Here is a 56,389-nt window from a genome sequence, read left to right on the forward strand (position 1 = left end):
TGTTGGCCGAGGCCTGCGCGGCGACGAACACCGCGATGGCCGGGACCAGCACATGCAGGGTCTTTCGGATGATCATGAACCTGTTTCCTTGGTGAGAAGATGGACGAGCCGACGAACCCGAGGGCTGTGGACGACGCTCAGGCGTATTCCGGGATTTCCGTTCCTGGCATCCGGTCGCGTACGGACCGCCCCCGCCGGCCGCCAAGCTAACGGTTCCCCCGATACCAATCAATGGGCGGATCGTATGGATGCGCTGCAACAATGCGGTGACAGCGATGGCCAGCCGGGCTGCGGAAAGCATCGTCGGGAACGCACGGCGGGATGCGTCCGGACGTGCGATTGCAGGATACCGGGCCGGCATGCTTCCATCGGATCGGGGAACGGACATGCGGATACGGACAGGGACGTTGCCGCAGGATCGCCGCGGATCGATTGCATCTGCGCCATCGGAACCGGCCAAGTGCCGCGAACAGGCCGGGATCGTGCATGGTCGTCCGCGCCCCGCCATTCGACGCCCACCCTTCAGGAGCACCCGCCCGTGATGCCACGACTCGCCCTCGTCCTGCTGCTGGCGCTCGCGCCGCTGTTGCCCGTCCACGCAGCCGACGCGCCGTCCGCGGAAGCCCAGAAGCAGGCCGCGTCGCTGCTGCCGACCGCGCTGCAGAACCTGCTGACCGTGACCTGGCAATGCCAGGGCGTGATGACGAAGCAGCCCTACGAACAGTCGCGCACGCTGGTGCGCAAGGCCACGGCAAAGATCCTGGACGACGCCACTGCCGACGCCTTCGTTGCGAAGCAGGAAGACATGCTGCAGGCCGCCTGCCCCGCTGCGAAGGCCGATGACTGCTGGCGCGATTTCCTCGGCATGAAGACCGAACCGGCCAGCGCCGGCCTGGCGCAGTGCGCAGCGCTCACCCGGCAGACGATGGAGAACGTCGGCGGCCTGCTGAAGGCGATGGGATTCCAGTAACCGACCCGGCGGCACGCACTGCGCGCCGCCCGAAAACCCGCCGCCGCATGGCGGCGGGCGTACCCGATCCTTACACTGCGGGCATGCACATGCTTTCCACTTCCCCGCGCCGCCGTGCGCGGAAGACCGCGCCCGCCGCGGTGGTCGCCGCGACGCTGGCCGTCGCCCTCTCCGCCGCCACGCCCGCCCTCGCCCTCGACGGCAAATGGACGCCGGGGCAGGTCCTCGAACTCGACGCCAAGTGGCTGCGCAAGCAGGGCCTGCGCGTTCCGCCGTCGGCGCTGTGGGACGCGAAGCGCGGCACCGGGCTGCTCGGCGGCGCGGTCAACATCGGCGGCTGCTCCGGGGCGTTCGTGTCGGACACCGGGCTGATCGTCACCAACCACCACTGCCTGTTCGGCGTCGTGCAGGAGCACAGCACGCCGGCGCGCGACCTGATCACCAACGGTTATCTCGCGCGCACGCCGGCCGACGAACTGCCGGGCAGCACGCTGCGGGTGGAGATCCCGAAGCGCTTCACCGACGTCACCGCGCAGGTGCTGGCCGCGGTGCCGGCCGGCGCCGATCCGCAGGCGCGGCTGCGCGCGATCGAGGCCGCGCAGAAGGCGCTCGTCGCCGAATGCCGCAAGCAGGCCGACACCAAGTGCAAGGTCGCGACCTTCGACGACGGCGTCCAGTACACGCTGATCGAATCGACCGAACTGCGCGACGTGCGCCTGGTGTATTCGCCGGCGCGCGCGATCGGCGAATACGGCGGCGAGATCGACAACTGGTCGTGGCCGCGACACACCGGCGATTTCGCGATCGCCCGCGCCTGGGTCGGCGCCGACGGCCGCCCGGCGGATCGCGCCGAAGGCAACAAGCCGTACGCGCCGGAGTTCTTCTTCCCGATCTCCACCGACGGCCTCGACGCAGGCGACTTCATCATGGTGCTGGGCTACCCCGGCATCACGTACCGGTCATTGATTGCCGAGGAAATGCGCGAGCGTCGCGAACGCTATTTCGCGCGCCGCGACGACCTGTTCGGCGAATGGATCCGACTGCTCGAAAAGACCACCGAACAGGACGATGCCGGCAAGATCCTCGTCGCCGCGAACCTGAAAGGCATCAACAACCGCTGGAAGAACGCGCAGGGCCAGATCGCGGGCCTCGACCGCGGCCGCATCGTGCAGCGCCAGCGCGAACGCGACGACGCCGTGGCCGCGTACGCCGCCGCGCATCCCGAGCACGCCGACGCGCTGGCCGCGCGCGAGACGCTGCGCGCCGTGCTCGCGGAACGCGAACGCACGTGGGAGCACGACTTCCTGCTCAACCTCATCCCGATGGGCACCGACAGCGTGGCCGGCGGCATTCCGCCGCTGCCGAAGGCGCTCTACTTCGCGGCGACGCTGGCGCACGACGCGCGCGAACGCGCGAAACCCGACGGCGAACGCGGCAACGCGTTCACCGATGCGGACCGCGCGCGCCTGCGCGATCGCCTGCGCAGCGAGCAGCACAGCTATTTCGAGCCGGCCGACCGCGCGGTGTTCGCCGCGCTGGTGCGGCGCGCGCTGGCGCTGCCGGCGGACCAACGCATCGCCGCGATCGACGCGCGCTTCGCCGGCAAGACGCCGGCGCAGATCGACGCCGCGATCGCCGCGCTGTACGCGGGCACGTCGCTGCTCGATGCCGATCGTCGCGACGCGATGCTCGGCGAATCCGAATCCGCGCTGGCCGCACGCCACGACGCGCTGATCGACCTCGGCCTCGACTGGAACCGCGACGTGCGCGCACTGCGCGAACGCGAACGCGACTGGAACGCGCGCGCGGCGCAGGCGCGTCCGGCGTGGCGGCGCGCGGTCGCGGCGCAGGCGGGCAAGCCGGTCGCGCCCGACGCCAACGGCACGCTGCGCATCAGCTTCGGTCACGTGCAGGGCTACGCGCCGCGCGACGGGCTGGTGGCGACGCCGTTCACCACGCTCGCCGGCGTGCTGCAGAAGGACACCGGGCAGGAGCCTTTCGCGCTGCCCGGCGCGGTGCGCGCCGCCGCGACCGCGCCGGGGGCGGCGGAGCGCCGCGTCAACTTCCTCGCCGACGGCGACACCAGCGGCGGCAATTCCGGCAGCCCGGTCGTCGACGGCCGCGGCCGGCTGGTCGGCGTGAACTTCGACCGCGTCTGGGAGAACGTCGCCGGCGACTTCGGCTTCGACCCGGCGGTCTCGCGCAACGTCAGCGTGGACATCCGCTACCTGCTGTGGATGCTGCGCGACGTCGAACACGCCGACGGCCTGCTGCGGGAACTCGGCGCCGATTGACGCGCTATGATCCGGGCGCCCGGACCGCGCCCGGGACCACGGCCCGCACCACGCAGGGACCGTCGTGGATGCCCCCGGAGCCCGTCCCATGTCCGCGTCGCCCCCCGCCAATCTCACCGACCTGATCAACCGGCGCGGTTCGGTCGACAAGCCCGAACTCGAAGCGCTGGCCGCGGAATTGTGGCCGCGGCTGGAACGCCTCGCCGCGCGCCAGCTGCAGGGCCGCAGCGGACTGACGCTGCAGGCGTCGGACCTGGCGCAGGACGCGTACATCGCGCTGATGCACGACTTCCCCGGCCGCTTCAACGACCGCGAGCATTTCTACGCGCTGGCGGCGCGGATCGTGCGCAACATCGTGGTCGACTACCTGCGCCGGCGCAGCGCCGACAAGCGCGGCGGCGGGCTGCCGTTCGAGCTGCTGGACAAGGCCGAGAACGACGTGTCGGCGGCGACCATCGACGACCAGGTCGACTGGATCGCGGTCGACGCCGCGCTGACCATCCTCGCCGAACGCCACGCCGCCGCGGCGCAGGTGGTGGAGCTGAAATTCTTCGCCGGCCTGACCAACGAACAGGTCGCGGAGACGCTGGGCATCTCGCGCGCGACGACGGTGCGCCATTACCGCTACGCGCGCGCCTGGCTGATCGACCACTTCGGCGCGGAGCCGGCCACGGATGACTGAGCCGACGCCCGGCGGCGCGCGCGACGCGATCACCGGCGACCCGCTCGACGAGAGCCGCCTGTTCGGCGAGCTGTGCGAACTGGACACGGCCGACTGCGACGCGCGCCTGCGCGCGCTGGCGACCGAACATCCGGCGCTGGCCGCGCGGTTGCGCCGGCTGCTGGCGATCGACGATGCCTACGCCGGGCACACCGCGCGCAACGTGATGGCACAGCCGCTGCACGATCCGGTCGACGGCCTCGCCGACGTCGGTCCGTTCCGGCTGGTGCGGCTGGTCGGCCGCGGCGGCATGGGCGTGGTGTACGAGGCCGAACGCCGCAGCGGCTTCGCGCAGCGGGTGGCGATCAAACTGCTGCCGCGCTTCGCCGCCGATCCCGCGGCGCGCGAACGCTTCGCCCGCGAGCGCGCCATCCTCGCCCGCCTGCGCCATCCCAACATCTGCAGCATCCTCGACGGCGACGCGCTGGACGACGGCACGCCGTGGCTGGCGATGGAGTTCGTGCCGGGCGAACCGCTGTGCGCGTGGTGCGCGCATCGCGGCACCGATCTGCGCGGACGCATCGACCTGTTCCTGCAACTGTGCGACGCGGTGCAGGCCGCGCACCGCAGCCTGGTGATCCATCGCGACCTGAAGGACGGCAACGTGCTGGTCGACGAGACCGGGCACCTTAAACTGCTCGACTTCGGCATCGCCAAGGCGCTGACGCCGGCACCGGACGAAACCGGCACGCTGGCGCAGGACCGCTTCTTCTCGCCGATGACTGCGGCGCCGGAACAGCTGCGCGGCGATCCCGCGCTCGTCGCCACCGACGTCTACGCGCTGGGCGCGCTGCTGCACCAGCTGCTGTGCGGCGAACTGCCGTTCGAGCGCCCGCCGCTGTCGCCGGCGGAACGCACGCAGGCGATCCTGGAACGCGTGCCGCCGCGGGCCAGCGACACGCTGCAGCGCGCGATCGGCGAAGGCCGCAGCAGCCCGGCGGCGGCAGGCATCACCCCGGCGATGCTGCGCGGCGAACTGGACGCAATCATCGCGCACTGCCTGCGCAAGGATGCCGACGAGCGCTACGCCGACGTCGGCGACCTCGCGCGCGACCTGCGCGCGTGGCGCTCGGGCCACCCGATCGCGATCGCGCAGGGCGACCGGCTGTACCGCACGCGCAAGTTCCTGCGCCGGCACCGGCTGCCGGCGACGATCGCCGCGCTGGCGCTGGCCGGCGTGCTGGCGGCGCTGGGCGTGGCGCTGTGGCAGGCCGCGGCGCTGCGCGTGGAGCGCGACGCGGCGCGTGCGGCCCGTGCGCAGTCGGAGGCGGACCGCGACCGCGCGCGCGCGGTCGCGGCGTTCATGCGCGACACGTTCGCGCAGGCCGATCCAGGCAAGGCGCGCGAAGACACGCTGATGGCGCGCGACCTGGTCGCGCACGGCAAGCGTCGGCTCGGCGATCTCGACGGCCAACCCGACACCCAGGCCGATCTGGCGCTGCTCATGGCCGAAAACGAAGCCGGACTGGGGCTGCTGCAGGACAGCGCGGCCACCTATGCGGCCTACGCGCCGAGGATCGAAGCGCTGGCGCGCAAGGACGCCGACGTGCGCTGGCGCGCGGCATCGCTGCAATTGTCGATCCGCCGCGAGCTGGACCCGGACACCCCGGCGCTGGACGCGCGCCTGGCGGCGCTCGCCAGCCTGGCCGACACCCCGACGCGGCGCGCGCGGGTCGCGCACGAGCGCGAACGCCTGTATGCGCGCCGCGCCGCGTTCGCGGCGGCCGCCCGCACCCTGGAGGACGCCTGGCGGACGCTGGAACGGCAACTGCCGGCCGACGACGCACTGCGCCTGCGCATCGACCTCGGCGATGCGCTGCTCAACGCCGAACGCACCGAGGACGCCGCCCGCCTGGTCGCGACGATCGACCTCGACGCGCTGCGCCGGCGCGATCCGGCGCAGCAGATCCGCGCGTGGCGGCTGATGCTGCGCGAGCTGGACGCCCGCAACGCGCCGCGCGCGGCACGCATGCATGCGATCGAGGCATGGCGCGACACCGCCGTGCGCTACTACGGCGCCGACTCGCTGGAAGCCGCGAATGCCTACGTCTGGGCCGTCGGCGTCAGCGACGATCCGGCCACCCAGGAACGGCTGATGCAGCGCGCCCATGCGATCCAGACCGCGAAACTGCCGCCGGCGTCGATGGCCCGGGCCTATGCCGAACGCAACATGGCCGGCTACTACCTGGAACTGCGCGGATCGCCGGCCCTCGCCGAACCGTATCTCGCGCTCGCGGTGGCGCTGGGCCGGCGCGCCACCTCGCGCGCCCACGGCGACGTGCGCGGCTTCGAACTGCAGTGGGCGCGCACGCTCAATGCGCTGGGCCGCCACGCGCGCTGCCTCGAGGCCTTGTCGTCGCCGCCGGCCGCGCAGGCCACCGATACCGACACCGATGTCGCCAAGCTCAGCGGCCTGGAACTGGAACTGGCGAAGGCGGCGCTGGCGACCGGGCGCCGGACCGACGCCGCCCGGCTGGTCACGGCGGCTTCCAGCGTCTGGGACCAGCGGCACGCCCCGTTCCCGGCCGCGCAGGCCGACACGCTGGCGCAGCTGCAACGCCGGCTGGCCGTGTCCGAAGGGCGTCGCTGACCCCGTCATCCCTTGGCGCCGACGGGTTTGGCGCCGGGGGGTGGCGCCGCGACGGTGATCCGGTCGCCCGGCGGTTTCCGATGTCCACAACGATCGCATGCGGACCTCCCGCCGGCGACGCTCCCCGTTCGCATCCGGTTCCATCGCCCGTTGCGTTCCCCGGTTCCTCCTCCGATCACGTCCGAACCACGGTGACCCCATGACTTCGATGTTCCGCACTGCCACCCTTGCCTTCCTGCTGACCGTCGGCTGCGCTTCGACGGCCCATGCCTTCCCCCCCTGTCCCGTCGGCGAAGCCGGCATCCTGCCCCTCGACGCGCCGCCGCCGGTCGGGACCGTCGCGATGAGTCCGTGGAAGGTCGCCACGGTCAGCGCGGTCGGGACGGTGGCCCCCGACAGCTTCGTCGTCGACTGCGCGCGCCTCCCCGACATCATCCGGAGCGGGCAATGCACGATCGACAGCTTCGATCTGCGGACGCTTCCCGCGCAGACCTCGGCCGGGACGGTCGGGGCCAAGCCTTCGTATTCGGTCGCCAGTCATGTCGGCCTCGCCGGGCTGCCGGACGTGCGCAATGAGGACGTGGCGCTCCACAGGCCCGCGTATGCGCTGATCCTCGGCATCAACGCCACGCCCCTGGCGCATGCGGGGGACTGGATCGACATCGCCCAGATGGAATTCGAACGCGCATCCGATGCCGACATCGGGCCGGGCGTGATCTACCGGCTGCGCAAGACCACCCGCTGGGACGGCCAGTCCGAACTGCGGCTGATCCTCGCGGATCCCCTGGTGGGGGAGGACGTCGTCGTCGCCGCGGTCCCGCTCGGCACCAAGGACCGGGTCGTGTCCGTCGTCCTGCACTGGTCGCCGATGACGGAGTCGCTCGGCGAGGCCACCACCAAGAACGCTGTCCAGATCGGGCCACCCGTGGTGGACGCGTACACCGCCACCACGGGGCTGACGCTCGAGGTCGACGGCACCATCGTCCACGCCGCGACGCTGAAGGAGCAGGCGCCGTCGATCGCGGCGATGGGGTTGCTGGACTACAACCTGCCTCATGCCGCGCGCCCTGCGGACGAGACGCCGATCTCCACCGACGCCGCGCTGGCGGACGCGGTCGATTCGATCGACCCGCTGCAGAACCTGCAGCAGCAGGACATGCCCGGCAACCTGCTGGTCTTCTACTACACGCAGTTCTCGGTCGTCTCCAAGTGATGCGCCGGCCGCCCCTGCGGCCGATGCCTCCCGGCTGAACCCGCCGCGGTGCGGTGGCCTGCGCCGGCATGCCCGTGGCGCGGACGGGCCGACGCGTGGTGATCCCGTCCCGCCGCGGATTCCGCTGTTCGAAGGAAGTCCTGCCGATCTGCGGCGGGACCGTCGCGGCCCGACGGCCGCGGCGTCGACCGATGCCCTCGAACGGAGACCGCTCCATGACCCAGATCCGCCTGACCGCCTGCCTCGCCGTCGCCCTGACCGCGCTGCCCGCCTTCGCCGCCGACCGCCCCGGCGAAGACGCCCTGCACATCCAGAGCGAAGCCCAGTTCGTCCACGACTACGGCCACCGTACCGAGCGCGTCGCGCCCGGCGTGTACCTGATGGTCGATGGCGCCCTGGCCGGCAAGACGGTCGCCATCGGCGAGCCCGGCCTGGCCTACGACCTCGCCGTGCTGCGCACGCAGACGCCACGTTCGGCGCAAGCGCGCGCGGAGCGCAACGCACAGATCCGCCGGCTCGAGGACACCCGTGCCCGCTTCGCGCTGGCAGGCACCGCCACGGGCGCACGCGCGGGCCTGCTGAAATCCACCAGCGGCGCGTTCCCGTGCCAGTACCTGCCGCTCGGCGGCGCGCCGATCTACTACTACGGCAGCGCCACCGTCAGCGCCACCGCCGAGCTGTACCTCGACCGCGGCGACGGCACGCTCAACCCCTACTACGCCCGTGCCGGCGCCAGCGCGAGCGGCGTCGTCTTTGCTCCCCCGGGCGTGCCGAGCAACGTGTCGCTGCTGGCCTATGCCACGGCGCACGAGAAGCAGCTCGGCACGCAGATCACCCGTTTCGTCAACGGCACCCAGAGCGCCAGCGTGTCCACGGGTTACGTCTACAGCGGCCCGGCGTTCTTCCACGATCTGTTCGCCTCCGCCAACGTCAGCGGCCGGGGCAATTGCTATGGCTACGTGTCGATCTCCGACAGCATGACGCCCGGGTTCTGATCCCCTGTCCCGGCACGGGGCGCGCGACGACGGCATCGTCCACGCCCCGTGCATGCACCGGAACCTCCCGGTCCGTGTATGGTCACAGCCGCGTCCGACCGGACTCACGTGAGGCGAAGATGCGGATCCTGCTGGTGGAGGACGACGCCCTGATCGCGGGCTTCGTGGAGAAGGGCCTGCGCGAGGCCGGGCACGTCGTCGACCGCGTCGGCGACGGCGCCGAGGGCCTGCACCGGGCGCGCACCGAGCGCTACGACGCGCTGGTACTGGACCGCATGCTGCCCTCGCTGGACGGGCTGGCGCTGCTGCGCGAACTGCGCACGAGCGGCGACGCGACGCCGGCGCTGGTGCTGTCCTCGCTGGGCGACGTCGAACACCGCGTCGAAGGCCTGCGCGACGGCGCCGACGACTACCTCGCCAAGCCCTTCTCGTTCGTCGAACTGCTGGCACGGCTGGAAGGCCTGCAACGCCGCGCGCGCCCCGGCGCCGCCGGCCCGGCCACCGTGCTGGAGGTCGCCGACCTGCGCATGGACCTGCTCAAGCGCACGGTGCAGCGCGCCGGCACGGCGGTGGAGCTGCAGCCGCGCGAATTCCGGCTGCTGGAATACCTGATGCGCAACGCCGACCGCGTGGTGTCGCGCACGATGCTGCTGGAAGCGGTGTGGGACTACCACTTCGACCCGCAGACCAACGTCATCGACGTGCACGTCTCGCGCCTGCGCCAGAAGATCGACCGCGGCCACGCGCAGCCGCTACTGCACACCGTGCGCGGCGCCGGCTACCTGCTCGGCACCCGCGGGTGATCGCGCAGCGCGCCGCCGGGTTCCTCGCCTCCAGCCTCAACCGGATGGTGCTGGCCTACGGCGTCGCGCTGCTGCTGGCGTTCGTGGCGATCGGCGGGCTGGGCCTGCTCGCGTACGACCATCTCGTCGATCGCGACGTGCGCCGCACGGTGCGCGCCGAACACGAGGACCTGCGCGAGGTGCATCGCGACGCCGGGCTGATGGCGCTGGCGCGGGCGATCGACACGCGCGTCGACGAGGACACCCGGCGCGAGGCCGTGTACCTGCTCGCCGACGCGCAGGGCCGCGTGCTGGCCGGCCATCTCGCCGACCTGCCGGCCGGCGCGACCCGCGCCCGCGGCTGGCTGCGCTTCCCGTGGAACGACGACGGCGACGAAGTGATCGCCTACGTCGAGATCCTGCCCGGCGGCGCGACGCTGCTGACCGGCCATTCCACCGGCGAACAGCAGCGGCTGCGCGAGGTCGTGCTGCCGCTGGGCCTGAGCATCCTCATGCTGCTCGCCGTATTGACCTTGCTGCTGGGCTGGCTGCTGCGGCGCAGCCTCGCGCACAGCCTGCAGGCGACGCTGGACACGGTCGACCGCTTCGCCGCGGGCCGGCTGGACGAACGCATCGCGGTGGGCCCGGGCGACGATCCGCTGCAGCGCCTCGCACGCACGCTCAACCGCATGCTCGACCGCATCCGCGAACTGATCGGCGGCATCCAGGCGTCGACCGACCACATCGCCCACGACCTGCGCACGCCGCTGACGCGGCTGAAGACGCGGCTGGAACTCACCCGCGAACGGATCGGCACCGACGCCCGGGGCGCCGATCGCGCGGCCGTCGTCGACGCCACGCTGGACGACGCCATCGCCGAGATCGACCAGTCGATCGCGACCTTCAACAGCCTGCTGCGGCTGTCGCGGATCGAGGCCGGCGACGGCCGCGACGATGCGGCGGTGGCGCTGGATGAGATCGTGCGCGACGCGGTGGAGATGTGGCAGCCGATGGCCGAGGCGCGCGGCGGCGACATCGTCGCGGACATCGCGCCGGCGACGATCGCCGGCGACCGCGACCTGCTGTTCCAGCTGCTGTCGAACCTGCTCGACAACGCGGTGAAATACGGGCCGGACGGCGGACGCATCGATCTGGCGCTGCACGCCGACGGCGACGCCGTGCAACTGACGCTGCGCGACCACGGCCCGGGCATCCCGGAAGCCGATCGCGAGCGCGTGTTCGATCGTCTGGTGCGGCTGGAGCGGCATCGCGGCTCGCCCGGCAACGGGCTCGGACTGAGCGTGGTGCGCGCGATCGCGACGCGGCATCGCGCCGAAGTGCGGCTGGACGACGCCGCGCCCGGCCTGCGCGTGACCGTGCGCTTCCCGCGCGTCGCGACCGCGGCGAAGGCCACCGCACACGTGGACGAAGGTTAATCCGGCGGAAAGGCGGCCACGAGGCACGCGGGCGCAGTCTGATCACACCGACAGGGCACATGCCGCCGTCGGACGAACACCAGACTCCCCCGTCGCATCGCGACCCGCACCCGAGGACTCCGCCATGAACCTCCGTCTTCCGCTCGCCACCCTCGCCCTGAGCCTGCTCGCCGGCACCGCGTTCGCCGCTGCGCCGACCATGCCCGCGCCCGCCGGCACCGCCGCGCCGGCCGCCGCCGCGAAGGCCAAGCCCGCCGCGCATCGCCACCATCGCGTCGCCCGCCATGCGCTGAAGTGCAAGGCGCCGGAAGTCACGGTGAAGGGCAAGTGCGAAGCACCGAAGGCCGCCGGCTGATCAATCGCACCGCACGCCCCCACACATCACGCCAACGCACGAGGTCCGGCAACGGGCCGCGTGCGTCGTTGCGTGCGCACGCATGACGACGCGAGCCGCGCGGTGCCGTCATGCGTGCGTGATGCGTGATCGCGCGCGATGCATGCGACGCACGTCGCGGCGCATGAAGAAAAGTTCATGTCGCCGCAAGTTTTCCGCGAACCGTGCCGGCGCAACCTGTCCCCACCGATCGGGCAACGGCATCGCCCGCATCGGACCGAGCTTCACGCGACGACCGTCGCGCCCCCTTCCGACACACGAGGTGTTTCCCCATGAACGTTCGCGCCACCCTCACCGCGCTCGCCCTCGGCCTGATGGCCGGTACCGCCTTCGCCGCCGCGCCGGCACCCGCCGCCAAGGCCACGCCGGCGCCCGTCGTGCAGAAGAAGCAGGCCGCCGCGCACGCCGCCAAGTGCAAGCCCGGCGAAGCGGTCGTCAACGGCAAGTGCCAGGCCGCCAAGGCCAAGTGATGCCTCGTCGCGCCCCGCGCGCCAAGGTCGTTCCGCGAGCGGCAAACGCCACACGCTCCTGAAGCAGGACCCCGCAGTCGCAGCACCACGCTCCCCGCAAGACAACCTCCGCAACGACGAACGGCCCGGCATCCCCGGGCCGTTCGTGCGTGCGCACGGCGAACGCATGGCACATCGCCATCGACATGAACGGAACGCATACGGCGCATCGCTGCGCCGCGTGGCGACGATCCTCTCCATCCGCACGGTCCGCTGGACACGGTGGGCCCCCCGCCCCTCGCGACCTCACCGGTTCGCGATCATCGCCACAAGGATTTCCCATGCGCTTCCGGAACCGCCCACGTCCTGCCACCGCGTCCCTGTTCGCCACCGCGCTGGCCATCGCACCCGTCGCCGCCGCCCCGTTCGCCGCGATGGCGACGGCCTACATCCCCATGCCGCCGCTGTCGGCGATGTACGAGACCACCAACGCCGGCATCAACGACAGCCTCTACACGATCAACTATTCCGAGGCCTACGGCAGCACCACCAACTACGGCTATTCCGGCCTGAAGACCGCGTTCTACCTCGAACGCACGCCGCTGACCCAGACCAAGCCGCTGTACCGCTACTACAAGGGCGCGCCGCAGACCGACCACTTCTACTTCACCGACACCTATCCGCAGGACCTGAGCACGGCGAACAGCCTAGGCTACGCCTACGAGGGCATCGCCGGCTATCTCTACACGGTGCAGGTGCCGGGCTCGCTGCCGCTGTACCGGCTGTCGAAGGTCAACGCGACCACCCTGGATCGCGCCCATCGCTTCACCGTCTCCGACAGCGAAAAGGCATCGCTGATCGCCGCCGGCTGGACCTACGACCACGTCGAAGGCTACGTCCCGCAAACCACCGGCTGGTTCAACGGCACCGCGTTCATTCCGGGCTTCCCGTCGCTGCCGGGCGGCCACATCATGACCGCCCGCTGCCAGCAGACGCCGGTGCAGAACAACGTCTGCAGCGACCCGGTCAACTTCCGCAACGGCTACACCGGCTATCGCTTCGTGCAGTCGACCACCAAGCCCGCCGGCAAGACCGCGCAGGTGATGGAGTTCGACCTGAAGACGCCCGATTTCATGGGCAAGAACGAGCACATCGCGATCGGCCTGCACGGGCACTGGGACATCGACTACAACAACATCGACAACGTGTCGAACCCGGCGCGCAACCACCATGCGCTGGGCATCATCATCGGCGCGAATTCGTGCGGCGTGAACGTGCGCGTCGAAGCGTTCTGGCCGACCGGCAACAACCTGTCGCCGTGCAGCGGCCAGGGCACGCTGCAGAACGACACCAGCTATCACGTCAAGATCACCGTCAACGACGCCGGCTACATCTCGTACGTGGTCACGCCCGCCGGCAGCGGCACGCCGTTCGCCACCGGCCTGTACGACGGCAACGGTCTGTTCACAGGCAAGTATGGCTTCCCGGCCGCGGACACGGGCTATTTCATCGTGTCCTCGACGTCGGCGAATGCCGACTACACGGTCTACCTGAGCAACCTGACGGTCTACTGGCAGTAAGCACGCAAGCCGCAAAAAAGATCGGGCTTCCCTCCCGGGAAGCCCGATCCGCATGCCGCGACGGCAGGAACGTCAGTGCTCGTACGCCGCTTCGCCGTGCGAGGCGATGTCGAGGCCTTCGCGCTCGGATTCCTCGCTCACGCGCAGGCCGACGGTGTACTTCACGATGGTGAAGGCGATCAGCGACACCACGCCCGACAGCACGACCGTCACCAGCACGCCCTGCGCCTGGATCCACACCTGCGAGGCGATGCTGTATTCCGGCACGGCCGTCTCGGTGATGTAGTCCCACAGGCCCGAGCCGCCCAGCGACGGCGCCGCGAACACGCCGGTCAGCAGCGCGCCGGTGATGCCGCCCACGCCGTGCACGCCGAACACGTCCAGCGAGTCGTCGGCGCGCAGCAGCTTCTTCAGGCCGGTGACACCCCAGAAGCAGACCACGCCGGCGATCAGGCCCAGCGCGATCGCGCCCATCAGACCGACGTAGCCGCAGGCCGGGGTGATCGCGACGAGACCGGCGACCGCACCCGACGCGCCGCCCAGCATCGACGGCTTGCCGCGCGCGATCCACTCGATCGCGGTCCACGCCAGCACCGCCGCCGCGGTGGCGAGGAAGGTGTTGACGAACGCGAGCGCGGCGACGCCGTTGGCTTCCAGCGCGGAACCGGCGTTGAAGCCGAACCAGCCCACCCACAGGATCGAGGCGCCGACCATGGTCTGGGTGAGGTTGTGCGGCTTGATCGCTTCGCGCTTGTAGCCCAAGCGCGGGCCGATCAGGTACGCACCGACCAGACCGGCGATCGCGGCATTGATGTGCACCACGGTGCCGCCGGCGAAGTCCAGCGCGCCCTTCGCCCACAGGAAGCCCGAGGCGGCGGTGGCGTCCGCGGCGGCCTTGGCGTCGGTGAACGCGTCCGGGCCCGGGAAGAACCACACCATGTGCGCCATCGGCGTGTAGGCGAAGGTGAACCAGATCACCGTGAACAGCAGCACGCCGGCGAACTTCACGCGCTCGGCGAACGCACCGACGATCAGTGCGCAGGTGATGCAGGCGAACGCGCCCTGGAACACGAAGAACGCGAGCTCAGGCAGGTACACGCCCTTGGTGAACGTGGCCGCCATCGCGCCGTTGAGGCCGGCACCGAACAGGCGATCGCCGCCGCCGATGAAGGCGTTGCCGCCGGTGAACGCGAGGCTGTAGCCGTACACGGCCCACAGGATCGCCACCACCGAGAACACGACGAGGCACTGCATCAGGATCGACAGCACGTTCTTGCTGCGCACCAGGCCACCGTAGAACAGCGCGAGCCCGGGCAGGGTCATGAAGATCACCAGCGCGGCGCAGACCAGAATCCAGGCGGTGTCGCCCTTGTCGGCCTTCTGCACCGGCGCGGGGGCCGGAGCTTCGGCAGGGGCGGCCGCAGGCGTGGCTTCGGCCGCAGCGGGTGCGGCTTCGGCAGCCGCGGGCGCCGCGTCCGTGGCGGCAGGTGCAGCGGTCGCTTCGGCTGCGGCGGGGGCCGCGTCGGCGGCGGGAGTTTCCGCTTGCGCGGTCGCGCCGGGCTCGGACTGCGCCGTGGCCGCGAACGCGAGACAGGTGGACGCCGCGCCGACCAGCAGCGCGAGCACGAGGGCACGGGTCCGTGACCCGAAAAGGGTTGCAGGCGTCATGGGACGATCTCCGGGGCGGGGGTTAGAGCGCATCCGGGCCGACTTCGCCCGTGCGGATGCGGATGACCTGTTCCAGCGCGGTGACGAAGATCTTTCCGTCGCCGATCTTGCCGGTGCCTGCGGATTGCTGGATCGCCTCGATCGCCGCGTCGAGGCGATCGCTGGACACGGCGACCTCGACCTTGATCTTCGGCAGGAAATCGACGACGTATTCCGCGCCGCGATACAGCTCGGTATGTCCCTTCTGTCGACCGAAGCCTTTCACTTCGGTGACGGTGATGCCGGACACGCCCATCTCGGACAAGGCTTCGCGCACCTCGTCGAGCTTGAACGGCCGGATGATGGCGGTGATCAGTTTCATGCGCTCTCCCCGTGGATGGAAGGACCGGCACCGGGGTGCCGGCGTTCTGTCTGGCGCCGGTGTCCACCGCAGGCTGCCCTGCGGTGGACATCGGCTCCCGGAGACCGCAACGCATCCGACGTGGGGGAAGGAGTTGCGTTGTGTCGTCCGCGACCTCGTGGCCGGACGCGCCAGCGCGTGTGCGCCGCGCCCGGCCGAAACCTGTGGGTGAAACCTCCCGGCCGGCGCCTTGCGCCTGCCGCAACCGCTCGCCTGTGCCCCGCGCGGGGCCTTGCCGCTTCGCTCCTCGTCAGTCCGGACCCTGCAATGCGAGGGTCATGAACACGCTGTACGGATCCTCCACGTAGTCCGCGAACGGACCGCATTCGGTGAACCCGAACCGCGCATACAACTCGCGCGCCGGCGCGAACGCCTCGGGTGCGCCGGTTTCCAGGCTCAGCCGCCGGTAACCGCGTTCCCGCGCCGTGCGCAGCACGTGCCGCAACAACGTCGCCGCCACGCCCTTGCGCAGATGCGCCGCGGCGGTGCGCATCGACTTGATCTCGCCGTGCGCGTCGTCCAGCTGTTTCAGCGCACCGCAGCCCATCAAGACGCCCCGATCGTCGCGCAGCGTCCAGAAGGTGATCTCCGGACGACGCAGCGCCTCGAGGTCCAGCGCATGCACGCTCTCGGGCGGCGAGTGGCGATGCATGTCGTCGAGGTGGGCCTGCAGCAGCGCGACGATGTCGTCGCCGCGCAGGTCGTCGATCGCGATGTGCATGGCCCGTTCTCCCCGTGCGTGACGCCTCTGTCGACCCCTCCCCAACCCTCCCCTTCGCCTGCGGCGAAAGGGAGGGAGGAACACACTTCAGGAAGAAACACGCATCAGATCGTGTAGTACATCTGGTATTCCAGCGGATGCGTCGCCGCGCGGAAACGCGTGACTTCCTGCATCTTCAGCGCGATGTAGCCATCGATGAAGTCGTCGGAGAACACGCCGCCGGCCTTGAGGAACTCGCGGTCCTTGTCCAGCGCTTCCAGCGCCTGGTCCAGCGAGTGGCACACGGTGGGGATGTTCTTCTCTTCTTCCGGCGGCAGGTCGTAGAGGTCCTTGTCGCTGGGCGAACCCGGGTCGATCTGGTTCTTGATGCCGTCCAGGCCCGCCATCATCAGCGCGGCGAAGGTGAGGTAGCCGGTCTGCATCGGGTCGGGGAAGCGGATCTCGATGCGGCGCGCCTTCGGGTTGGCCACGTACGGGATGCGGCACGACGCCGAACGGTTGCGCGCCGAGTAGGCCAGCATCACCGGCGCTTCGTAACCCGGCACCAGGCGCTTGTAGCTGTTGGTGGTCGAGTTGGTGAAGGCGTTGATCGCGCGGGCATGCTTGAAGATGCCGCCGATGTACCACAGCGCCATCTGCGACAGGCCGCCGTAACCGTCGCCGGAGAACAGGTTCACGCCGCCCTTGGCCAGCGACTGGTGCACGTGCATGCCGCTGCCGTTGTCGCCGACCAGCGGCTTGGGCATGAAGGTGACGGTCTTGCCGTTGCGGTAGGCGACGTTCTTGATGACGTACTTCATCGTCAGCAGTTCGTCGGCCTTGGTCACCAGCGAGTTGAACTTGGTGCCGATCTCGCACTGGCCGGCGTTCGCGACTTCGTGATGGTGCACTTCGACTTCGATGCCCAGCGAGGTCAGCGTCTTGCACATCTCGGCGCGCAGGTCGTGCAGCGAGTCGAGCGGCGCGACCGGGAAGTAGCCGCCCTTCACCATCGGCCGGTAGCCGGTGTTGCCGCCTTCGTACTCGCGGCCCGAGTTCCAGTGCGCCTCTTCCGAGTCGACGTGGAAGAAGGTGTGGCCCATGTCGTTGGCGAAGCGGACGCTGTCGAAGATGAAGAATTCCGGCTCGGGGCCGAAGAACGCCTGGTCGGCGATGCCGCTGGCCTTGAGGTAGGCCTCGGCGCGCTTGGCGACGCCGCGCGGATCGCGCGAGTAGGCCTGCATGGTCGCCGGGTCGAGGATGTCGCAGGTCAGCACCAGGGTCGGGTCCGCGGTGAACGGATCGAGGAACGCGGTGCCGGCGTCCGGCAGCAGGATCATGTCGGACTCGTTGATGCCCTTCCAGCCGCTGATCGACGAGCCGTCGAACATCTTGCCTTCTTCGAACAGGCCGGGCTCGATGATCGAGGCGGGGAAGGTGACGTGGTGCTGCGTGCCGCGCATGTCGGCGAAACGCAGATCGACGAATTCGACCTTATGATCCTTGACGAGTTTTTCGACGTGCTCGAGGGACATCTTCGGAAGCTCCGAACGGGTGAAGGGATGCGGTCCTTACCGCAAGCCCCGTGCCAGCCCGGAAACGGACGCAAGCCGTTGATTCGCAAGCACACCCTCCGCAACACCCCGGATCGTTCGCACCAATTTGGTGCGACTTCCGCCTGCCACGCACCATTCTGGATCATGCCGACCCGCACCCCGCCCCTGCGCCACCGCCTGCCCGTCGCCCTCGCCCTGCTGCTCGCGCTCGCCCCGGCGGCGCACGCCCAGGACGACACCGCGGACATGCCGCGGGCCGAGGCGCGGATCGACATCCCGCCGCCGGCCGACGGCTTCGACACCTGCCTGGTGCTCAGTGGCGGCGGCGCCCGCGGCATGGCCCACATCGGCGTGATCAAGGTGCTGGAGCGCGAACGCATCCCGGTGGACTGCATCGTCGGCACCAGCATGGGCGCGGTGGTCGGCGGGCTGTATGCCAGCGGGCTGGGCGCGGCGGAGATCGAGGCGCGGCTGCGCGCGCTGGACTGGAAGACGATGTTCTCCGACCGCGTCGACCGCCGCGATTTCCCGGCGCGGCGCAAGGCCGAGGACCGCAGCTTCCTCGCCAAGGGCGGGTTCGGCCTGCGCGACGGCAAGCTCGGCGTGGCACCGTCGCTGTTCGAGGGCCAGCGGCTGGCGGTGGCGCTGCGCACGGCGATGCTGCCGAGCGCGAACATCGACGACTTCGACGCGCTGCCGATCCCGTACCGCGCCATCGGCACCGACCTGGAAACCGGCGAGACCGTGGCGATGGACCACGGCGACCTCGTCAACGCGATCCGCGCGAGCATGGCGGTGCCCGGCGCGTTCTCGCCGGTGAGCTACGGCGAGCGCTCGCTGATCGACGGCGGCGTGTCGATGAACCTGCCGGTGGAAGTGGCGCAGTCGCTCGGCGCGCGGCACGTGATCGCGGTCGACATCGGCGCGACGCTGAAAAAGCGCGACCAGTTGCTCGACCCCTTCAGCATCACCGACCAGATGGTGACCGCGCTGATGCTGCGCGAGACCCAGCGCCAGCGCGATCGCCTGCGCGCGGACGACGTGCTGATCGTGCCGACGCTGGGCGACCTCAGCTCCACCGACATGACCGCAGGCCTCGACCAGGGCGTGCCGCAGGGCGAAGCCGCGGCCGAGGCGGCGTTGCCGAAGCTGCGTGCACGCCAGCTCTCGCCCGAAGCCTACGCGGCCTGGCGCGAATCGCGCCTCGCGCGGCTGCGGCCGATCGGCCCGATCGAGAAGATCGAACTGGTCAACACCTCCGCCGTCGACGACACCGTGATCCGCGCGGCGGTGACGGCGAAGCCGGGCGACACGATCGTGCCGGAGAAGATCGAGCGCGATCTCTCGCACCTCTACGGCAGCGGCGAATTCTCCCGCGCCTACTACACGGTCACCGACGGCGCGCAAGGCGGCAGCGTGCTGACCTACGTCACCCGCAGCCGGCGCTGGGAACAGGACGGCACGCTGAAGTTCGGCCTGTTCCTGCAGGACGATTTCGAAGGCCACGCGGATTACCAGCTGGGCGCGCGCTTCGGCAAGCGCGAACTCAACCGCTTCGGCGGCGACCTGCTGCTCGAAGCGCGGCTGGGCGACCGCAACCGCGCGTTCGCCGAATGGAACCAGCCGCTGGATCCGCGCCGGCACACGTTCTTCCGCTCGTCGCTGGAATGGCTGGGCCGCAACGAGACGCTGCTCGACGACGATGCGCTGGACGGCAGCTACCGGATCGAACACTGGCAGTTCCGCGCCGGCCTCGGCCTCGACCTCGGCGACTGGGGCGAAGCCTCGGTGACGCCGTTCACGCGCCGCAACCATTTCCGCGCGCGCTCCGGTCCGCTGCCGATCGGATTGCCGAGCGGCAGCACCAGCGCCGGCGCCGAATTCGCGCTGACGCTCGACACCCAGGACGACGCCGAATTCCCGTCGCACGGCTGGTACCTGCACGCGCGCCACGCGCGCTACCTGCAGGCGCTCGGCAGCGACAGCCACGGCTTCACCTCGCGCCTGGACACGTCGTACGCGTTCGCTGCGCTGGGCGGGCGCTGGCTGGCGAGCGCGCACGCGCAGGACCGCGTGGGCAACGCCTACGAGGACATCGCCCACCTCGGCGGCCTGTTCCGCCTGTCGGGCTACGGCATCGACACCCTGCACGGCACCGGCGCGGCGGTGGCGACGCTGCAATACCGGCGGCCGCTGGCGCAGGTGCTGGAATACCCGCTGTTCCTCGGCGGCTCGCTGGAAGCCGGGCAGGTGTGGCAGCGCGGCGAATCGCCGTCGGCGGAACGCACGCTGTTCGGCGGCAGCCTCTACAGCGCGCTCGACACGCCACTGGGCCCGATCTACTTCGGCGTCGGCATCGCCGAACACGGCGAGGAAGCGGTGTTCCTGCGCCTGGGTCAACCGGACTGACGCAACCGGACTGAAGCGGGCGGCGACGCACGACGCGACGCGCACCCTACCCAGACCAATGTCGAACGCGCGCGATGCACGTTTCCGCGACGCGCATCACCCGGGATCACCGGGGGTGAGAACGACGCGGCATAGAGTGCGGGTGTCGCGCATGGATCGCGGACACGGCGCGGAATCACGACGGTTCCGGCCACATCGAAGGCACCGATCGTTGCTTCGCGGGATGAAGCCGCGATGCCGGCCTCGTCGATGCGCACCATGCGGACCGGCGGCCTCCCTCCACCGTGCCGCCGCATTCCCCCGATGAAAAGGAGCTTCACATGCGCAACACCCCGATGTCCGGACGCCTCCGCGCGTCCCTCCTGTCGTTCGCGATCTGCGCGACCGTCGCCGCCCCCGCGACGATGGCCGCCTCCGGCGACGATGCCACGCAAGTGCCCGCCAACCTCCGCTTCGCGATGCAGCGCGACCTCGGCATCATGCCGGGCCAGATCCCGCAGTACCTCGCCGCGCAACGACGCGCGCCCGACGTCGAACGCCAGGCCCGCGCGGCACTTGGCGACGGCTTCGCGGGCGCGTGGCTGGAGCGCAACGCGCGCGGCGAATTCGAGCCGGTGGTCGCGGTCGCCGGTGCGCGTGCCGCGGCGAAGGCGGGTGCGCTCGGCGCGCAGGTCCGCGTGGTCGCGCACAGCCTGTCCACGCTGCAGGCGACGCGGGCGCGGCTGGACGCCACCGCGCGTGCAGCGCGCAGCGTGGCGAAGGCCGGCCGGCTCGATCCGAGCATCCAGTCCTGGTACGTCGACCCGCGCAGCAATCGCGTGGTCGTCACCACCGATCCCGGCGCGACCCGCGCCGCGATCGACTTCGTCGCCATGAGCGGCGCCGACGCCGCCACCATCCGCTTCGAGACGTCGGCCGCACGTCCGCACCTCGCGCAGCAGGCGACGTTCGACATCCGCGGCGGCGACCAGTACCTGATCGGGACCGGCGGCTGGTGTTCGATCGGCTTCACCGTCACCCTCGGTGCCGCGAACGGCTTCGTCACCGCCGGGCATTGCGGCACGCTCAACACGACGGTGACCCATCCCTCCGGGCAGTCGATCGGCTATTTCGCCGCCTCCGTGTTCCCGGGCAACGACTATGCCGTGGTCCACAACACCAACCCGCAGGGCATCCCGCGGCCGTGGGTGAACGCCTACAGCTACGGCGGCAACCTGCCGGTCCGCGGCGACATCCCGGCGACGCTGAACGCGACGATCTGCCGCTCCGGCGCACGCACCGGCGCACGCTGCGGCACGCTGGTGGCGACGGGCGTGACCGTCAACTACGGCGCTTCGGGCATCGTCAACAACCTGTCCCGCTCCAGCGCCTGCGTGGGCACCGGCGATTCCGGCGGCTCGTTCGTGACCCCGGACGGGCAGGCCCAGGGCGTGACCTCGGGCGGCGTGTTCAACACGGGCGCGACCGAGAACTGCACCGTGGGCACGCCGATCACCTTCTTCCAGCCGCTGCGACCGATCCTCGCCGCGTTCCCGGGCCTGACCCTCGCGGTCTCGCCCTGACCGACCCGCCGCGGCCACCGGCCGCGGCTCCCCGATCCCCCCGGCCACCGGGGGGATCGCGACGACGACGGCGTCGAACGCGCGCCATCGCGACCGGTACACTTCGCCTTTGCCTCCGCGACCGATCGCATGCCCGACCTCATCAACGCCCTCCTCCTCGGCATCATCGAGGGCATCACCGAATTCCTGCCGATCTCCAGTACCGGCCACCTGATCGTCGCCGAACGCTGGCTGGGCCATCGCAGCGACCTGTTCAACATCGCGATCCAGGCCGGCGCGATCCTCGCGGTGGTCGCGATCTACCGGCAGCGGCTGTGGCAACTGCTGGTCGGTTTCCGCCAGCGCGAGAACCTCGACTACGCGCTGAAGCTCGGCGTCGCCTTCGGCGTCACCGCGGTCGGCGGACTGCTGGTGAAGAAGCTCGGCTGGACGCTGCCCGACGCGGTGCAGCCGATCGCGTGGGCGCTGATCATCGGCGGCGCGTGGATGCTGCTGGCGGAACGCCTCGCGGCGCAGCGCGCGGCCGCGCTCGGCGAACGCCACGAAATCTCGTGGACGACGGCGATCCTCGTCGGCCTCGCGCAGATCGTCGCCGGCGTGTTCCCCGGCACCTCGCGATCGGCCGCCACCATCTTCGTCGCGCTGCTCGCCGGCACGACGTCGCGCGTGGCCGCCACCGAATTCGCGTTCCTGGTCGGCATCCCGACGATGTTCGCCGCCACTGGCTATGAACTGCTGGGCGTGCTGAAGGACGGCGGCGCCGCGGGCGAGAACTGGACCGCGCTGGGCGTGGCCTTCGTGGCATCGGCGATCACCGCGTTCGTCGCGGTGAAATGGCTGCTGCGCTACATCCAGAGCCACCGCTTCACCGCGTTCGCGATCTATCGCTTCGTGCTGGGCGCCGCGCTGCTGGCGCTGGTGCCGGCCGGCGGATGAGCGACGTCGCGCCCGCCGCCGTTTCGCCGCGGGCGCCGTGGTGGCGCGACCTTGCCGCGTCGTCGGTGGTCGCCGGCTTCGTCACCGTGCTGGTGGGCTTCACCAGTTCGGCGGTGATCGTGTTCGAGGCCGCGCGCTCGCTGGGCGCCTCGGAAGCCGAGATCGCGTCGTGGCTGTGGGCGCTGGGCATCGGCATGGCCGTGACCTGCATCGGCCTGTCGCTGCGCTGGCGCATCCCGGTGGTGACGGCGTGGTCCACGCCGGGCGCGGCGATGCTGGTCGCCAGCCACGCCGGCGTGCCGCTGTCGGACGCCATCGGCGCGTTCGTGCTGGTGGCGCTGCTCACCGCTGCCGCGGGTTTCTCCGGGTTGTTCGAGCGCGGCATGCGCAAGTTGCCGCTGTCGCTGGCGTCCGGACTGCTGGCCGGCGTGTTGCTGCGCTTCGGGCTGGACGTGTTCGTGTCGATGAAGACGCAGCCGGTGATGGCGGTGGCGATGTTCGTGCTGTACCTGTGCGGCCGGCGCTGGTTCCCGCGCTACGCGGTGGTCGCGACGCTGCTGCTGGGCATGGCCTTCGCCGCCGCCGGCGGGGTGCTGCGGCTGGACCACGTGCCGCTGCGTGCCGCGACACCGATCTTCACGATGCCGACGCTGTCGACGGCCGCCGTGTTCGGCATCGCGCTGCCGCTGTTCGTGGTGACGATGGCCTCGCAGAACATCCCCGGCGTCGCGGTGATGCGCGCCTCCGGCTACACGCCGCCGGTGTCGCCGGCGGTCGGCTGGATCGGCGCGGTCAACGTGCTGCTGGCGCCGTTCGGCGCGTATTCCCTGTGCCTGGCCGCGATCACCGCCGCGATCTGCAGCGGCCGCGAGGCGCATGCGGACCCGGCGAAGCGCTACGTCGCCGCGATGGCCGCCGGCGCGTTCTACCTGCTGACCGGCGTGTTCGGCGCGACCGTGGCGGCGCTGTTCGCCGCGTTCCCGCGCGAACTGGTGATGGCGATCGCCGGGCTGGCGCTGTTCGGCACCATCGGCAACAGCCTGACCGCCGCGCTGCGCGAGGACCGCGACCGCGAGGCGGCACTGATCACCTTCCTCGTCACCGCCTCGGGCTTCGCCGCCGCGGGGATTGGTTCTGCGTTCTGGGGACTGGTCGCCGGCGTGGTCGCGCTGGCGCTGCGTCCGCGCGCCGCCTGAACGACGGACGCGGTGTAAGGTGGATCGCGCGCCTCGCGCCGCGACCCCGTCGCGGCCGGTCGCGCGTTTCCCCAACGCCCCCGCCCGAATGGAGTTCGCGATGACCCGCCTGACGCTGCTGTGCTGCTGCCTCGGCCTGAGCCTCGCCGCCTGCGCGCAACCGCCCGCGCCTGCCACGCCCGCCGCCGGCATCGCACCTGCCGCGACCGCATCGCCGACCGCTGCGCTCGCCGGCTACCACTGGCGACTGGACCGCGCGCAGGACGCACGCGGCCAGCGCATCGACGCCCTGCTGGTCCGCCCGCAGCAGCCGCTGCAGCTCGATTTCGCCGGCGGTCGCGTGGTCGTGTCGAACGCCTGCAATCGCATTTCCGGTGCCGTGCGCAGCGAAGGCGGCGGCTTGCGCATCGGCCCGCTGGTCTCGACCAAGATGGCCTGCGCCGATCCCGCGGTGATGGCGCTGGACGCCGCCATCACGAAACGGCTGGAAGGCACGCCGACGTTCGCGATCCAGGAAAGCATGCCGCCGACGCTGGTGTGGACCACTGCCGACGGCGACGTGCTGCGCTTCATCGGCGATCCCACGCCGGAAACGAAATACGGCGGCCCGGGCGAGACCGTGTTCCTCGAAGTCGATGCCGGCACCACGCCGTGCCAGGCCTCGCTGGCGCCGCAGATGGTCGACTGCCTGCGCGTGCGCGATGTGCATTACGACGACGCCGGCCTGCGCACCGGCACGCCCGGCGAATGGCGCACGCTGCCGCCGATGATCGAGGGCTACACCCACGAGCCGGGTTTCCGCGACGTGCTGCGGGTGAAGCGCTACACGATCGCGAATCCGCCCGCCGACGCGCCGTCGGTCGCGTACGTGCTCGACCAGGTGGTCGAGTCCGCCGCGATCGATCGCTGATCTTCACCAGCGATCGTCATCACCACTGCCCACGGAGTCCGCCATGACCCTGCGCTTCGCCTGCTCTGCCGCATTGCTGCTCGCCACCGTCCTCGCCGCGCCCGCCGGCGCGCGCGAACGCACGCTGCACGTCGACCGCGACGAACTGGTCAACACCGGCGGCTGGACGTTGACGACCACCACCGCCCCCGGCGGCGCGCCGGTCGCGGCGACGGTGCCGTTCCGGCTGGTGTTCGACCGCAAGACCGTTGCGGTGAAGGGCGGCTGCCCGACCTTGCAGGGCGACTACACGCTCGTCGGCAAGCGCATGGGCTTCGTGCTGATCGCCACGGTCGGCGAGGACTGCACCGGCGATGCGGCGCAGGCGAGCAGTGCGTTCCTCGCGACGATCAACCACACGTTCGAGGGCGCGCTGGTCGAACCGCTGCCCTACCGCCTGCGCCTCACCGCCGACGACGGCACCGTGCTGGAGTTCCAGTCGCAGCCGATGGGGTTCTGAGCGGCGCTCAGCGGCGGCGGCGGACCACCCAGGTCTTCGGCACGCTGTCGTGCCATGTGCGGACACCGTCCTTGCCGGAAGCGAAGATCGACAGCGGCTCGAACGGAATGAACCGGCACAGCGTGCGCCCGAACACCTGGCCCCAGGTCGGACGGGCACCCTGCTCGTTGACCACTCGCGTGCCGGTGACCAGCTTGCCGATGGTGAAACCGAACAGGCCTTCCATCGGCACGTAGTACAGCAGGATCGCCAACATGCCGACGGCGTAGTCGCGCGCGAGGTTGGGCTGCTCCATCGCCGCCAGCCCGGCCTCGTCGCCGTTGATCGCCAGCCACGTCGCGTAGGGGATCGCCACCACGATGGCGAGCAGCGTGAAGCAGGCGTAGTCGATCACCCAGGTGAAGAAACGACGCCATCGGCCGGCCGGCTCCAGGGCCAGTCGCTCCTGCGGCATGCTCGTCGCGATGCGCGCCTCGGGCGCGCGATAGGGGTCGTGTTCGCTCATCGTGGTGCGTCGTCCTTCTGTCCGGTCAGCCCGCGACGGCGGGATTCAGTGAATACGTGCCGTACGTCGCCGCTTCGCCCAGCACGTGGCCGCGCATGGCGCGGAACACGTCGGCGGCGGTGAAGCGCTCGGGCAGGTCCAGCGCCGGCACGTCGAGCGCGAACACGCGGAAGAAATAGCGATGCAGGCGCAGGTCGTGGCCGGGCGGATACGGGCCGTCGTAGCCGCGGTAGTCGCCGCCCATCTCCGCGTCACCGGCGAACCAGCCGGTGTAGTCGTTCAGGCCGTGACGCGCGCCGGCCGGGCCGCCGGGCGCGGGCTTGCCGCGCACGCTCACGCCGTCGCTGGCGGCGCCGGCCACGATCCCGCGCACGTCGGCCGGGATGTCGGCCAGCGTCCAGTGCACGAAATCGCCGCGCGGATGCTCGACCGGGATCGGCGTCGACGCATCGGCCACCAGCGCGCCATCGGTGGGCGCGTCCGGATCGATGCACAGCAGCGCGAACGACTGCGTGCCCGCGGGCACGTCGTCCCAGCGCAGGTGCGGATTGCGGTTGCCGCCGAAGCCGTCCGGCGTGCCCATCGCGAATTCCGCGGGGATGCGGCCGCCGTGTTCGAAGCTGTCGCTGCTGATCTTCATGATGGGATGTGCTCCGTGTGAAGGATGACGTTGCAAGGGGGTGGGCGGTGCGGCGGGATCACTCCGCCGGATAGCCCAGCGCCATCGACACGTCCTGCAGCAGCGCGAAAGGTTCGGCCAGCGCCTTCGCGTACTGGCGCCAGTGGCCGTAGGCGAAGCGCGGGGCGCCCAGCGCGGCGGCCGGCGGGATGCGGATCTGCTCCAGGCCCAGGCCGCCGCCGACTTCCGCGGCGAAGGCCTCGACGTCGTCCAGCGCGTGGTCGGTGCGGATCAGCTTGTGCGTCTGCAGGTTGCCGTTGTGCAGCGCCAGTGCGTGCTGCAGCTGGCGCGCGATCCACAGCGCGGCGTCGTTCGCGGAGGCGATGCCGAACGGCATCGTGCTGCCGAAGGCGATCCACTCCAGCAGCGCGTCGCGCGGGTCTCGCACGGCGATCAGCACGATCGCTTCCGGCTGCAACGGGCGCAGCGCCTTCAGCAGCGCGTTGTCCCAGAACGGCAGCCAGTCGATCACGATGCCGTCGTTCACGCCACGCGCGGGCAGCGCCGCGCGCCACGCGGCGAGCAGGCGCTCGGGCGCGAGCGTGCCGGCGTTGAGCGCAGCGATGGTGTCGGGGTTCTGGAACGGGTCCTGCGGCGCGTTCGGACCGAAGCGGTCGGCGCGCAGCGGATAGCCGGCATGCGCGATGACGGTCGCGATCTTCTCCACGCCCGAGCCGGGCACGCCCCAGAGGTAAGCCACTGGCGGCGCGCCGGGAACCGGGGTCGCAGCGTCGGGCCAGGTGCCGCCGGCGGGACCGGGCGACGTCAGCGGCCAGCGCATCGGCGCGGTCGCGACGTTCGCGGCGTTCCAGGTGAGCGCGGCCTCGGCGTGGCGGCCGGCGCCGTCCTGGGCGTAGCCGAGCCACGGCAGCAGCGACTGGCGCGCGGCTTCGTCCGGCGCACGGGCGATCAGCCCCTGCACGTAGGCCACGGCGTCGTCCGGCGACGCACGCAGCTTGTGGTCGATCACGCGCAGCACCGCGCCGGTGTGGCCGGGCGTGGTGTCGGCGAGACGCTGCGCCAGCGCCGCGGTGGCGGCGGCGTCGCCCAGCGATTCACTGACGTGCATCGCGGCGTCCAGCATCGCCGGATGCTCGGGCATCGCCGCCTGCCAGCGATCGATCACCGCTTTCGCGCCTTCCGACGCCGTGGGCTCGAAGCCCAGCCGCATCTGCCACAGCGGCACCGCGTTCGGCAGCTTTTCCAGCGCGGCGTCGAGCGTGGCGCGGGCGTCATCGGCATCGCCGGTGCGGCGCCAGATCTCGCGCGCCAGGCCCCACGCGCGCGGGTCGCGCGGCTCCGCGGCCAGCGACGCATGCAGCAGCGCGAGCGCGCGCTCGTGCCGGCCCAGCGCCAGCTCCAGCTCGGCGGTCATGCGCTTGAGCGCGGGCGTGGCCGCATCCGGGTCCTCCAGCAGCGGCTGGAGCACCTCCAGCGCTTCCTCCGGCCGCGCCTGCTGCAACAGCAGGTCGGCGAGCAGCCCGCGCAGGCCCTGCAACTGCGGCGACACGTCCAGCAGGCGCCGGAACGCCTGCTCGGCGAAGGCGAAGTTCTCCTGCGCAAGATGCGCGAAGCCCAACGCATGCAGCACCTGCGGATCGTCCGGCATCTGCCCGGAGGCGCGCACCAGCAGCGCCTGCGCACGCTCGCCCTCGCCGCGACGCAGCGCGACCATGCCCTCGACCGTCTTCACCCAGGCGTGGTCGGGCTGCAGCCGCGCGGCGGAGCGTTGCAGGCGCTCGGCTTCGTCCACGTCGCCGCGGCCGATCGCCATCTGCGCGCGGACGATGTAGGCCTCGAACTGGTTGGGGTCGAGGTCGATCGTGCGCTTGAGCGCGGCATCGGCCTCGTCGACCTTGGATTCGCCCAGCAGGAAACCGACGCGCTGGAAGTGGATGCCGGCATCGTCCGGCGCCAGCAGCACTGCGCGGTTGATCGCGTGCAGCGCGGCGGCGGAATCGCCGGCGGCGCGTTCGGCGTGGGCCAGCAGCGCGTAGGCGTGGGCGTCGTGCGGGTCCTCTGCGACGGCCACGCGGGCGAGCGACAGGGCTTCGGCATGGGCACCGCGACGGAGGGCGGCGAAGATCTTCTCGTGCATCGACTGGGTCTGGAGCGGGGCCGGCGGCCCGGAGCCGGCTAGTGTACCCCCCGGGCCCGGCCGGCTTTCCTGCGCCCGGTCAAAGCCCGGCGGCCCACGGGACGACGGTCAGTCCGCCGGCAGCGCCTGCGCCAGCCGCGCCGTCACCCAGCGCTCGCCGTAACCATCCAGACGCGGGCCGTCGAGGAACCCGCAGTGCCCGCCGTGGGTCGCGATCTCGATCGCCGCCGTCGCCGGCAGGCCCAGCGCGTGGAACTCGGCGACCGGGATCACCGGATCGTCGGCCGCGGTCAACAGGTCGGCCGGCATCGCCAGCGTCGCCAGCCGGTCGCCGGCGATGGCGTAACCGTCGAAGTAGTCGTCCAGGGTGTCGAAATCGGTGTGGCGCTCGACCAACCAGCGGGTCAGCTCGCGCATCCGCAGCCGCAGCACGCGGTCGTCGAAGTCGTAGTACTCGGGGAAGGTGTCGCGCTTGCGCCGCAGCGACTGCCGCCAGCTGTGCTCGAAGTAGCGCATGTAGAACGGCATGCCTTCTTCCATGCGGGTCATGGTCACCGCCGGGTCCAGCAGCGGGCAGACGGCCGCCACCCGCGCCAGCGGCAGCCCCGCGGCGGGCGCGCGCAGCGCCAGCCGCAGCGCGAAGTTGCCGCCCAGCGAATAGCCGGCGACCACCATCGGCCGCGGCGCGGCGGACAGGAAACGGTCGGCGATGTCGACCGCCGCGTGCACCACTTCGTCGATGCGGTTGGAGTGGAACAGCGCCTGGTTGAGGTGATGGGTGTCGCCGTGGTCGCGGAAGTTGAGCCGGAACACCTCGAACCCCGCGCGCAGCAGGTGCGCGGCGGTCATGCGCATGTAGCTGGATTCGACGCTGCCTTCCCAGCCGTGCAGCAGCAGCGCCAGCCCGCGCGGCGCCGGCCCCGGCATCCGGCTGTGCACACCCTCCAGGCGCACGCCGTCACCGCCGTCGACGATGTAGGGCGTGTGCACCGCCCCGCAACGTTTGAGCAGCACCGCCCCGCGCGCCCGCCGCAGCGGACTGGTCGCCACCGCCGACTGCACGTGCGGATTGCGCAGCCAGAGCGGGGCGCGGTAAGGGGACGGGGAAATCGCGGGGGGCATGACGGGAGGATACGGCGTCGGCGGTCAGAAGGATTCGATGCGCTTGGTGCGCGCCTCGCGCAGCGCGCGTGCGAGGCAATCGCGGTCCGGGCCCTCCGGCGTGCGCGCGATCCTCGCTTCGAGCGCGTCGATGCCGCCGCGGTTCCACAGCAGTCGCGATGCATGCGCGCGTTTGTGCTGGAACCAGAACCACGCCTCTTCCTCGCGCGCGGCCAGATTGCCTTCGGTACCGTCCGGCGACAGCAGGCGACATGCCTGAAGCATGCGCTCGATCGCGCTGATTCCCCGGATGTCCGAAGGCGTGCAACCGGTGATGCCTGCGGCAAGCACAAACGCCAGGAGGCAGATCGCAAGCGCGGCGCGATGACGGCGGCGAGGCGAGGAGGTGTCCATGCGCCGATTACAGCACCCTCGCGCAGTTCTTGTAGGAGCGACGTGAGTCGCGACCCGGAAGCGTCGGAAGGTCGCGACTGACGTCGCTCCTGCGAAAAACAGGAACAGCGAGGGCAGCGGCTCAGTCGTCCGCCTGCCCCATCGCCGCGATGATCCGGCTGCGGGCGGTCTCGGCAAGGCGGCGGCGGCCTTCGGCGTCGGCGGGCAGGATCGGTTCGAGGAAGATCACGTCGGCGACACGCGCCGGTTCGCCCAGCAGGCGCAGGAAGTTCCCCGCGAAGCTCTCGGTCGGGCCGAAGGCGACGATCGTCTGGGCGTCGCCGCCCTCGCCGTAGCGCAGCGCCACCGGCTGCACCGGCACGTTGGCTTCCACCGCGGCCAGGAAGATGCGGGCGTGGAACGGGCCGACGGCGTCGCCGTCGCGGGTACGGCCTTCGGGGAACACGCCGACCGCGCGGCCCTCGCGCAGGCGCGCGAGCATTTCGTGCAGCACGCCGCCCAGCGATTCCTGGCTGCCGCGCTGGTGGTAGATGGTCTCGCCCATCGTCGCCAGCCAGCCGACCAGCGGCCACGAGGCGATCTCGCGCTTGGCGACGAAGCCCATCATGCGATAGGCATGCAGCGCGACGATGTCGATCCAGCTGACGTGGTTGGCGACGAACATCACCGCCCCCGGCAGCGGCGTGCCGATGCGACGCATGCGGAAGCCGAACACCCACATCAGCCCCCGCTGCCACCCGCGCACCACGCGATGCTTCAGCGGGTCGCCGGCGATGACGATGCCGCCGAACGGCGGCGACATCAGGATCAGGATGATCGGCAGGTGCACCAGCACGTGCCACGTCAGCATCGGCCAACGGATGAGGTAGCGCGCCAGCCTTGCGAGGCGCGAATCGGGACGTGCGCGGGTCATGCGGGCCACCATACCCGGGCGGTCTAGAGCTTTTCACCCTGCGCCGGCGCGCCCGGATCGGGCACCACGGCGAGGGTCAGCCGCGAGATGCAGATCAGGCGGCCGCTGGCGGCGTCCTCGATCCGGATCTCCCATACCTGCGAGCTGTGGCCCAGGTGCAGCGGCCGCGCGGTGCCGACGACGTGCCCGTTGCGGATGCCGCCGACGTGGTTGGCGTTGATCTCCATGCCCACGCAGCGCTTGCCCGGCGGCGCGCAGAGATTGCCGGCGGAACTGCCGAGGGTCTCGGCCAGCAGCACCGAGGCGCCGCCATGCAGCAGACCGTAGGGCTGGTGGGTGCGGGCGTCGACCGGCATCGTGCCGCGCACGTAGTCGGGGCCGATCTCGGTGAAGACGATGCCCAGCGAGGCCATCGCCGTGTCGGCGCTGAGTGCGTTGAGCTGTTCGGGAGTGGCGGTGCGCCGGAAGACGGCAGGGGCGGGGGTATTCATCCGGTCAAGGATACCCGAGGCCCCTGCCGGGCCCGCCCGCGGCGCGCGGAGGGAGAGGACGCGCGCCGCGGGCGGGTGGGGGAAACCGAGTCGTGGATCGGTGCCGTGGATCGGCGTCGTGCGTCAGCGGCAGCGGAAGGGCGCGGCGGCCCAGTCGCTGGTGTAGCGGCGATCCATCGCGTAACCGCTGCTCGTGCCGTAACCGATGCCGAAGTCGCGTTCGCGATAGCGGATCACCGGGGCGGCCGACAGGCCGGCGCGCGGGCGGGGGGACGGAGCGGGGAGACGGAGGGCGTTCATGGCGGAATCCTGGGGAGTGGACGTGACGTCCGGGCGTTGCAGGGGGAGGGAGTCGGGATCGAAGCTGGGGGCGAGGAATCAGGCGCAGCGGAAACGCGTCGCGCCCCAGTCGCTGGTGTAGCGGCGATCCATCGCGTAACCGCTGCTCCGGCCGTAGCCCACGCCGAAATCGCGTTCGCGGCGGGCTGCGGTGAAGGGGACGACCCGGGCGCCGGCGACCGCGGCGGGGGTCGAGGAACGGACGGGGGTGTCGAGGCGGTTCATGGCGTGCTCCGGAAGATCGGTGTGAATTAGTGTGTTGGTAAAGTACAACACCTATCCAGCAATGCACCTGTGCCGGAAGTCACCCAGCCGATGGGGGACTCCGGAACGCCCCCGGAACAGCCTCCGGGCTGTGGCCGCCGCCCGCGGGTCAACCGACCGGCCGCCGACGCGTTCAACCCGGACCCCCTCCCCGCCTCCGGGCACGGCGCCCCGCATGTCTCTCCCGCGTTCCGGTCTGGTCGCCCTCGTGCTGCCCTGCCTGCTTGCGGGAGGCTGCGGGGTGCCGCGATCCCCGGCAGCCGCGGCGGATCGGGGAGCCACGGCATCGATCCCGCGCACGACCCGCACCGCCACGGCGCCGCTCACCGTGCCCGCCACCGCCACTTCGCCGCGCGTGCGCTCGACGCCGTTGCCGCCGCAGCGCGTCGATGCCGGCCGCGTGTTCGCGCTGCTCGATCCGGGCGAGACCACGACCTCCGCCGCACGTTTCGCGGCGCTGTCGAGCGTCGACGGTCTGGTCTATCGCGCGCTGTGGAGCCGGCTCGAGACCGCGCCCGGCATCTACGACTGGAGCACGCTCGACAACATCGCCGACGTCGCGCGCGCCGCGCACAAACCCGTGACGCTGCACGTTGCGCCCGATCTGCCGAGCTGGCTGCCCACGCTCGGCGCGCAGACCTACACGTACACGTCGCCGCTGGGCTCGGGCACCGCGGTGGTGCCGTGGGACGCGACCTACCTCGCGCGCCACGGCACGTTCGTGGCGGCATTGGCGACGCACCTGCGCACGCGCGGCGACGCCGGCCTGGTCGCGATGGTGTCGGTGGGCGCGCCGGTCGCGGAGATGTCGCTGGTCGGCTGCCGCAACGGCGTGCTCGGCACCAGCCTCGCCTACGATCGCGCCAGATACCTCGATGCCTGGAAGACCAGCTTCGCTGCGCATCGTGATGCCTTCGCGGACAGCGCCTTCGCGTCGGTGAATCTCGCGATCTCCGCACCGGTGTCGGAGATCTGCCTGCCCGACGGCGACGGCGCCGCGTTCCATGCCGAACTGATGCGCCACGCGCTGTCGCTCACACCGCGCGCAGTGGTGTTCGCGGCGGACCTCAACGCCCTCGGCAGCAGCCGGTTGAACCAGGTCGACGCCGCCACGCGCCGCGACACGATGCTGCACTTCCAGACGATCTGGTCGTACACCGACGATCCGACCAACCGCTTCAAGGGTCCGTTGCGCGACGCCGTGTGCAGCAGTTGGCGCGCCGGCGCGCGCTACATCGAGATTTACAAGGCCGACCTGCTGAACGCCGATCCGGCGGTGCAGGCGGCGATCGCCGCCGCACGCGACGGCGCGGGCTGCTGAACGTCGCGCGTCAGAGGATCGGCGCCAGGCCCGCGCCGAACGCGGTGAAGATGCGCGTGAGCGGCCGGATCACCGGCGCCACTTCCGGGAAGTCGCCGACCGGGCGATAGCAGCGGCGGAATTCCGGATCGCGCGGCGACAGCGGCGCGGGGCATTCGGGGCCGGGCACGAATTCGTAGCTGGTCGCGTAGCGCACCGGCCAGAAATCGAACAGCGGCAGGTGCTCCGAGATCTTCGCCAGCGAATACTCCAGCCCCGAGAACACAGGCGGCTTGTCGCGGCGGGCAATGGTCCACGCGTTCTCCGGGCGCATGTCGCGCTCGATGCTCGCCGACAGCGCCCGCGCGAACGCGGGGTCCTCGATCACCACCACGCCCTCGGTGTTGTAGTCGTCGCCGCGCGGATCGAAGTTGTGGCTGCCGATGATGGCGATGCGGTCGTCGATCACCACCGATTTCGCGTGCAGGCCGAAGCGGGTGCCGCCACGCACCAGCGGCACGCGCTCGTTGCTGCCGCGCTTGGAATAGCGCAGCGCCGAATACTCGCGCGCCAGCGGCGTGGGCCGGTCGGGCGAGCGACTGCCGCTGCCGGCGACCGCCGACGGATGCGCATGCGCCTTCGGGTCGCGCAGCACCATCGGCGTGCCGTCCTCGTCCCACGCCACCTCGACGGTGCCGGTCGCCTCCACGTCGATCGGCGCGTCCTGCGGGAACGGCTTGAACTCGTGGATCTCGAACTTGTAGTCGCGCAGGTAGCGGCGCTTGTACTTGTACGACAGCGCGTACGGGATGAACGCGTCGGTGGCGGCGAGACTGTTGGTGGACACCACCACGTGCGGGCGCGGGTCGCGCTGCTGCAATTCGTGGAACAGCTCCTGCGCCGGCTTCGACAGCACCAGGTACGGCGTCTGCAGCAGCACGCGTTGCCGGGCGGAACCGATCAGTTCGCGCAGCAGGTGCGAGGACGCCGCGGGGCCGCCGGGCGCGTCGCCATGCTTCTCGGGACGATCGCCGATGTAGCGCAGGTCGCGCACCGGCATCGCCATGTCGACCAGACGGCTGCGCACCAGCGCAGCGTCGTCGGCGTCGCGGCCGATGAGTTCCACCCGCTTCGGTAATTCCGGCGACGGATGCTGCACTGCCGGCACGCCGTCGCGCAGCACCAACTGGCCGACGTCGCGCAGCCGCCACAGCGGCGTACTCAGCGGCGCGTTCCAGAACGTCTCGAAGTGCGCGGCCATGTCGGCGACCGCGGGGCCGGCGACCAGCACGTCGCGATCGCGGAAGTTGTAGCGCGCGTCCCAGTCGTAATAGTCGTTCTGGTAGTTGCGGCCGCCGGTGATGCCGACCAGGTCGTCGACCACGACCAGCTTGTTGTGCATGCGCTGGTTGAGCCGGCGGAAGCAGCAGACCGTGGCCCAGGCGTACATCGGATAGCCGAAGTGCGCGCGCCCCAGCACCGGGTTGTAGACCCGCATCTCGAAGTTGGCGTGGGCGCCGGCCAGCGCCGCCAGCGTGTCGATGCGCTTGAGCGCCGCGAGCTGGTCGACCAGCAGCCGCACCTTCACGCCGCGCCGCGCGGCGGTGAGGAGTTCGTCGAGGATGAGATGCCCGGCATCGTCCTCGTCGAAGATGTAGGTCTGCACGTCGATGCTGCGCTGCGCGCCCCGGATCAGGTCCAGCCGCGCCAGCAGCGCGTCCTGGCCGTAGTCGAGGATCAGCGCGTAGTGCTGCGGTGCCGTGGCGGGCGTCGCTGCGGCCGCAGGCGCGGGGACTGGTGCGGACGAAGCGGGCGCAGTCGGAGCGGGCGCGATGTCTGCGGCGACGGATTCGGGAGACGCCGGCGGAACCGCGGCGGACGCCTCGCGCGCGACGGCAGGCGCGGGCGCTTCCGCCTGCACACCGCCGGCCGCGCGCACGCCCAGCGCGCGCAGCGGCGACGGGCGCGCGCAGGCGTCGTCACGCGTGCACGCGACTTCGGTGCTGCGCGCCGCTTCGATCACCGCCCCCACCCGCGCCTGGTCGGCGGTGGAGAGCGTCGAGCACGCGCCCAGCGCCAGCGCGCAGACCGCGACGAACAGCGCGCGCAGGCTCATTCACCGTCCTCGCGCACGCGCAGCCGCAGCGTGAACCGCACCAGGTCCGACACCGCGAACACCCAGCGGTCGACGCCGTAGTCGGTGCGGCGGACGCTGCCATTCGCGACCACGTCGCAGTCCTGCGCGGGACGCGCGCAGGTGCCGGGCGCGATCGCGAAGGTCTCGCGCCGCTGCACGTCGCGGATGGTCAGCTGGCCGGCGAGCTTGCCGCCGGTGTCCAGCAGTACGGGGGCGTAAGGTTCGGACACGAAATCCACTTCGGGGAAGCGGTCGGCCTGGAAGAAGCCGTCGCCGCGGGTCATGCCGGTGTAGCTGGGATGGCCGACGATCTCGATGTCGCGCGCCGACAGGCGCAGGCGCACGCGACGGCGGCCGTCCTCCAGCGTCTCGATCTCGCCGCTGTATTTCGGGAAGCGGCCCTGCAACACCTGGCCCCAGCGGGTCTTCAGGGTGAAGCCGATGCGGGTGGTCGCCGGGTCGATCTCCGCCGCGTCGGCGGCCTGCGTTGCCGCCAGCAGCGCGCAGACCGCGAGACAGGCGACGGGCGTCGCCGTCGGCCTCACGGCCACCAGAAGGCGGACAGCGTCGCCGAACCCGGCTCGACCGCGCCGTCACCGCTGAATTCCAGCACCGCGATGCTGCCCGGCGGCATGCCGCGGTAGTCGCCGGACTGGCCGCTGTGCAGCAGCGCCGCGAGGCGCTCCAGCCCGGGGTTGTGGCCGACCAGCATCAGCCGGTCCATCTCGCGGTGTTCGTCGACCAGTTCGGCCAGCGCGCCCGGCGTCGCTTCGTAGATGGCGTCGGCCAGCCGCTGTTCGACGAAGCCGATGCCGCGCAGCACGGCCTCCAGGGTCTCGCGCGTGCGCCGCGCCGGCGAGCACAGCACGCGGTCGGGGACCAGCGCCTGTTCGGCCAGCCAGCGGCCGGCGGCCTCGGCTTCGGCCAGGCCCTCCGCGGACAGCGCGCGGTCGGCGTCGGCCTGGCCGGCGGCGGCCGGTTCGGCGTGGGCATGGCGGAGCAGGATGAGGGTTCGCATGCGCGCGTCGATTCCGGCGGAACGGGTCCGCAGCTTAGCGCGAACCGGCCGGCGACCGCATGCCCGCGCCGCGGGCGCGGTTCAGGCGATCGTCTCCGGCAGCCGCCGCAGCGCATCGCGGAAGAACAGCCGGTCGGCCGGCGTCAGCTCGCGCAGGCGCCGGCGCAGGCGCGCGACCGCGTCGGCCGCGCGTGCGGGATCGCCGTCGTGGGCCTCGTACCACGCCACTTCCAGCAGCACGTTCGCGCGTTGCAGCGCGTCGACCTGCACCCGGCCGGCGTCGACGTCGGCCTGCATGGTCGCGGCCAGTTCGCGCCATGACGGCCATTCCACGTGCAGCGTCATCGGCGCGATCAGCGCGCGGAAGGCTTCCGGCGACAGCACCGGCCAGCGGCGGAAGGCGTCGAGCCGCGGATGCGGCGTCTCCGGGCCGCCGCGCCGCGCCATGCGCAGCAGGTAGATCGTGTTCCAGCCACCGCCGCCCACGCCGTGGCGGCCGCTCAGCCACGCCGCCAGCCCGATCCAGCGCAGCGGCTCGCCGTCTTCGCCCGGCACGTCGAGGCCGCAGCGCTGGAACAGCCACAGCGACCAGCCGAGGTTGCTGGCGGTGGAGGCCGCGGCGTCGAACAGTTCGGCCTCGTTCGCGAGTGCGATCGCGGCGCGGTAGTACTGCACCGCGGTGCGCGCGGCGGCACTGCGTTCGACCACGTCGACCGATTCGTCCAGCGCCAGCGCGCGGTGGATCAGTGCCTGCAGGTTGGCGTGCTCGCTGCGCACCCGCGGGTGGTACTGGAACAGCCCGGTCCAGCGCGGGTCCTCGGTGGCCTGGCGCAGGATCTGCTTCGCCGCCTGCGCATCGCGGCCGGCGTAGGCGCACCAGGCGCGCACGATCGCGGCCATCGCGCCCAGCCACGCGTGCTCGGGCGCCTGTTCGTCGTGCCAGTGGCGGTCGAGCTCGGCCAGCACCGCGCGGGCGGCGTCGGCGTTGCCCGCGCGGCGCCACACCATCGCCTGCTGCAGCAGCGCCAGCGCCTGCAGCCACGGATCGTCGGTGAGGTGCTGGGCGCGGCGGTAGCCGGCCAGCGCGCCGTGTTCGCGATCGAGGATCAGCCGCCCGTCCAGCATGTCGCGGCGCGCGCCGGCCCAGGCGTGCCAGTACGCCGGCGACGCGCGGCTGGCGGCATCCGGCGCGGACGCCGCCTGTGCCGCCGCGGTGGCGCCGAGCCAGGCGCTGACCGCTTGTGCGTCGGCGGGCTCGCCGTGCAGGCGCAGCTGCAAGCGCGCGGCCTCGCCGTCGGCCAGCCAGTACGGGCCGCGGTTGCGACCGGCCAGCGGCAGCAGGTCGGGCGCGCGTTCGCGATCCGTACCCCAGCCCACGCGCAGGCCCCAGCGCGCGAAGTCGGTGTAGGCGCGGCTGACGATCATCCGCAGGTTGCGCGCATTGGGGAACCGCTCGCGCACCTGCGCCTCGCGCACCCAGCCTTCGCCCGACTGCGCCGCCAGCCACAGCCGCAGCAGCAGCCACAGCGACTGGTGTCGCGCGGGCTGGCCCTGCACGCGCGCGGGCGTGCCCAGTTCGATCTCGATCTCGTGCGCAGCCGGCGCTTTCGCCGGTGCGCGTCGCCGTGGCGTCGCGGAGGTGGTCATCGCCACAGTCTGGCACGGGCGGTCCGTCGCGGTGACGGCGGTGACATCAGTGACGCGCCCCGCGCCGCGGCGGACGACGCGGTTTGCCGGAGTGCGCCAACGTCTCCACGAACGCCGTCGCCAGCGGCGACATCGGTCGCTCGCGCAGTTGCAGCAGGAACAGCGGACGCGAGCGCTCGGCGCCCGCATGGCGCAGGCAAGCGACCTCGCCCAGCCGCAGCAGGTCGCGCACCACGCACTCGGGCAGGATCGCGGCCCCGAGGCCGGCCGCGACCGCGCGCGCGATCGCCTCGTTGCTGCCGAGTTCGACGGTGCGCGCCGGCACGATGCCCAGCGACCGCAGCATCGTTTCAGCGGCCATGCGCGTGCCCGAGCCGGGTTCGCGCACCAGCCAGGTCGCCGCGTTCAGCGCCGCCGTCGCGGATGCACGGCCTCGCGCCGCCCCGACATCCGACGGCACCACGATCCGCAGCGGGTCGTCGCGCCACGGGGTCGAGACGATGCGCGGGTCATCGACGGTGCCTTCGACCAGCGCCAGATCCACGGTGCAGTCGATGAGCGCGGCGGCAGCGGCGTCGGTGTTCGACACCACGACGCGCAGGTCGGCGTCGGGATGCCGCTTCGCCAGCGTCGCCAACGGCGCAGGCAACCAGTAGCCGGCGATGGTGGTGCTGGCGCCGAGCGTCAACCGGCCGCGCTGCCGCGAGCGCCGTGCACGCACATCATCGAGCGCGGCACGTTCGAGCGCGAAGATGCCGCGCGCGTGCTCGGCCAGCGCCATGCCGCTTTCGGTCAGCCGCACGCCCTTGGTGCCCCGCGGCCCGCGTTCGATCAACGGCAGGTCCACCAGGCGCTCCAGTTCGCGCACCGCCTTCGACACCGCCGGCTGGCTGATGTGCAACGCCTCCGCGGCCCGCGAGAAGCTGCGTCGCTCGGCGACCTCGAAGAACACCCGCAGCAGGTGCAGATTCAGACGCATAACCTGACCTCATCGTTTCCTGAAAACAGTGTATTGGACGCATGGGCGACGCGGGGCCAGCATTTGCGCCATGCCGGTGCGTCCGGCGCCACGAGGCCTCCACCATGTCGTCGACGTTCCGCCTGCGCGCCGCCCACGGCCCGCGCCTCCCGGGCGATCCCGCATGGTGGCGCGGGCTGGCGCTGACCGGCGCCGTCGCCGGCGCGGCCCTCCTCGCCTCCCTGCTGCCGTGGACGCAGCGCTGGGGGCTGGGCGCACTGACCCTGGCGATCCTGCTCGGCATCGTCGTCGGCAACACCGTGCTGCCCGCGATCGCCGATCGCGTCGCCTCCGGCATCGACTTTTCGAAAGGCACGTTGTTGCGCGCGGGGATCGTGCTGTACGGCGTCCGCATCGCGTTCCAGCAGATCGCCGACGTGGGCTGGGCCGGCGCCGCGATCGATGCACTGATGGTCGCCACCGTCTTCCCGCTGGCGGTGGCGCTGGGCACGCGGCTGCTGGGACTCGATCGCCAGACGGCGATGCTGATCGGCGCCGGCAGCGCGATCTGCGGCGCGGCGGCCGTGATCGCCGCCGAGCCGGTGGTGCGTGCGCCGGCGCACAAGGTGTCGGTCGCGGTCGCCACGGTGGTGGTGTTCGGCACGCTCTCGATGTTCGCCTACCCGTGGCTGTATCCGCATCTCGGTCTTTCGGAGCACGCCTACGGCGTCTACGTCGGCTCGACCGTCCACGAGGTGGCGCAGGTCGTGGTGGCCGGCCGCGGCGTGGGCGACACCGCCACCGCGACCGCGGTGATCGAGAAGATGATGCGGGTGATGCTGCTCGCGCCGTTCCTGCTGGTGCTCTCGGCGATGCTGCGCGGGAACCGCGCGTCGCCCGATCACGCGCCGCGGCTCGCGATCCCGTGGTTCGCGGTCGCCTTCGTCGTGGTCAGCGGCGTGCATTCGCTGGGGATCCTGCCGGCGTGGTCGGTGGACGCGCTGGTGCGGCTGGACACCGCGTTGCTGACGCTCGCGATGGCCGCGCTCGGCCTGCGCACGCATCTGGGCGCGGTGCGCCAGGCGGGCGCGAAACCGCTGGCGCTGGCGGCGCTGCTGTTCGTCTACCTGGTGGTAGGCGGCTACGCGGTCAATCGCGGCATCGCGTGGCTGTGCGGATGACGGCCGTGCGAATCGTCCGAACGACGTGACGCGAGTGACGTCGGCATCACGCGGCGCATCGGCGATCGCGCGGCACACTGCAGGCCCGCTTTCGCAGGAGCCGCCCCATGCCGATGCCCACCCGCTTCCTCTTCCCGATCGCCGCAGGCCTGATCGCGCTCGCCACGACACCGGCGTTCGCGGCCACGCCGATGGCGCCCGCCAACACCGCATGCGCCACGGCCGCGACGGACGCGCGCTTCGCCGCCTACGGCCACGCCGGCACCTTCCTGCTGCAACGCGACGGCCGCCCGGCGCAGGTCGTGCACGGCGCCGCGCTCGCCGACGTGCCGCTGCGACCGGCGTCGACGTTCAAGGTGATGCTGGGCCTGATCGCGCTGGAGACCGGCGCGCTGAAGAGTGCCGACGAGATCGTGCGCTGGGACGGCACGCGCTATGCCGAGCATCCCGAATGGCAGCGCGACATGGCGCTGCGCGAAGCGATGCAGACCTCCAGCGAAGCGTTCTTCCGCACCGTCGCCGCGCGCATCGGCCGCGAGCGGCTGGCGACGTGGGTGGCGAAGGTCGGCTACGGCAACGGCCGCATCGGCAACGACGCGAAGGGCGCCTGGCACGACGGCGTGCTGACCGTCACCGCGCGCCAGCAGCTGGCCTTCGTCGACCGCCTGCGCCGCAGCGACCTGCCGTTCTCGGCGAAGACCATCGCCGCGGTGAAGGCCGCGATGCGCGACGACGCCGTCGGCGGCATGACGCTCTACACGAAGACCGGCACGCACCAGGACGGCGACGGCAGCGGCAACGTGTGGTGGATCGGCTGGATCGAAGGCCCGCGCGGCGGCGCCAGCTTCGCCCTCGGCGCCACGCCGAAAACCGCCGAGGACCGCGCGAAGCGCATCGCGCTGGGCAAGGCGCTGCTGGCGGATGCGGGGTTGCTGCCGCGGAAATGAGCGGACGCGTCAGCTGTCCGCGTGACGTGTGCCGGGGGCGACGCGCCGGATCGCGGCCTCGACGCCGACCAGCACGATCCACGGCAGCAGCACCGCCGCGGCCAGCCACGCGGGCGACGGTGGCACGAACCGGAACCAGGCCGCCGGCCCCGGCAGCAGGATCGCGACGACGAGCAAGGCGAGCGTGAGGCCCGCCACCCAGGCGAACGCCGGGTTGGGGCGCCGCAGCCGCTCGCGCCACGGGCGACGCCCGCGATGCACGACGATGAGACCGAGGTTCGTCGCCACCAGCGCGGCGAAGGTCAGCGCGCCCTGCATCGCCACCGGCAGTTCCGCATGCCCCGCCGCCGCGTGCACCGCGATCACCGCGAGAAACGCGAGCAGGCCGCGGGCGAGGCTGCCGAACAGCATGCCGGCATCGATCAGGCGCGCCGCCACGGCCCGCGGCGGGCGGCGCATGACGTCGGCGTCGGCTGGTTCCCGCTCGAACACGAAGGCGCAGGCCGGGTCGACGATCATCTCCAGGAACACCACGTGCAGCGGCAGCAGGATCAGCGGCACGTCCAGCGCCAGCGGCAGCAGGGCCAGGCCCGTGATCGGCACATGCACCGCGATGATGTAGCGCACGGCGCGACGCAGGTTGTCGTGGAGGCTGCGGCCCATGCGCACCGCGGCCACGATCGAGGCGAAGTCGTCGTCGAGCAGCACGATCGATGCGGCTTCGCGGGCGACATCGGTGCCACGCCCGCCCATCGCCACGCCGACGTGCGCGGCGGCCAGCGCGGGGGCGTCGTTCACGCCGTCGCCGGTCATCGCGACCACCGCGCCGTCGGCCTTCAGCGCCTGCACCAGGCGCAGCTTGTCGTCGGGACGGACCCGCGCGAACACGTCGACATCGCGCGCGACGACGGCGAAGTCGGCGTCCGGCAGCGCCGCGATCTCCGACCCGAGCGCGACCCGTGCGTGCGCCGCGAGGCCCGCCTGCGCCGCGATGTGGCAGGCCGTCCGCGGATGGTCGCCGGTGAGCATCACCACGCGGATGCCCGCCGCGCGCGCCTCGGCCACGGCCGCCGGCACCGCGGCGCGCAGCGGGTCGGCGAAGGCGACGAGCCCGTGCCAGCGGAAGGCGAACGCCCGGGGATCGTCCGGCAGCGGCATCGTGCCGGGCCATGCCGCGTCGGCCACTGCCAGCACGCGCAGGCCGCGCGCGGCCATCGCCTCGGCCTGCGCGAGCGCTTCCGCGTGCGCGCCCGCATCGAGCGCGCACAGCGCGGCCACGGTCTCGGGCGCGCCCTTGCAGGCGACGAGCAGGGGAGCGCCCGCTTCACCCGGCCAGATCGCGACATAGGCCGCCAGCGTCGGCGACAAGGGATAGTGGCGCAGGCAATCGTCGTCCGTGCGCGCATCGCCATCGGCGAGCAGCGCGCGGTCCATCGGATCGTGGCTGGCGGCGGCGCTGGCCCGTCGCGCCATGTGCAGCAGCGCCGCCCGCCCCTGCGGATCGTCGTCGTCGGGCCACGTCTCGACCAGCGCCATGCGGTTTTCGGTGAGCGTGCCGGTCTTGTCGGTGCACAGCACGGTGACCGCACCCAGCGCCTCGATCGCCGGCGGCCGGCGCACCAGCACCTTGCGCTGCGCCATGTGCCAGCCGCCCAGCGCCAGGAACACGCTGAGCACCACCGGGAACTCCTCGGGGATGTTCGACATCGCCAGGGTCACGCCGGCCAGCAGCGCCTGCACCCAGTCGCCGCGCAGCAGGCCGTACGACACCACCATCAGCACGCAGGTGACCAGCGCGATCGATGCGAACAGCACGATGACGCGGCGCATGTCCCGTTCCAGCGGCGTGCGTTCGGCATGCAGCGTGCGCAGGCTGGCACCGATGCGTCCGAGGGCGGTGCGCTCGCCGGTGGCGACGACCTCCGCGATCGCATCGCCGCGCACCACCCAGGTGCCGGCGCGCACGATCGCCGCGTCCTCTCCGTCTCCCTCTCCGTCGCCGCGCTCGCGTTCGCCGTTCGTCGCGGCCCGCCGCACCGGCAGCGATTCGCCGGTGAGCAGCGACTCGTCCAGCGACAGCACCGCATCGCCGCACAAGCGCGCATCGGCAGGCACCCGGTCGCCTTCGGCCAGCAGGATCGCGTCGCCGACGACCAGCACCTGCGCCGCCACTTCGCAGGGCGTGCCGTCGCGCAACACGCGTGCGCGCGGGCTGCCGAGCGCGCGCAGGGCCTGCAACGCATGCTCCGCACGCACCGACTGGTACAGGGTCAGGCCGATGACCACCAGCACCGAAGCGCCGAGCACCGCCGCCTCGCCGGTGTCGCCGAGGAACAGGTAGAGCCCCGCCGCCGCCAGCAACAGGAGCAGCATGGGTTCACGCAACACCTCCGCCAGCAATCGCGGCCAGCGGCGACGCTCCGGTTCCGGCAAGGTGTTGGGGCCGTCCCGTCGCAGCCGGGCCTCGGCTTCGGCGCGGGTCAGGCCATGCGGCGGCATCATCCGCGCCCCCCGGCGATCGTGCGCGGGGCGACGCGCACGCCATCGGCGACGGCGTCGCCGGGATAGACGATCACGCGCTCGCCGGCGCGCAGCCCGGACACGATCCACGCTTCGCGGCCGTTGCGGCCGCCGACCTGCACCTCGCGGAAACGGGCACGACCGTCCTGCACCACGAACACCGCCATCGGCATGGCGCCGTCCGGGTCGCCGGCGGCATCGTCGGCCGCCGCGCCGTCACCCGGCCGCGGGAACACCGCGCTCACCGGCACGCGCAGCACGCGGTCGCGCGACAGCGCGATGATCCGCACCTCCACCCGGTAGCCGTCGCCCAGCGCGCGCCAGGTCTCCGGCGGATCGACGAGGTCGATCAGCACGTTGACGCGCTGCTCCTCGACGCCGAGCGCGGAGACCTTGGTGAACCCCGACGGTTCGACCCGACGCACGCGTCCGTGCAAGGGCGTCGCGCCGCCCCAGCGTTCGATGCGCACCGGCGTGCCCGGCGGCGTGCGCAGCGCATCGGTGGTCAGCAGTTCGGCGACGATCTCCATCCGTCCGAGATCGCCGATCTCCACCAGCGGCGCCCCCAGCGGCACGGTATCGGCGCTGGTCTGCACGACGCGCAGCACCTGGCCCGCAACCGGCGCCCGCACCGCGAACGCGCCGTCGTCGTCGTCGCGCACGGCGGACAACGCCGCCCGCGCCTGCTCCAGGTCGTGGCCGGCGACGTGGCGATCCTGCTCGGCGGCGGCGAGTTCCTGCTCGGCGGCGCGCAAGGCGAGGCGGTCGGCTTCCAGTCGCCCGGCAGCGATCAGCTTGTCGCGGGCGAGTCGCCCTTCGCGGGCGAGCGTGTCGCGCGCCTGCGCGACCGCGGTGCGGGTCTGCGCGATCCGCGCCTGCGCGCGCGCGACCGCCGCGTCGGCGGCCTCCACCCGTGCAGACAACTGCGCCTTGCTGCGCGCATCCAGCATCGGCGAGAGCGTCGGCGTGAGGATGGCGATGGTCGCGCCGTGGGCGATCGCGTCGCCTTCGCGCAGGGTGATCCGCGACAGGCGCCCGGCCAATGGCGCGGAGATCACGTAGCGGTCGCGCACGCGGGTACGGGCCTCCTCGTCCACGGTGCGCTCGAACGGCCCGCTGTCCACCACCGCCGTTTCCACCGCCAGCGGGCGCGGCATGAACGCCCATCCCAGCAGCGCCAGGGCGGTGGCAGCGACGATGCCGATCAGGATCCAGCGGCGGGTTCTGCGCATCGACGTCTCCTTCATTCCCGGGTCTTGAGCACCGCGACCATGTCCAGCGTGTCCACCCGCCGGCGCACCACCAGCGCACTTCCCAGACCGGCCCCCAGCACCGCCAGCGCGGCAAAGGCGTAGGTGCGCGGCTGGATCGCCACCGGGAAGTGGAACTGGTCACTGCGCATCAGTTCCACCACCAGATGGACCAGGCCGTTGCCGGCCAGCATGCCCAGCGGCAGGGCCAGCGCGATCACGATCGCCAGTTCCCCCAGCAACAGGGTCGACACCTCCGCGCGGCTGAAGCCCAGCACGCGCAGGCTGGCCAGCTCCCAGCCGCGCTCGGCCAGCGCGATCCGGGCGTTGTTGTAGACCACGCCGACCGCGATCACCGCCGCAAAGGTGGTCAGCAGCGTGCTCATGATCCGGATGTTCCGTGCGGTGATCTCCTGCATGTTGCGCCAGAGCGTGGCCTTGCTGAAGGCGCCGGCGATGCGCGGCGCCGCCGTGGCGGCCGCCAGGAAGCGGCCTTCGCCGCCGCGTTCGACGGCCACCGAGAACTGCGTGGCGAGGTCGTCTTCGCCCAGCAGCCGGTTGAGCGCGCGACGCTCCATGAACGCGTTCAGGCCCATCATGTCGCGCACAGTCGCCACCACCGGCACCTCGCGGACCACGGTGCCGCCTTCCAGCGTCTCCATCCGCACTGCGTCGCCCACCCGCAGGCCCAGCCGCTCGGCGAGGCGATCGGTCATCAGCAGGCCGTCTTCCGGCGGCAGCGCCTCGCGCTTGTCGATGTCGACGATGCGCCGCAGCGCGGGACGCGCCGCGTAACCCTGCAGCAGGATGCGTTCGCTGCGGTGGCCGTGGACCAGACGCACGGCCACGTCCCGCCCGGGCTCGACCGCGATCGCGCCGGGCAGGCGCGACAGGGCGCGCCCGGTGTCCTCGCGCACCGGATCGGTCATCCACACGATCACGTCGGCGCGCATTTCCAGATTGAAGCGGCTGTCGACCACCGCCTCGATCGCGTCGCGGAAGAAGTTGCCCATCACCACGATCGCCACCGCCGCCGCCACGCCCAGCACCGACAGCGCGCTGCGCAGCGGCCGGCGCTCGAGATTGCGCAGGATCATCCGCAGCATCGTCGGCAGGCGGGCCGCCCCCAGTCGCTCGGCCAGGGTCGGACGGTAACGGCCCGGCGCCGGCGGCCGCATCGCCTCGGCCGGCGCCAGGCGCATCGTCGCGTACAGCGGATTGAGCGTGCCGAGTACCGCGGTGACGAACACGATCGCCGCGCCGGTGAGCACCAGCGAAGGCGCGAGCCGGTGCGGCAGCGCCGGAAAATGGAAGAACTCGGCGTACAGCCCGACGAACAGCGTGCCCAGCCACTTGCCCGCCGGCACGCCCAGCAGCAGTCCCGTCGCCACGATCGCCAGCACCAGGCGCAGGTAATAGCCGCCGATGCTGCGGTTGGGGTAACCCAGCGCCTTCAGGGCCGCGATCTGCTCGCGCTGGGTCGCGACCAGCCGCGACACCACCACGTTGAGCAGGAACGCCGCCACCGCCAGGAAGATGGACGGCAGGACCGTGCCCAGCACCTGCTGCTCGCGGATCTCGTTGTCGAGCATCGCGTGCGAGGTCTGGTCCTCGCGACCGTGCGCCTCGCGGCCGCCCCAGGGCGCGATCGCGCGCTCCACCTCGGCGATCACCGCCGTCTCCGCGGCGCCCGGCGCACGCTTGATCGCGATCCGGTTGAACGCGCCGCGCATGTCGTACGCCGCCGCCAGCGCCTCGCCGTCGACCCAGAACACGCCGAAACCACGCAGGTCGGGCATGCCGCCGAGCCCGGCGAACACGTATTCGGGCGACAACGCGATACCGACGATGCGCAGCGTGCGATGGCGCCCGTTGACCAGCGCCGACACCTCCGCGCCCGGCGCCAGCCCGCGGGCCTGGGCGAAACCTTCGGACACCAGCGCTTCGATGGCCCCGTCCTGGCGGACGCCGGCGGTCGGCCAGCGGCCGGCGCGCAGCGACACCCGGTTCATGCGCGGCGGATGCGCAGGATCGAACCCGATCAGGTGGCCGAGGATGGGGTCGGCCGAACCCGGCACCGCGATGCGCACGGTGAATTCGATCGTGGTCTGCACGTCGGTCACGCCCGGCAGCGCGCGGAGCCGCGCGCCCAGCGCGTCCGGCGCGCGCACCACGCCGGCGAACACGTCCGCGAAGCGATCGGTGGCGTAATAGGTCTCGCGCGCCCGTGCCAGCGAATCGACCGCGCTCAGGGTGGTCACGAAACCGGCGATGCCGCTGGCCACCACCAGCGCGATGGTCAACGCCTGGCTCCACAGCAGCCTCAGGTCCCTCAGCAGCTTCCGGTCGAGGGCGCGCATGCCGTCACCACGCCAGCTCGTCGGAACCGATCCGGTGCGCGTTGCGCACGATCTCGCGGATCCTGCCGTCGGCGAGGTGGATCACCCGGTCGGCCATGCCGCCGATCGACGCGTTGTGGGTGATCACCACCACGGTGGTGCCCAGCTCGCGGTTGATGCGCTCGATCGTCTCCAGCACGCGCTTGCCGGTCTGGTAGTCCAGCGCACCGGTCGGCTCGTCGCAAAGCAGCACGTCGGGACGCTTGACGATGGCGCGCGCGATCGCTACCCGCTGCTGTTCGCCGCCGGACAGCTGCGCAGGGAAATGATCGCGGCGCGGCGCGAGGCCGACGCGCTCGACCGCCTCGTCCGCCGGCATCGGGTCGGTGGCGATGTCGGCGACCAGCTGCACGTTCTCGCGCACGGTCAGGCTCGGGATCAGGTTGTAGAACTGGAACACGAAGCCGACATGGTCGCGGCGGAAGCGGGTGAGCGCGGCCTCGTCGGCACCGTCGAGGCGGTGGTCGCAATACGACACCTCGCCGGCGGTGGGCGTGTCCAGTCCGCCGAGGATGTTCAGCAGGGTCGACTTGCCGCTGCCGGAGGGTCCCAGCAGCACGATGAATTCGCCGCGCGCGATGTCGAGGTCCACGTCGCGCAACGCCGGCACTTCCACCTCGCCCATGCGATAGACCTTGCCGAGCCCGCGGGCGCGGAACACGGGCGCCCCCCCGGTCGTCCGCGACGGATCCGGACAAGGCTGTCGTCGCGTCGGCGGGCGCGGCCATGCCGGATGATAGGCGCCTGTTGCTGGGATATGGCTTGACGGTCGTCAAGATCGCGGCGTGCCGGCGCGGCAACCTGCCGTTCCCGGCGAAGACCAGCGCTCGGTGGAGCGGCCTTGAGGCCGCTGCTTTTGCCTTCAGTGGCATTGGGAACAGTGGCTTGGTCCTCAACAGCCGACAGGCTGGTCAGGCCGCTCTACCGATCATGCGGCATCCGTTTTGCAATGCGCCGTTCAATTGATGCGGACACTCTCGAACCGTGCCTCCAACGCCGCGATCTGGTCGCGATCCAGCCGCACGCCATCCAGCCACACGCGCTTCAGCGCCGGCATCGCCAGCAGCAGCGGCAGCAATGCAGTACCGTCCATCGGAGCGTCGTCGTAGCCGCCCAGCGAAATGTATTCGAGGGCAGGCAGTTCGCACAGCATCGCGCAGTCCGCTTCCGACACCGGCGTCGCCCACAGATCGAGGCCACGCAGTCGTGGCATGCGCGCCAAATGCGCCACACCCGTGCCGGTGAGGCGCGTCTTGCCGAGTTCGAGCCGCTCCAGCGTGGTCGACCGGGACACCGCCAAGGCCATGGCATCGTCGAAATCGGTGCCTTCGAGATCGAGATTCCGCAGACGCGGCATCGCGAGCAGCGCCTCCAGCGCACGCAGCGTCAGTCCGGCACCCTGCGCGCCCAAGGTCTCGATCGACGGAGACGCAGCGATCCCGCGCAGGTCACGAGCATGCAACCAGCCGTTGATCCGCAGGCTGCGCAGCGCGGCCACGTCGGCGAAACCCGACACGGCCCCGGGACCGCACAGTTGCATCACGTCGAGCGTTTCCAGCCCGGGAATGCACACGAGTTGTCGGACCGCGGACCGCGTCGTTTCGCACCGAAGCCAGAGCCATCGCGTCGGCGGCAGCGCGTGCAGGCGTTTCGCGCGCCTGGCGTCGAGCAGACGACCATGGCCGAGCGTGAGGCATTCGATCGGACCGCCTGAGGCAAGCGTGCGGATCGCATCCGGCCGCAGTTGTGGGTCGAGCGTGACTTCGGCCCGCGAATGCGGTGTCGGTTGCGCGATGGGCGTCATCCGTGGGCTTTCACGCGCACCATCGTCCGCTGCGAAGCTGCGTCATGGCGAGAACGGCGCGTCCAGATCGACCTTGCAGTACGGGCAGAACGCCATGGGCTTCGCCCACAGCCAGTGTCCGGAGAGCGCATCGATTCCAAGATGGCCGATGTTGCCGTTGCAACGCGGGCAGCGGATCCGGGCGAACGAGACATACGACGCGATCACACCGATCGCCAGCAATGCCCAGCCCGCGTACGTCCACACCGGACGCGCCGCGGCTTCGGCCAACAGGATCAGGATCACGCCACCGCACAGCCCCAGATAGCCGGTGATCCAGAACAAATACTTCCGGCGCCGGAGACGCCGACGGATCGTGACCATTCCCGTCATGCGGCCTTACCCCTTCTTCACCCACTTCAGCAGCGGCGCCCAGTCGTCCTGGTGGTCGCGGACGTTCTGCGAGTGGTAGTCGAACAGGCTGCGGCCGAGGCCGACCAGCACGACGTAGGCCTGGCTGTCGCGCAGCTGCGCCACGACCGGGTAGGGCCACTGTTCGAGCAGCGCCACCGCCTGTTGCGAGGCGTTGGTCCACGGGCGCAGGCGGTTGCCGACGAGGCCCACGCGGATCTGGCCGCGGCGCACGCGCGGGTGCTTGGCGATGCCGTTGAGGAAGCCGACGGTGGCGTCGATGTCGAGCGTGGACGGCAGCACCGGCACGACGAGGCCATCGGCGGTTTCCAGGACGTCCTCCAGACTGTCGGCGGTGGCGCCGGCGGGGGCGTCGACGATGATGCGCTGGGCGTCGTCGGGCACGTGCTTCGCCCAGTTGCGGCGGGTGCCGTCGACCGGCAGCACCGCGCTCTCCAGCTCGGCGCGGCGCTCGGCCCAGCGGGTCGAGGAATGCTGCGGGTCGGCATCCACCAGCACCGTGCGCTGGCCGGCCAGCGCGGCGTGCGCGGCCAGGTGGGTGGCGATGGTGGTCTTGCCCACCCCGCCCTTCGAACTGGCGACCAGAACCGTTTTCATCGGCACCTCCGCAGTGAAGTGCCCGCAGCTTAGCACCGGAATCCGCCCTCCCGGGCAAGCCCGGACGACGCGGCCCTTGACGGATCAGGCACTTGGACGCGTGCCGCCCGCGGACGCCGCCGCTTTGCTATCGTTTCGCGGCTTCCGGGAGGCCTTTCCCTCCATCGTCCAGGACTCCATGAGCGGCTTGCAGGACCTCGTGGCGCTGATTCGCGCCGACACCCCCCTCATCGTCATCGAGACCCCCGACGAACCGCGGGTGGTGGAACTGTTCCGGCAGTCGCTGATGCACGTCTGGCGCGCGCTGTTCCGCTGGTCGATCACCGAAGGCCTGCGCCGCATCGACATGGACCGCGAGGACGAGGCGCAGAGCGCACCCGACGCCGGCGCCACGTTGCAGGCGATCTATCGCGCCGAGCAGCGCGGCGTCTACCTGCTGCTCGATTTCGCCCCCTACCTGCGCTACGCCGGCACCCTGCGCCAGGTCCGCGACATCCTGCAGCGGCGCAACTGCCTGCCGCACGTGGTGGTGCTGGTCGGCCAGAAGATCGAGCTGCCCGAGGACCTCGAGGCCTACGCGGTGCGCTACCGCCCGCACCTGCCGACCAGCGACGCGCTGCTGCGGATGGTGAAGGAGGAGGCCGTCGCCTACGCCCGCGAGCACGGCGGCAAGCGGGTGGAGGTCGACGCCGAGGCGGTGAAGCAGATCGTGCGCAACCTGCGCGGGCTGTCCGAGACCGACGCGCGCCGCATCGCCCGCCACCTGATCTTCCGCGACGGCGTGCTCAACGCCGACGACCTGCCGGAACTGGCGAAGCTGAAGTTCGAGCTGGTCAACCGCAGCGGCCACCTGCATTACGCCTTCGACCCGGTGAAGCTGGACCAGGTGATCGGCGCGCGGCGCCTCAAGCGCTGGATCGAACTGCGTCGCGCCGCGTTCGTCGACGGCAACGTGCCGCCCGGGCTGGACCCGCCGCGCGGCGTGCTGCTGCTGGGCGTGCAGGGCTGCGGCAAGTCGATGCTGGCCAAGGCCATCGCCGCCGGTTTCAGCGTGCCGCTGCTGCGGCTGGATTTCGGCGCGCTGTACAACAAGTACCACGGCGAGACCGAGAAGAACCTGCGCGACGCGCTGGCCTCGGCCGAACAGCTGGCACCGTGCGTGCTGTGGATCGACGAGATCGAGAAGGGCCTCGCCAGTTCCGGCGGCGAGGACGGCGGCGTCTCGCGCCGCGTGCTGGGCACGTTCCTGACCTGGATGTCGGAACGCCGGCAGCAGGTGTTCCTCGTCGCCACCGCCAACCAGGTGCAGGACCTGCCGGCCGAACTGCTGCGCAAGGGCCGCTTCGACGAGATCTTCTTCGTCGACCTGCCCACGCCCGAAGCCCGCGCCGAACTGTTCGCCGTGCACCTGCACCGCCGCGGCGCCAATCCCGACAAGTTCGACCTGGCCGCACTGGCCGGCGCATCCGATGGCTTCTCCGGCGCCGAGATCGAGCAGGCCGTGGTCGCCGCGCTGTACACCGCGCATGCCGCCAACCACCCGCTCAACGACTTCCACCTGCGCGCCGAACTGAAGAACACCCGTCCGCTGTCGGTGCTGATGGCCGAACAGGTCACCGCCCTGCGCGAATGGGCGGCGGCGCGGACGGTGTCGGCGGATTGAGGCGGATGGCATGAACGACGAAACACTCGTACCGCTATTCATGCCCGCGCTGTGCACGTTGCTGATCCACGCCGAGGATCGGAAAGGCAGACCGCTCGACGAGGCGGAAGCACTCGCGATCCGCGATCAGGCGGCGGTGATCATGGTGTCGCCGGACGCCATCGCCGCCATGGCGGAGAAGCGCGGGTACGCCGACCTCGACCCGGAAAACTGCTGGTACGACTGGCAGATGCTGAGGCGCGAACTGGGCCGGAAACCTGACCTCGATCCCGGCGCCCGCTTCACGTTCGTCGGCGATGACGACAGCGCGTTCCGGGAGACGATCGAACAGGCGCAACGGACGCTGGATACCTTCCGGACGCTGCTGTCGCAACCCGGCACGGCCCACGCCACGCCGCTGGTGAAGACGCTGGTGCAGGACCCGGGTTACCGGGCCTACCTGTGGCTGATCGTGATCGCACACGACGACGACGGTTTCATCGGCGAAATCTTCGAGTTGCCCGGCGATTTCACCGAATACGCGCTTCAGGACCGGGTGAGAGTGGCGAATGCCGACGTGATGGACTGGATGATCAACGACAACGGCACGCTGCATGGCGGTTTCTCGCTGCGACTCGCCCGTTCACGTCTCCCGCATGCCGAGCAACCCGGTTTCGATCGCCATATCGGCGTGCAGACCTACGCCTGACCCTGGTCCGGAGCGACTCGTCTCTCCGCTGCAGCACGACTTCGCCCACCGAGTTGGAACAAGGGCCCGCAATCAGCGCCGGCCGACATCGGATTCGATCGCCCCCCGTCATCCTCGCGCAAGCAAGGACCCGGACATCAGCGGCGGTCCGGCATGGGTCCTCGCTTGCGCGAGGATGACGGCAAGAACGCAACGCGGAACGGTGGATCCCCGGGGAAAGTGACGGCCCGGGCGAGACGCCTCAGGGCACCGCGGTTTCCCAGTCGGCCGGCGGCACGGGGTCGGCGCCGACGGCGCGCAGGGCGCGGTCGATCAGCGTGATCTCGTCGGCCGCGGGATCGGCGCGCAGCGCGTCGCGGTACGCGGCGTCGTAGCGGGCGTCGCCGTGGGCGCCGAGCTGGCGCTGGCGCCAGAACAGCGGCCGCCAGCCCGCATGGGCGGCAGCGCGACCGGCGTCATCGACGGCGTTCAGGCGCAGCAGCAGGTTGCCGATCATGCGGCCGATCAGCACGTCGGAAGCGTCCTGCATCGTGGCGCCAAGCGCACGGCATGGTGTGCGGCGATCCACGGTGTCGTGCGGCGTGCAGGCTTCGAGCAGGCCGCGGTACGACGGCAATTCGACCGCGGTGCCCAGTTCCTGGCCGTAGGCCTCCAGCGGCTTGTCGCGCAGCGCGGGGATGGCGTCGCGCCACTCGGGTGTCGGCGGATGCCGGCGCACGGCGTCCATCGCCAGCGCCTGCACGGCGTTCCAGTACACGCGGTTGTGCGGGCGCGCCGGCAGCGCGGCGAACACCACGTCCAGCCCCTCGCCCTCGCGCAGCGCCAGCAGCAGCGGCGCGAGGTTGTCGCGATCGGCCTTCGCCCATGCGACCTGGGCGTTGCGGTCCGCCGGCCGGGGCATCGCCATCTGGCCCCACGCGGACGCCAGCAGCGACCACGCCACGCCGTCGCGGCCGGCCTTCGCATACGCCTTGCGGTACCAGCGTTCGAGCACCGGGTCGGGTGGCACGGCCTTGCCGTCGGCGATCCCCGCCAGGACTTCGGGCGTGAGCAGCGCACCGCGGCGGACGAACAGCGCGAAGGCGAGATCGCGGACGCCGCCGTCTTCGGCCAGACGGTCGGCCAGCCACAGCGCGTAGGCGCGCTGTGCCGCATCGGCGCGGCGCTCGGCGTCGCGACACGTCTGGCGCAGCATCAGCGGTACATCGGAACAGGGTTCGGCCGGACGGGGGATGGGCGGCGCGGCCGGGTCCCCGGCGCGCGCCTGGGGCACACCCGCGCCCGCAAGCCATGCGCCTGCCAGCAGGCAGGCGAACACACCGCATTTCCGACTCCACCGCATGCCGTGCCCTCGCGCCGAGATCCGGCGCGCAGCCTACCGCACCGGCATGGCGGATTCGCGTCTCAGGCGGGGACCGCAAGCGACTCGGGCAAGCGGAACAGGCCTTCGTCCAGCAGGTCGATGCCGCAGCGCAGGTCGTACAGCCAGTCGAGGAACGCCGGGATGCTGCGACCGTCCAGCGGCAGGCCGTGCTGCGGCACGATCATCGCCGGATCCAGCGCGCGCACCATGTCGACCCACATCCGCGCGACGCGGCGCGAGCCCATGTAGCGGCGGTGGATCGCTTCCATCAGGTGCACGTGGTCGTCGAAATCCGGCACCGGGGCGTAGGTTGCGCCGGAACGGACCAGCGAACTGCCGACGTCGCCGGAGAAGAGGATCCGGCTGATCGGGTCGTAGAAGCTGAAGTTGCCGACCGAATGCAGGAAATGCGCGGGCAACGCGTGCAGTGCCGTGCAGCCCAGCGGGATCTCGCCGCCTTCGTCGGGCAGCAGCGCGAAGCGGTCCCCGCCCAGCTTGCCGGCCTGCAGGTGCGAGATGCTGTGCGGCACGAACCGGCCCCACAGGCGCGAGCAGGCGATCTGCGCCGGCGTGTTCGCCAACCACAGGTCGGCGGCGCCGATGATGTCGGGGTCCTGGTGCGAGGCGAGGATCCAGCGGACCTGCGATGCCTGCACGTGGCTGCTGACCCCCAGCCACAGCGGCGTGTAGAGCAGGTCGCCACCCGGGTCGATGAGCGCGGCCTCGCCATGGTCGATCACGAGGAACTGGTTGGCCTGGACGCCTTCTCCACCGGCGACGAGGTCGCTGAAGGCGATGCAGCGGTGGGTATCGTTCTGGAACAGGGTGGTCGACATGCGTGCCTCGCGGGATATCGGGGCTCCTGCCCCGGCGTGACGATAGCCGGACGCGGTTTGCGGGCCTTGATCGGGATCAACAATCCCGGACCGCGCCCGCTCCAGGCCCGTGCGGGCGGCGCCGGTACCCGCCTGCCTCGCCGACGACGGCGATTGCCGGCACCATGGCGGCCTGCCGCCACGCACCGCCCGGAGCTCCCGATGACGCAGCCCACGCCTGACGTACCGACCCGGTCCTTCGGCCAACGCTTCAGTCTGCTGGCCGACAAGGCGGGCGACGAGGTGATCGAACGCCGCATCCGCGACGGCGTGGACCTGCACGGCGCCACGCCGTGGATCCTGATGGCGGCGATCTTCATCGCGTCGATCGGCCTGAACGTGAATTCCACCGCGGTGATCATCGGCGCGATGCTGATCTCGCCGCTGATGGGGCCGATCATGGGCGTGGGCCTGGGCGCGGCGGTGTACGACTTCGCGCTGATCCGCAAATCGCTGTGGAACCTCGCGATCGCCTCGGCGATCAGCCTCGCCGTGTCCACGCTGTACTTCGCGATCACGCCGCTGGCCGAAGCCCAGTCCGAACTGCTGGCGCGCACCTCGCCGACGCTGTGGGACGTGCTGATCGCGCTGTTCGGCGGATTCGCCGGCGTCATCGGCATCACCCGCGAGGAAAAATCCAACGTCATCCCCGGCGTCGCCATCGCCACCGCGCTGATGCCGCCGCTGTGCACCGCCGGCTACGGCATCGCCACCGGGCAATGGGCGTACTTCGGTGGCGCGCTGTACCTGTACTCGATCAATTGCGTATTCATCGCGCTGTCGACGCTGCTCGGTCTGCGCCTGGTGCGGGTGCCACCGCATGCGTTCGTCGACAAGCGCACCGAACACCGCATCCGCGCGTCGGTGCTGCTGCTGGCGCTGGCGACCTCGCTGCCCAGCGCGTGGCTGGCCTATCGGCTGGTGCAGCAGGAAGTGTTCAAGTCGCGCGCGCTGGCGTTCGTGCGCGAGGAATTCCGCTTCGACAGCGCGCATGTCGCCGACACCCGGGTGGATCCGAAGACCGGCATTGTCGAGGTGTCGCTGATCGGCCTGCCGCTGGATGCGCCGGTGCTGAAGGCGATCGAACAGAGGTTGCCGGCGAGCGGCCTGGATCGTGCGCGGCTGGTGGTGCACCAGGCGGGCCGCAACGAACGCGTCGACGTGGGCGCGCTCAAGTCCAGCCTGCTCAGCGACCTCTACAAGGACAGCCAGGACGCGCTGCAGAAGAAGGATGCCGAACTCGCCGCGCTGCGTGAGACGATCGCCGCCCGCGACGCACTGCTCGACCAGTCCGCCGACATCGCCGCGGAGCTCCGGGCGCAATTGCCCGATGCCGTGACGGTGACGCTGAGCCAGGGCTACCGGCTCGGCGAAGGCAACGGCAAAACGCCCGTGGTGCAGCTGACCGTGCGCACGACCCACGCCGTGGACGATGCCGAGCGCGACCGCATCGTCGGTTGGTTCCGGGCCCGGACGAAATCCGCGACCGCCGAAGTCGCATTCGAAACCCCGGCGCCCTGACCGGCCGGGCACCGACGGGCGTCAGCTCGCCAGCCACCAGCCGGTG

53 protein-coding genes (2 of these 53 only partly in view) are annotated in these 56,389 nt (G+C 71.3%); 24 read left to right on the forward strand and 29 right to left on the reverse strand.

The annotated features are described in order from the left end of the window. Nucleotides 1-76, reverse strand: partial view of a hypothetical protein gene (locus ACT53R_RS15600; RefSeq protein WP_476172824.1) — the 5' portion only. 1,004 nt of this gene lie to the left of the window's left edge; only the first 76 of its 1,080 coding nucleotides appear in the window; it begins with the start codon at nt 74-76; its stop codon lies off the left edge, out of view. Between the two features lie 465 nt (nt 77-541). Between ACT53R_RS15600 and ACT53R_RS15605 the strand changes: the two genes are divergently transcribed. The 11 genes from ACT53R_RS15605 (at nt 542) to ACT53R_RS15655 (ending at nt 13,424) form a co-directional block, all read left to right on the forward strand. Next, a complete protein-coding gene (locus ACT53R_RS15605; RefSeq protein ID WP_476172825.1) occupies nt 542-970 on the forward strand; it encodes a hypothetical protein in 429 nt (142 codons plus the stop codon). An 89-nt stretch (nt 971-1,059) separates the two neighbouring features. Further along, on the forward strand, nt 1,060-3,264 hold the full coding sequence (locus ACT53R_RS15610; RefSeq protein ID WP_476172826.1) for a S46 family peptidase: 2,205 nt from the start codon (nt 1,060-1,062) through the stop codon (nt 3,262-3,264). A gap of 88 nt (nt 3,265-3,352) precedes the next feature. Further along, nucleotides 3,353-3,946 (forward strand): ECF-type sigma factor, encoded by a 594-nt coding sequence (locus ACT53R_RS15615; RefSeq protein WP_476172827.1) that lies wholly within the window; start codon nt 3,353-3,355, stop codon nt 3,944-3,946. Then, nucleotides 3,939-6,575 (forward strand): serine/threonine-protein kinase, encoded by a 2,637-nt coding sequence (locus ACT53R_RS15620; protein ID WP_476172828.1) that lies wholly within the window; start codon nt 3,939-3,941, stop codon nt 6,573-6,575. The genes ACT53R_RS15615 and ACT53R_RS15620 overlap by 8 nt, the downstream gene beginning before the upstream one ends. A gap of 97 nt (nt 6,576-6,672) precedes the next feature. Then, nucleotides 6,673-7,788 (forward strand): hypothetical protein, encoded by a 1,116-nt coding sequence (locus tag ACT53R_RS15625; protein ID WP_476172829.1) that lies wholly within the window; start codon nt 6,673-6,675, stop codon nt 7,786-7,788. A gap of 215 nt (nt 7,789-8,003) precedes the next feature. Next, the gene (locus tag ACT53R_RS15630) at nt 8,004-8,783 is read left to right on the forward strand and encodes a hypothetical protein (RefSeq protein ID WP_476172830.1); all 780 of its coding nucleotides are present in this window, start codon (nt 8,004-8,006) and stop codon (nt 8,781-8,783) included. Between the two features lie 119 nt (nt 8,784-8,902). Further along, nucleotides 8,903-9,586 (forward strand): response regulator transcription factor, encoded by a 684-nt coding sequence (locus ACT53R_RS15635; RefSeq protein WP_476172831.1) that lies wholly within the window; start codon nt 8,903-8,905, stop codon nt 9,584-9,586. Next, on the forward strand, nt 9,583-11,001 hold the full coding sequence (locus ACT53R_RS15640; protein ID WP_476172832.1) for a HAMP domain-containing sensor histidine kinase: 1,419 nt from the start codon (nt 9,583-9,585) through the stop codon (nt 10,999-11,001). The genes ACT53R_RS15635 and ACT53R_RS15640 overlap by 4 nt, the downstream gene beginning before the upstream one ends. Before the next feature lie 124 nt (nt 11,002-11,125). Further along, on the forward strand, nt 11,126-11,356 hold the full coding sequence (locus tag ACT53R_RS15645; protein WP_476172833.1) for a hypothetical protein: 231 nt from the start codon (nt 11,126-11,128) through the stop codon (nt 11,354-11,356). Between the two features lie 311 nt (nt 11,357-11,667). Then, complete coding sequence (locus ACT53R_RS15650) at nt 11,668-11,865, forward strand: hypothetical protein (RefSeq protein ID WP_476172834.1); 198 nt, start codon at nt 11,668-11,670, stop codon at nt 11,863-11,865. A 320-nt stretch (nt 11,866-12,185) separates the two neighbouring features. After that, nucleotides 12,186-13,424 (forward strand): hypothetical protein, encoded by a 1,239-nt coding sequence (locus ACT53R_RS15655; RefSeq protein WP_476172835.1) that lies wholly within the window; start codon nt 12,186-12,188, stop codon nt 13,422-13,424. Nucleotides 13,425-13,496: 72 nt separating this feature from the next. Here the strand turns inward: ACT53R_RS15655 and ACT53R_RS15660 are convergent, their stop codons facing one another. The 4 genes from ACT53R_RS15660 to glnA form a co-directional block, all read right to left on the reverse strand. Beyond that, entirely contained in the window at nt 13,497-15,092 is a 1,596-nt protein-coding gene (locus ACT53R_RS15660; protein WP_476172836.1) for an ammonium transporter, read from the reverse strand. Nucleotides 15,093-15,114: 22 nt separating this feature from the next. Further along, nucleotides 15,115-15,453: a P-II family nitrogen regulator gene (locus ACT53R_RS15665; protein WP_476172837.1), complete on the reverse strand. Its 339-nt coding sequence runs from the start codon at nt 15,451-15,453 to the stop codon at nt 15,115-15,117. A gap of 289 nt (nt 15,454-15,742) precedes the next feature. Further along, nucleotides 15,743-16,213 carry a GNAT family N-acetyltransferase gene (locus ACT53R_RS15670; protein ID WP_476172838.1) on the reverse strand — a complete coding sequence of 157 codons (471 nt, stop codon included), beginning with the start codon at nt 16,211-16,213 and terminating at the stop codon, nt 15,743-15,745. Between the two features lie 104 nt (nt 16,214-16,317). Further along, nucleotides 16,318-17,727: a type I glutamate--ammonia ligase gene (gene glnA / locus ACT53R_RS15675; RefSeq protein ID WP_476172839.1), complete on the reverse strand. Its 1,410-nt coding sequence runs from the start codon at nt 17,725-17,727 to the stop codon at nt 16,318-16,320. Nucleotides 17,728-17,892: 165 nt separating this feature from the next. Between glnA and ACT53R_RS15680 the strand changes: the two genes are divergently transcribed. The 6 genes from ACT53R_RS15680 (at nt 17,893) to ACT53R_RS15705 (ending at nt 25,260) form a co-directional block, all read left to right on the forward strand. Further along, on the forward strand, nt 17,893-20,157 hold the full coding sequence (locus tag ACT53R_RS15680; protein ID WP_476172840.1) for a patatin-like phospholipase family protein: 2,265 nt from the start codon (nt 17,893-17,895) through the stop codon (nt 20,155-20,157). Between the two features lie 320 nt (nt 20,158-20,477). Then, complete coding sequence (locus tag ACT53R_RS15685) at nt 20,478-21,719, forward strand: S1 family peptidase (protein ID WP_476172841.1); 1,242 nt, start codon at nt 20,478-20,480, stop codon at nt 21,717-21,719. Between the two features lie 129 nt (nt 21,720-21,848). Next, entirely contained in the window at nt 21,849-22,655 is an 807-nt protein-coding gene (locus ACT53R_RS15690) for an undecaprenyl-diphosphate phosphatase (RefSeq protein ID WP_476172842.1), read from the forward strand. Then, entirely contained in the window at nt 22,652-23,851 is a 1,200-nt protein-coding gene (locus tag ACT53R_RS15695; RefSeq protein WP_476172843.1) for a benzoate/H(+) symporter BenE family transporter, read from the forward strand. Before ACT53R_RS15690 ends, ACT53R_RS15695 begins: the two co-directional genes overlap by 4 nt. 100 nt (nt 23,852-23,951) lie before the next feature. Then, nucleotides 23,952-24,761, forward strand: a complete 810-nt coding sequence (locus tag ACT53R_RS15700) for an META domain-containing protein (RefSeq protein ID WP_476172844.1) — start codon at nt 23,952-23,954, stop codon at nt 24,759-24,761. Between the two features lie 43 nt (nt 24,762-24,804). After that, nucleotides 24,805-25,260 (forward strand): META domain-containing protein, encoded by a 456-nt coding sequence (locus ACT53R_RS15705; RefSeq protein ID WP_476172845.1) that lies wholly within the window; start codon nt 24,805-24,807, stop codon nt 25,258-25,260. A gap of 7 nt (nt 25,261-25,267) precedes the next feature. On the opposite strand, the gene ACT53R_RS15710 is transcribed toward ACT53R_RS15705, so the two are convergent. From ACT53R_RS15710 to ACT53R_RS15750, 9 genes are all read right to left on the reverse strand, one after another. Next, nucleotides 25,268-25,765: an RDD family protein gene (locus ACT53R_RS15710; protein WP_476172846.1), complete on the reverse strand. Its 498-nt coding sequence runs from the start codon at nt 25,763-25,765 to the stop codon at nt 25,268-25,270. A gap of 25 nt (nt 25,766-25,790) precedes the next feature. Further along, complete coding sequence (locus ACT53R_RS15715) at nt 25,791-26,405, reverse strand: YbhB/YbcL family Raf kinase inhibitor-like protein (RefSeq protein ID WP_476172847.1); 615 nt, start codon at nt 26,403-26,405, stop codon at nt 25,791-25,793. A 58-nt stretch (nt 26,406-26,463) separates the two neighbouring features. Continuing rightward, on the reverse strand, nt 26,464-28,542 hold the full coding sequence (locus tag ACT53R_RS15720; RefSeq protein ID WP_476172848.1) for a tetratricopeptide repeat protein: 2,079 nt from the start codon (nt 28,540-28,542) through the stop codon (nt 26,464-26,466). Between the two features lie 108 nt (nt 28,543-28,650). Then, nucleotides 28,651-29,652 (reverse strand): YheT family hydrolase, encoded by a 1,002-nt coding sequence (locus tag ACT53R_RS15725; protein ID WP_476172888.1) that lies wholly within the window; start codon nt 29,650-29,652, stop codon nt 28,651-28,653. A gap of 36 nt (nt 29,653-29,688) precedes the next feature. Next, nucleotides 29,689-29,928 carry a hypothetical protein gene (locus tag ACT53R_RS15730; RefSeq protein ID WP_476172849.1) on the reverse strand — a complete coding sequence of 80 codons (240 nt, stop codon included), beginning with the start codon at nt 29,926-29,928 and terminating at the stop codon, nt 29,689-29,691. 250 nt (nt 29,929-30,178) lie between these two features. Further along, entirely contained in the window at nt 30,179-30,970 is a 792-nt protein-coding gene (locus tag ACT53R_RS15735; RefSeq protein WP_476172850.1) for a lysophospholipid acyltransferase family protein, read from the reverse strand. 23 nt (nt 30,971-30,993) lie between these two features. Continuing rightward, entirely contained in the window at nt 30,994-31,461 is a 468-nt protein-coding gene (locus tag ACT53R_RS15740) for a hotdog fold thioesterase (protein ID WP_476172851.1), read from the reverse strand. Between the two features lie 123 nt (nt 31,462-31,584). Beyond that, nucleotides 31,585-31,761 (reverse strand): hypothetical protein, encoded by a 177-nt coding sequence (locus tag ACT53R_RS15745; RefSeq protein ID WP_476172852.1) that lies wholly within the window; start codon nt 31,759-31,761, stop codon nt 31,585-31,587. Between the two features lie 78 nt (nt 31,762-31,839). Next, the gene (locus tag ACT53R_RS15750; protein WP_476172853.1) at nt 31,840-32,025 is read right to left on the reverse strand and encodes a hypothetical protein; all 186 of its coding nucleotides are present in this window, start codon (nt 32,023-32,025) and stop codon (nt 31,840-31,842) included. A gap of 367 nt (nt 32,026-32,392) precedes the next feature. On the opposite strand from ACT53R_RS15750, the gene ACT53R_RS15755 reads away from it, so the two are divergent. Continuing rightward, nucleotides 32,393-33,385 carry a hypothetical protein gene (locus ACT53R_RS15755; RefSeq protein ID WP_476172854.1) on the forward strand — a complete coding sequence of 331 codons (993 nt, stop codon included), beginning with the start codon at nt 32,393-32,395 and terminating at the stop codon, nt 33,383-33,385. Between the two features lie 10 nt (nt 33,386-33,395). Here ACT53R_RS15755 and ACT53R_RS15760 read toward each other — a convergent pair whose 3' ends face one another. The 5 genes from ACT53R_RS15760 to ACT53R_RS15780 form a co-directional block, all read right to left on the reverse strand. Next, nucleotides 33,396-35,480: a phospholipase D family protein gene (locus ACT53R_RS15760; RefSeq protein ID WP_476172855.1), complete on the reverse strand. Its 2,085-nt coding sequence runs from the start codon at nt 35,478-35,480 to the stop codon at nt 33,396-33,398. Beyond that, nucleotides 35,477-36,052 (reverse strand): YceI family protein, encoded by a 576-nt coding sequence (locus tag ACT53R_RS15765; protein WP_476172856.1) that lies wholly within the window; start codon nt 36,050-36,052, stop codon nt 35,477-35,479. The genes ACT53R_RS15760 and ACT53R_RS15765 overlap by 4 nt, the downstream gene beginning before the upstream one ends. Then, nucleotides 36,043-36,519, reverse strand: a complete 477-nt coding sequence (locus ACT53R_RS15770) for a SixA phosphatase family protein (protein ID WP_476172857.1) — start codon at nt 36,517-36,519, stop codon at nt 36,043-36,045. The genes ACT53R_RS15765 and ACT53R_RS15770 overlap by 10 nt, the downstream gene beginning before the upstream one ends. An 81-nt stretch (nt 36,520-36,600) precedes the next feature. After that, entirely contained in the window at nt 36,601-38,166 is a 1,566-nt protein-coding gene (locus ACT53R_RS15775) for a hypothetical protein (protein WP_476172858.1), read from the reverse strand. Between the two features lie 46 nt (nt 38,167-38,212). Further along, nucleotides 38,213-39,145 carry a LysR substrate-binding domain-containing protein gene (locus tag ACT53R_RS15780; RefSeq protein WP_476172859.1) on the reverse strand — a complete coding sequence of 311 codons (933 nt, stop codon included), beginning with the start codon at nt 39,143-39,145 and terminating at the stop codon, nt 38,213-38,215. A 104-nt stretch (nt 39,146-39,249) separates the two neighbouring features. On the opposite strand from ACT53R_RS15780, the gene ACT53R_RS15785 reads away from it, so the two are divergent. Together ACT53R_RS15785 and ACT53R_RS15790 are read left to right on the forward strand one after the other, a co-directional pair. Beyond that, complete coding sequence (locus ACT53R_RS15785; protein ID WP_476172860.1) at nt 39,250-40,305, forward strand: YeiH family protein; 1,056 nt, start codon at nt 39,250-39,252, stop codon at nt 40,303-40,305. A 107-nt stretch (nt 40,306-40,412) separates the two neighbouring features. Then, nucleotides 40,413-41,252: a penicillin-binding transpeptidase domain-containing protein gene (locus ACT53R_RS15790; protein WP_476172861.1), complete on the forward strand. Its 840-nt coding sequence runs from the start codon at nt 40,413-40,415 to the stop codon at nt 41,250-41,252. 9 nt (nt 41,253-41,261) lie between these two features. Here ACT53R_RS15790 and ACT53R_RS15795 read toward each other — a convergent pair whose 3' ends face one another. From ACT53R_RS15795 to ACT53R_RS15810, 4 genes are read right to left on the reverse strand one after another with little or no spacing between them, the layout of a single operon-like run. Next, on the reverse strand, nt 41,262-43,754 hold the full coding sequence (locus ACT53R_RS15795; protein ID WP_476172862.1) for a cation-translocating P-type ATPase: 2,493 nt from the start codon (nt 43,752-43,754) through the stop codon (nt 41,262-41,264). After that, nucleotides 43,751-45,004, reverse strand: coding sequence for an efflux RND transporter periplasmic adaptor subunit (locus tag ACT53R_RS15800; protein WP_476172863.1), 1,254 nt, complete (start codon nt 45,002-45,004; stop codon nt 43,751-43,753). Before ACT53R_RS15800 ends, ACT53R_RS15795 begins: the two co-directional genes overlap by 4 nt. 11 nt (nt 45,005-45,015) lie before the next feature. Next, a complete protein-coding gene (locus ACT53R_RS15805) occupies nt 45,016-47,382 on the reverse strand; it encodes an ABC transporter permease (RefSeq protein WP_476172864.1) in 2,367 nt (788 codons plus the stop codon). A 4-nt stretch (nt 47,383-47,386) separates the two neighbouring features. Continuing rightward, on the reverse strand, nt 47,387-48,082 hold the full coding sequence (locus ACT53R_RS15810; protein WP_476172865.1) for an ABC transporter ATP-binding protein: 696 nt from the start codon (nt 48,080-48,082) through the stop codon (nt 47,387-47,389). Nucleotides 48,083-48,183: 101 nt separating this feature from the next. Between ACT53R_RS15810 and ACT53R_RS15815 the strand changes: the two genes are divergently transcribed. Next, a complete protein-coding gene (locus ACT53R_RS15815) occupies nt 48,184-48,387 on the forward strand; it encodes a hypothetical protein (RefSeq protein WP_476172866.1) in 204 nt (67 codons plus the stop codon). Here the strand turns inward: ACT53R_RS15815 and ACT53R_RS15820 are convergent. The 3 genes from ACT53R_RS15820 to ACT53R_RS15830 all read right to left on the reverse strand — a co-directional run bounded on the left by ACT53R_RS15820 (nt 48,380) and on the right by ACT53R_RS15830 (nt 50,233). After that, nucleotides 48,380-48,994, reverse strand: a complete 615-nt coding sequence (locus ACT53R_RS15820; protein WP_476172867.1) for a hypothetical protein — start codon at nt 48,992-48,994, stop codon at nt 48,380-48,382. The genes ACT53R_RS15815 and ACT53R_RS15820 overlap by 8 nt on opposite strands. Before the next feature lie 273 nt (nt 48,995-49,267). Next, nucleotides 49,268-49,549 (reverse strand): hypothetical protein, encoded by a 282-nt coding sequence (locus ACT53R_RS15825; RefSeq protein WP_476172868.1) that lies wholly within the window; start codon nt 49,547-49,549, stop codon nt 49,268-49,270. A 54-nt stretch (nt 49,550-49,603) separates the two neighbouring features. Next, nucleotides 49,604-50,233 carry a nucleotide-binding protein gene (locus ACT53R_RS15830; RefSeq protein ID WP_476172869.1) on the reverse strand — a complete coding sequence of 210 codons (630 nt, stop codon included), beginning with the start codon at nt 50,231-50,233 and terminating at the stop codon, nt 49,604-49,606. A 178-nt stretch (nt 50,234-50,411) separates the two neighbouring features. On the opposite strand from ACT53R_RS15830, the gene ACT53R_RS15835 reads away from it, so the two are divergent. After that, nucleotides 50,412-51,896, forward strand: coding sequence for an AAA family ATPase (locus ACT53R_RS15835; RefSeq protein WP_476172870.1), 1,485 nt, complete (start codon nt 50,412-50,414; stop codon nt 51,894-51,896). A gap of 10 nt (nt 51,897-51,906) precedes the next feature. Next, nucleotides 51,907-52,584 carry a DUF2314 domain-containing protein gene (locus ACT53R_RS15840; RefSeq protein WP_476172871.1) on the forward strand — a complete coding sequence of 226 codons (678 nt, stop codon included), beginning with the start codon at nt 51,907-51,909 and terminating at the stop codon, nt 52,582-52,584. Between the two features lie 241 nt (nt 52,585-52,825). On the opposite strand, the gene ACT53R_RS15845 is transcribed toward ACT53R_RS15840, so the two are convergent. Both ACT53R_RS15845 and ACT53R_RS15850 read right to left on the reverse strand, forming a co-directional pair. After that, entirely contained in the window at nt 52,826-53,779 is a 954-nt protein-coding gene (locus ACT53R_RS15845) for a hypothetical protein (RefSeq protein WP_476172872.1), read from the reverse strand. Between the two features lie 209 nt (nt 53,780-53,988). Further along, nucleotides 53,989-54,783, reverse strand: coding sequence for an oxygen-binding di-iron domain-containing protein (locus ACT53R_RS15850; protein WP_476172873.1), 795 nt, complete (start codon nt 54,781-54,783; stop codon nt 53,989-53,991). Nucleotides 54,784-54,984: 201 nt separating this feature from the next. On the opposite strand from ACT53R_RS15850, the gene ACT53R_RS15855 reads away from it, so the two are divergent. Next, nucleotides 54,985-56,343, forward strand: a complete 1,359-nt coding sequence (locus ACT53R_RS15855; RefSeq protein WP_476172874.1) for a DUF389 domain-containing protein — start codon at nt 54,985-54,987, stop codon at nt 56,341-56,343. Between the two features lie 21 nt (nt 56,344-56,364). Here ACT53R_RS15855 and ACT53R_RS15860 read toward each other — a convergent pair whose 3' ends face one another. Then, nucleotides 56,365-56,389, reverse strand: partial view of a 2OG-Fe(II) oxygenase family protein gene (locus tag ACT53R_RS15860; RefSeq protein WP_476172875.1) — the 3' end only. It continues 674 nt past the right edge of the window; 25 of the gene's 699 nt are visible here — the last part of the coding sequence; its start codon lies off the right edge, out of view — the gene reads right to left on this strand; its stop codon occupies nt 56,365-56,367.

The sequence above is a fragment of the Lysobacter sp. DMC104 genome (assembly GCF_056313665.1).

What these genes read in the sequence shown, in the direction of transcription:
- ACT53R_RS15605 (WP_476172825.1), top strand. Translation starts at nt 542, where the DNA reads ATGCCACGACTCGCCCTCGTCCTGCTGCTGGCGCTCGCGCCGCTGTTG.
- ACT53R_RS15610 (WP_476172826.1), top strand. Translation starts at nt 1,060, where the DNA reads ATGCTTTCCACTTCCCCGCGCCGCCGTGCGCGGAAGACCGCGCCCGCC.
- ACT53R_RS15615 (WP_476172827.1), top strand. Translation starts at nt 3,353, where the DNA reads ATGTCCGCGTCGCCCCCCGCCAATCTCACCGACCTGATCAACCGGCGC.
- ACT53R_RS15620 (WP_476172828.1), top strand. Translation starts at nt 3,939, where the DNA reads ATGACTGAGCCGACGCCCGGCGGCGCGCGCGACGCGATCACCGGCGAC.
- ACT53R_RS15625 (WP_476172829.1), top strand. Translation starts at nt 6,673, where the DNA reads ATGCGGACCTCCCGCCGGCGACGCTCCCCGTTCGCATCCGGTTCCATC.
- ACT53R_RS15630 (WP_476172830.1), top strand. Translation starts at nt 8,004, where the DNA reads ATGACCCAGATCCGCCTGACCGCCTGCCTCGCCGTCGCCCTGACCGCG.
- ACT53R_RS15635 (WP_476172831.1), top strand. Translation starts at nt 8,903, where the DNA reads ATGCGGATCCTGCTGGTGGAGGACGACGCCCTGATCGCGGGCTTCGTG.
- ACT53R_RS15645 (WP_476172833.1), top strand. Translation starts at nt 11,126, where the DNA reads ATGAACCTCCGTCTTCCGCTCGCCACCCTCGCCCTGAGCCTGCTCGCC.
- ACT53R_RS15650 (WP_476172834.1), top strand. Translation starts at nt 11,668, where the DNA reads ATGAACGTTCGCGCCACCCTCACCGCGCTCGCCCTCGGCCTGATGGCC.
- ACT53R_RS15655 (WP_476172835.1), top strand. Translation starts at nt 12,186, where the DNA reads ATGCGCTTCCGGAACCGCCCACGTCCTGCCACCGCGTCCCTGTTCGCC.
- ACT53R_RS15660 (WP_476172836.1), bottom strand. Translation starts at nt 15,092, where the DNA reads ATGACGCCTGCAACCCTTTTCGGGTCACGGACCCGTGCCCTCGTGCTC.
- ACT53R_RS15665 (WP_476172837.1), bottom strand. Translation starts at nt 15,453, where the DNA reads ATGAAACTGATCACCGCCATCATCCGGCCGTTCAAGCTCGACGAGGTG.
- ACT53R_RS15670 (WP_476172838.1), bottom strand. Translation starts at nt 16,213, where the DNA reads ATGCACATCGCGATCGACGACCTGCGCGGCGACGACATCGTCGCGCTG.
- glnA (WP_476172839.1), bottom strand. Translation starts at nt 17,727, where the DNA reads ATGTCCCTCGAGCACGTCGAAAAACTCGTCAAGGATCATAAGGTCGAA.
- ACT53R_RS15680 (WP_476172840.1), top strand. Translation starts at nt 17,893, where the DNA reads ATGCCGACCCGCACCCCGCCCCTGCGCCACCGCCTGCCCGTCGCCCTC.
- ACT53R_RS15685 (WP_476172841.1), top strand. Translation starts at nt 20,478, where the DNA reads ATGCGCAACACCCCGATGTCCGGACGCCTCCGCGCGTCCCTCCTGTCG.
- ACT53R_RS15690 (WP_476172842.1), top strand. Translation starts at nt 21,849, where the DNA reads ATGCCCGACCTCATCAACGCCCTCCTCCTCGGCATCATCGAGGGCATC.
- ACT53R_RS15695 (WP_476172843.1), top strand. Translation starts at nt 22,652, where the DNA reads ATGAGCGACGTCGCGCCCGCCGCCGTTTCGCCGCGGGCGCCGTGGTGG.
- ACT53R_RS15700 (WP_476172844.1), top strand. Translation starts at nt 23,952, where the DNA reads ATGACCCGCCTGACGCTGCTGTGCTGCTGCCTCGGCCTGAGCCTCGCC.
- ACT53R_RS15705 (WP_476172845.1), top strand. Translation starts at nt 24,805, where the DNA reads ATGACCCTGCGCTTCGCCTGCTCTGCCGCATTGCTGCTCGCCACCGTC.
- ACT53R_RS15710 (WP_476172846.1), bottom strand. Translation starts at nt 25,765, where the DNA reads ATGAGCGAACACGACCCCTATCGCGCGCCCGAGGCGCGCATCGCGACG.
- ACT53R_RS15715 (WP_476172847.1), bottom strand. Translation starts at nt 26,405, where the DNA reads ATGAAGATCAGCAGCGACAGCTTCGAACACGGCGGCCGCATCCCCGCG.
- ACT53R_RS15720 (WP_476172848.1), bottom strand. Translation starts at nt 28,542, where the DNA reads ATGCACGAGAAGATCTTCGCCGCCCTCCGTCGCGGTGCCCATGCCGAA.
- ACT53R_RS15730 (WP_476172849.1), bottom strand. Translation starts at nt 29,928, where the DNA reads ATGCTTCAGGCATGTCGCCTGCTGTCGCCGGACGGTACCGAAGGCAAT.
- ACT53R_RS15735 (WP_476172850.1), bottom strand. Translation starts at nt 30,970, where the DNA reads ATGACCCGCGCACGTCCCGATTCGCGCCTCGCAAGGCTGGCGCGCTAC.
- ACT53R_RS15740 (WP_476172851.1), bottom strand. Translation starts at nt 31,461, where the DNA reads ATGAATACCCCCGCCCCTGCCGTCTTCCGGCGCACCGCCACTCCCGAA.
- ACT53R_RS15745 (WP_476172852.1), bottom strand. Translation starts at nt 31,761, where the DNA reads ATGAACGCCCTCCGTCTCCCCGCTCCGTCCCCCCGCCCGCGCGCCGGC.
- ACT53R_RS15750 (WP_476172853.1), bottom strand. Translation starts at nt 32,025, where the DNA reads ATGAACCGCCTCGACACCCCCGTCCGTTCCTCGACCCCCGCCGCGGTC.
- ACT53R_RS15760 (WP_476172855.1), bottom strand. Translation starts at nt 35,480, where the DNA reads ATGAGCCTGCGCGCGCTGTTCGTCGCGGTCTGCGCGCTGGCGCTGGGC.
- ACT53R_RS15770 (WP_476172857.1), bottom strand. Translation starts at nt 36,519, where the DNA reads ATGCGAACCCTCATCCTGCTCCGCCATGCCCACGCCGAACCGGCCGCC.
- ACT53R_RS15775 (WP_476172858.1), bottom strand. Translation starts at nt 38,166, where the DNA reads ATGACCACCTCCGCGACGCCACGGCGACGCGCACCGGCGAAAGCGCCG.
- ACT53R_RS15780 (WP_476172859.1), bottom strand. Translation starts at nt 39,145, where the DNA reads ATGCGTCTGAATCTGCACCTGCTGCGGGTGTTCTTCGAGGTCGCCGAG.
- ACT53R_RS15785 (WP_476172860.1), top strand. Translation starts at nt 39,250, where the DNA reads ATGTCGTCGACGTTCCGCCTGCGCGCCGCCCACGGCCCGCGCCTCCCG.
- ACT53R_RS15790 (WP_476172861.1), top strand. Translation starts at nt 40,413, where the DNA reads ATGCCGATGCCCACCCGCTTCCTCTTCCCGATCGCCGCAGGCCTGATC.
- ACT53R_RS15795 (WP_476172862.1), bottom strand. Translation starts at nt 43,754, where the DNA reads ATGATGCCGCCGCATGGCCTGACCCGCGCCGAAGCCGAGGCCCGGCTG.
- ACT53R_RS15800 (WP_476172863.1), bottom strand. Translation starts at nt 45,004, where the DNA reads ATGCGCAGAACCCGCCGCTGGATCCTGATCGGCATCGTCGCTGCCACC.
- ACT53R_RS15805 (WP_476172864.1), bottom strand. Translation starts at nt 47,382, where the DNA reads ATGCGCGCCCTCGACCGGAAGCTGCTGAGGGACCTGAGGCTGCTGTGG.
- ACT53R_RS15830 (WP_476172869.1), bottom strand. Translation starts at nt 50,233, where the DNA reads ATGAAAACGGTTCTGGTCGCCAGTTCGAAGGGCGGGGTGGGCAAGACC.
- ACT53R_RS15835 (WP_476172870.1), top strand. Translation starts at nt 50,412, where the DNA reads ATGAGCGGCTTGCAGGACCTCGTGGCGCTGATTCGCGCCGACACCCCC.
- ACT53R_RS15840 (WP_476172871.1), top strand. Translation starts at nt 51,907, where the DNA reads ATGAACGACGAAACACTCGTACCGCTATTCATGCCCGCGCTGTGCACG.
- ACT53R_RS15845 (WP_476172872.1), bottom strand. Translation starts at nt 53,779, where the DNA reads ATGCTGCGCCAGACGTGTCGCGACGCCGAGCGCCGCGCCGATGCGGCA.
- ACT53R_RS15850 (WP_476172873.1), bottom strand. Translation starts at nt 54,783, where the DNA reads ATGTCGACCACCCTGTTCCAGAACGATACCCACCGCTGCATCGCCTTC.
- ACT53R_RS15855 (WP_476172874.1), top strand. Translation starts at nt 54,985, where the DNA reads ATGACGCAGCCCACGCCTGACGTACCGACCCGGTCCTTCGGCCAACGC.